The organism is Kribbella sp. NPDC104218, from assembly GCF_055584105.1.
The window spans coordinates 2,342,692-2,400,362 of record NZ_JBVJMQ010000001.1; the positions used below are offsets into that span (position 1 = coordinate 2,342,692).

48 protein-coding genes and 1 riboswitch (2 of these 49 only partly in view) are annotated in these 57,671 nt (G+C 69.6%); of the genes, 29 read left to right on the forward strand and 19 right to left on the reverse strand.

The window, feature by feature from the left end; translation table 11 throughout:
* Nucleotides 1–818: the 3' portion of a cytochrome P450 gene (locus tag ACZ6ZD_RS11145; RefSeq protein WP_465672678.1), read on the forward strand. The gene continues 487 nt to the left of window position 1, outside the view; 818 of the gene's 1,305 nt are visible here — the last part of the coding sequence; the start codon falls outside the window, past its left edge; the stop codon is at nt 816–818.
* Nucleotides 819–872: 54 nt separating this feature from the next.
* Here ACZ6ZD_RS11145 and ACZ6ZD_RS11150 read toward each other — a convergent pair whose 3' ends face one another.
* Nucleotides 873–2,342, reverse strand: a complete 1,470-nt coding sequence (locus tag ACZ6ZD_RS11150; protein WP_465670711.1) for an MFS transporter — start codon at nt 2,340–2,342, stop codon at nt 873–875.
* Nucleotides 2,343–2,430: 88 nt separating this feature from the next.
* On the opposite strand from ACZ6ZD_RS11150, the gene ACZ6ZD_RS11155 reads away from it, so the two are divergent.
* The 3 genes from ACZ6ZD_RS11155 (at nt 2,431) to ACZ6ZD_RS11165 (ending at nt 4,652) form a co-directional block, all read left to right on the forward strand.
* Nucleotides 2,431–3,060: a TetR/AcrR family transcriptional regulator gene (locus tag ACZ6ZD_RS11155; RefSeq protein WP_465670713.1), complete on the forward strand. Its 630-nt coding sequence runs from the start codon at nt 2,431–2,433 to the stop codon at nt 3,058–3,060.
* A gap of 66 nt (nt 3,061–3,126) precedes the next feature.
* Nucleotides 3,127–3,645, forward strand: coding sequence for a hypothetical protein (locus ACZ6ZD_RS11160; RefSeq protein ID WP_465670715.1), 519 nt, complete (start codon nt 3,127–3,129; stop codon nt 3,643–3,645).
* Nucleotides 3,645–4,652, forward strand: coding sequence for a serine hydrolase domain-containing protein (locus ACZ6ZD_RS11165; protein WP_465670718.1), 1,008 nt, complete (start codon nt 3,645–3,647; stop codon nt 4,650–4,652). The genes ACZ6ZD_RS11160 and ACZ6ZD_RS11165 overlap by 1 nt, the downstream gene beginning before the upstream one ends.
* Here ACZ6ZD_RS11165 and ACZ6ZD_RS11170 read toward each other — a convergent pair.
* Nucleotides 4,649–5,209 (reverse strand): hypothetical protein, encoded by a 561-nt coding sequence (locus tag ACZ6ZD_RS11170; RefSeq protein WP_465670720.1) that lies wholly within the window; start codon nt 5,207–5,209, stop codon nt 4,649–4,651. The genes ACZ6ZD_RS11165 and ACZ6ZD_RS11170 overlap by 4 nt on opposite strands.
* A 237-nt stretch (nt 5,210–5,446) precedes the next feature.
* Here ACZ6ZD_RS11170 and ACZ6ZD_RS11175 point away from each other — a divergent pair, with 237 nt between their 5' ends.
* Nucleotides 5,447–7,012, forward strand: coding sequence for a GGDEF domain-containing protein (locus ACZ6ZD_RS11175; RefSeq protein WP_465670722.1), 1,566 nt, complete (start codon nt 5,447–5,449; stop codon nt 7,010–7,012).
* 19 nt (nt 7,013–7,031) lie between these two features.
* The gene (locus tag ACZ6ZD_RS11180; RefSeq protein WP_465670724.1) at nt 7,032–8,591 is read left to right on the forward strand and encodes a GGDEF domain-containing protein; all 1,560 of its coding nucleotides are present in this window, start codon (nt 7,032–7,034) and stop codon (nt 8,589–8,591) included.
* Here ACZ6ZD_RS11180 and ACZ6ZD_RS11185 read toward each other — a convergent pair.
* Both ACZ6ZD_RS11185 and ACZ6ZD_RS11190 read right to left on the reverse strand, forming a co-directional pair.
* On the reverse strand, nt 8,585–10,012 hold the full coding sequence (locus ACZ6ZD_RS11185) for a DUF7059 domain-containing protein (protein WP_465670726.1): 1,428 nt from the start codon (nt 10,010–10,012) through the stop codon (nt 8,585–8,587). The genes ACZ6ZD_RS11180 and ACZ6ZD_RS11185 overlap by 7 nt on opposite strands.
* 65 nt (nt 10,013–10,077) lie before the next feature.
* Nucleotides 10,078–13,725, reverse strand: a complete 3,648-nt coding sequence (locus tag ACZ6ZD_RS11190; protein ID WP_465670728.1) for an NPCBM/NEW2 domain-containing protein — start codon at nt 13,723–13,725, stop codon at nt 10,078–10,080.
* 157 nt (nt 13,726–13,882) lie between these two features.
* On the opposite strand from ACZ6ZD_RS11190, the gene ACZ6ZD_RS11195 reads away from it, so the two are divergent.
* From ACZ6ZD_RS11195 to ACZ6ZD_RS11210, 4 genes are all read left to right on the forward strand, one after another.
* Nucleotides 13,883–15,289 (forward strand): alpha/beta hydrolase family protein, encoded by a 1,407-nt coding sequence (locus ACZ6ZD_RS11195; protein WP_465670730.1) that lies wholly within the window; start codon nt 13,883–13,885, stop codon nt 15,287–15,289.
* Nucleotides 15,290–15,547: 258 nt separating this feature from the next.
* Complete coding sequence (topA, locus tag ACZ6ZD_RS11200; protein ID WP_465670732.1) at nt 15,548–18,292, forward strand: type I DNA topoisomerase; 2,745 nt, start codon at nt 15,548–15,550, stop codon at nt 18,290–18,292.
* A gap of 9 nt (nt 18,293–18,301) precedes the next feature.
* Entirely contained in the window at nt 18,302–18,733 is a 432-nt protein-coding gene (locus ACZ6ZD_RS11205; RefSeq protein ID WP_171678340.1) for a transcriptional repressor, read from the forward strand.
* Nucleotides 18,734–18,800: 67 nt separating this feature from the next.
* Nucleotides 18,801–21,572, forward strand: a complete 2,772-nt coding sequence (locus ACZ6ZD_RS11210; RefSeq protein ID WP_465670734.1) for a glycoside hydrolase family 2 TIM barrel-domain containing protein — start codon at nt 18,801–18,803, stop codon at nt 21,570–21,572.
* Between the two features lie 97 nt (nt 21,573–21,669).
* Here the strand turns inward: ACZ6ZD_RS11210 and ACZ6ZD_RS11215 are convergent, their stop codons facing one another.
* Complete coding sequence (locus ACZ6ZD_RS11215; protein WP_465670736.1) at nt 21,670–23,091, reverse strand: aminotransferase-like domain-containing protein; 1,422 nt, start codon at nt 23,089–23,091, stop codon at nt 21,670–21,672.
* 64 nt (nt 23,092–23,155) lie between these two features.
* Here ACZ6ZD_RS11215 and ACZ6ZD_RS11220 point away from each other — a divergent pair, with 64 nt between their 5' ends.
* From ACZ6ZD_RS11220 to ACZ6ZD_RS11250, 7 genes are all read left to right on the forward strand, one after another.
* Nucleotides 23,156–24,268 (forward strand): pyridoxal phosphate-dependent aminotransferase, encoded by a 1,113-nt coding sequence (locus ACZ6ZD_RS11220; RefSeq protein ID WP_465670738.1) that lies wholly within the window; start codon nt 23,156–23,158, stop codon nt 24,266–24,268.
* A 10-nt stretch (nt 24,269–24,278) separates the two neighbouring features.
* Nucleotides 24,279–26,276 (forward strand): dTMP kinase, encoded by a 1,998-nt coding sequence (tmk, locus tag ACZ6ZD_RS11225; protein WP_465670740.1) that lies wholly within the window; start codon nt 24,279–24,281, stop codon nt 26,274–26,276.
* Entirely contained in the window at nt 26,260–27,429 is a 1,170-nt protein-coding gene (locus ACZ6ZD_RS11230) for a DNA polymerase III subunit delta' (protein WP_465670742.1), read from the forward strand. The genes tmk and ACZ6ZD_RS11230 overlap by 17 nt, the downstream gene beginning before the upstream one ends.
* A gap of 128 nt (nt 27,430–27,557) precedes the next feature.
* Complete coding sequence (locus ACZ6ZD_RS11235; protein ID WP_465670744.1) at nt 27,558–28,226, forward strand: DUF4190 domain-containing protein; 669 nt, start codon at nt 27,558–27,560, stop codon at nt 28,224–28,226.
* Between the two features lie 15 nt (nt 28,227–28,241).
* Nucleotides 28,242–29,186 carry a DUF4190 domain-containing protein gene (locus ACZ6ZD_RS11240; RefSeq protein ID WP_465670746.1) on the forward strand — a complete coding sequence of 315 codons (945 nt, stop codon included), beginning with the start codon at nt 28,242–28,244 and terminating at the stop codon, nt 29,184–29,186.
* A gap of 38 nt (nt 29,187–29,224) precedes the next feature.
* Nucleotides 29,225–30,199, forward strand: a complete 975-nt coding sequence (locus tag ACZ6ZD_RS11245) for a PSP1 domain-containing protein (RefSeq protein ID WP_465672679.1) — start codon at nt 29,225–29,227, stop codon at nt 30,197–30,199.
* Nucleotides 30,196–31,737 (forward strand): alpha/beta hydrolase, encoded by a 1,542-nt coding sequence (locus tag ACZ6ZD_RS11250; RefSeq protein WP_465670748.1) that lies wholly within the window; start codon nt 30,196–30,198, stop codon nt 31,735–31,737. The genes ACZ6ZD_RS11245 and ACZ6ZD_RS11250 overlap by 4 nt, the downstream gene beginning before the upstream one ends.
* A 3-nt stretch (nt 31,738–31,740) precedes the next feature.
* Here the strand turns inward: ACZ6ZD_RS11250 and ACZ6ZD_RS11255 are convergent, their stop codons facing one another.
* Nucleotides 31,741–32,361, reverse strand: coding sequence for a hypothetical protein (locus tag ACZ6ZD_RS11255; RefSeq protein WP_465670750.1), 621 nt, complete (start codon nt 32,359–32,361; stop codon nt 31,741–31,743).
* Between the two features lie 82 nt (nt 32,362–32,443).
* On the opposite strand from ACZ6ZD_RS11255, the gene ACZ6ZD_RS11260 reads away from it, so the two are divergent.
* Nucleotides 32,444–32,785 (forward strand): sterol carrier family protein, encoded by a 342-nt coding sequence (locus tag ACZ6ZD_RS11260; protein ID WP_465670752.1) that lies wholly within the window; start codon nt 32,444–32,446, stop codon nt 32,783–32,785.
* A 139-nt stretch (nt 32,786–32,924) separates the two neighbouring features.
* Here the strand turns inward: ACZ6ZD_RS11260 and ACZ6ZD_RS11265 are convergent, their stop codons facing one another.
* The gene (locus ACZ6ZD_RS11265; protein WP_465670754.1) at nt 32,925–33,722 is read right to left on the reverse strand and encodes a hypothetical protein; all 798 of its coding nucleotides are present in this window, start codon (nt 33,720–33,722) and stop codon (nt 32,925–32,927) included.
* A gap of 125 nt (nt 33,723–33,847) precedes the next feature.
* Here ACZ6ZD_RS11265 and ACZ6ZD_RS11270 point away from each other — a divergent pair, with 125 nt between their 5' ends.
* From ACZ6ZD_RS11270 to ACZ6ZD_RS11295, 6 genes are all read left to right on the forward strand, one after another.
* Nucleotides 33,848–35,149: an MFS transporter gene (locus ACZ6ZD_RS11270; protein ID WP_465670756.1), complete on the forward strand. Its 1,302-nt coding sequence runs from the start codon at nt 33,848–33,850 to the stop codon at nt 35,147–35,149.
* A 13-nt stretch (nt 35,150–35,162) separates the two neighbouring features.
* The gene (locus ACZ6ZD_RS11275; RefSeq protein WP_465670758.1) at nt 35,163–36,107 is read left to right on the forward strand and encodes a hypothetical protein; all 945 of its coding nucleotides are present in this window, start codon (nt 35,163–35,165) and stop codon (nt 36,105–36,107) included.
* Nucleotides 36,108–36,139: 32 nt separating this feature from the next.
* A riboswitch (cobalamin riboswitch) is annotated at nt 36,140–36,318 on the forward strand.
* 23 nt (nt 36,319–36,341) lie between these two features.
* On the forward strand, nt 36,342–37,367 hold the full coding sequence (locus tag ACZ6ZD_RS11280) for an ABC transporter substrate-binding protein (protein ID WP_465670760.1): 1,026 nt from the start codon (nt 36,342–36,344) through the stop codon (nt 37,365–37,367).
* Complete coding sequence (locus tag ACZ6ZD_RS11285) at nt 37,364–38,368, forward strand: FecCD family ABC transporter permease (RefSeq protein ID WP_465670762.1); 1,005 nt, start codon at nt 37,364–37,366, stop codon at nt 38,366–38,368. The genes ACZ6ZD_RS11280 and ACZ6ZD_RS11285 overlap by 4 nt, the downstream gene beginning before the upstream one ends.
* A gap of 20 nt (nt 38,369–38,388) precedes the next feature.
* Nucleotides 38,389–39,387 carry a FecCD family ABC transporter permease gene (locus tag ACZ6ZD_RS11290; RefSeq protein ID WP_465670764.1) on the forward strand — a complete coding sequence of 333 codons (999 nt, stop codon included), beginning with the start codon at nt 38,389–38,391 and terminating at the stop codon, nt 39,385–39,387.
* 1 nt (nt 39,388) lies between these two features.
* A complete protein-coding gene (locus ACZ6ZD_RS11295; RefSeq protein ID WP_465670766.1) occupies nt 39,389–40,183 on the forward strand; it encodes an ABC transporter ATP-binding protein in 795 nt (264 codons plus the stop codon).
* Here the strand turns inward: ACZ6ZD_RS11295 and pdxR are convergent.
* Nucleotides 40,180–41,643 (reverse strand): MocR-like pyridoxine biosynthesis transcription factor PdxR, encoded by a 1,464-nt coding sequence (pdxR, locus tag ACZ6ZD_RS11300; RefSeq protein ID WP_465670768.1) that lies wholly within the window; start codon nt 41,641–41,643, stop codon nt 40,180–40,182. The genes ACZ6ZD_RS11295 and pdxR overlap by 4 nt on opposite strands.
* Before the next feature lie 28 nt (nt 41,644–41,671).
* Between pdxR and ACZ6ZD_RS11305 the strand changes: the two genes are divergently transcribed.
* Genes ACZ6ZD_RS11305 through ACZ6ZD_RS11315 form a run of 3 tightly spaced genes read left to right on the forward strand, consistent with a single transcriptional unit; the run spans nt 41,672 to nt 44,110 of the window.
* Complete coding sequence (locus ACZ6ZD_RS11305; protein ID WP_465670770.1) at nt 41,672–42,454, forward strand: methyltransferase; 783 nt, start codon at nt 41,672–41,674, stop codon at nt 42,452–42,454.
* Nucleotides 42,451–42,594 carry a hypothetical protein gene (locus ACZ6ZD_RS11310; RefSeq protein ID WP_465670772.1) on the forward strand — a complete coding sequence of 48 codons (144 nt, stop codon included), beginning with the start codon at nt 42,451–42,453 and terminating at the stop codon, nt 42,592–42,594. The genes ACZ6ZD_RS11305 and ACZ6ZD_RS11310 overlap by 4 nt, the downstream gene beginning before the upstream one ends.
* Nucleotides 42,595–42,625: 31 nt before the next feature.
* Nucleotides 42,626–44,110, forward strand: coding sequence for a CYTH and CHAD domain-containing protein (locus ACZ6ZD_RS11315; RefSeq protein ID WP_465670774.1), 1,485 nt, complete (start codon nt 42,626–42,628; stop codon nt 44,108–44,110).
* A 112-nt stretch (nt 44,111–44,222) separates the two neighbouring features.
* Here ACZ6ZD_RS11315 and ACZ6ZD_RS11320 read toward each other — a convergent pair whose 3' ends face one another.
* The 10 genes from ACZ6ZD_RS11320 to ACZ6ZD_RS11365 all read right to left on the reverse strand — a co-directional run bounded on the left by ACZ6ZD_RS11320 (nt 44,223) and on the right by ACZ6ZD_RS11365 (nt 54,364).
* Nucleotides 44,223–45,869, reverse strand: a complete 1,647-nt coding sequence (locus tag ACZ6ZD_RS11320) for a solute symporter family protein (protein ID WP_465670776.1) — start codon at nt 45,867–45,869, stop codon at nt 44,223–44,225.
* Nucleotides 45,866–46,207: a DUF485 domain-containing protein gene (locus ACZ6ZD_RS11325; protein ID WP_465670778.1), complete on the reverse strand. Its 342-nt coding sequence runs from the start codon at nt 46,205–46,207 to the stop codon at nt 45,866–45,868. Before ACZ6ZD_RS11325 ends, ACZ6ZD_RS11320 begins: the two co-directional genes overlap by 4 nt.
* A 219-nt stretch (nt 46,208–46,426) precedes the next feature.
* On the reverse strand, nt 46,427–48,004 hold the full coding sequence (locus tag ACZ6ZD_RS11330; RefSeq protein WP_465670780.1) for a sodium/solute symporter: 1,578 nt from the start codon (nt 48,002–48,004) through the stop codon (nt 46,427–46,429).
* 12 nt (nt 48,005–48,016) lie between these two features.
* On the reverse strand, nt 48,017–48,412 hold the full coding sequence (locus ACZ6ZD_RS11335) for a hypothetical protein (RefSeq protein ID WP_465670782.1): 396 nt from the start codon (nt 48,410–48,412) through the stop codon (nt 48,017–48,019).
* Nucleotides 48,412–49,158, reverse strand: coding sequence for a LytR/AlgR family response regulator transcription factor (locus ACZ6ZD_RS11340; protein WP_465670784.1), 747 nt, complete (start codon nt 49,156–49,158; stop codon nt 48,412–48,414). Before ACZ6ZD_RS11340 ends, ACZ6ZD_RS11335 begins: the two co-directional genes overlap by 1 nt.
* A 10-nt stretch (nt 49,159–49,168) precedes the next feature.
* Nucleotides 49,169–50,299, reverse strand: coding sequence for a histidine kinase (locus tag ACZ6ZD_RS11345; RefSeq protein ID WP_171678365.1), 1,131 nt, complete (start codon nt 50,297–50,299; stop codon nt 49,169–49,171).
* A 17-nt stretch (nt 50,300–50,316) separates the two neighbouring features.
* On the reverse strand, nt 50,317–51,039 hold the full coding sequence (locus ACZ6ZD_RS11350) for a metallophosphoesterase family protein (protein WP_465670786.1): 723 nt from the start codon (nt 51,037–51,039) through the stop codon (nt 50,317–50,319).
* A gap of 60 nt (nt 51,040–51,099) precedes the next feature.
* Complete coding sequence (locus ACZ6ZD_RS11355; RefSeq protein ID WP_465670788.1) at nt 51,100–52,263, reverse strand: hypothetical protein; 1,164 nt, start codon at nt 52,261–52,263, stop codon at nt 51,100–51,102.
* Nucleotides 52,260–53,240 carry a hypothetical protein gene (locus ACZ6ZD_RS11360; protein ID WP_465670790.1) on the reverse strand — a complete coding sequence of 327 codons (981 nt, stop codon included), beginning with the start codon at nt 53,238–53,240 and terminating at the stop codon, nt 52,260–52,262. The genes ACZ6ZD_RS11355 and ACZ6ZD_RS11360 overlap by 4 nt, the downstream gene beginning before the upstream one ends.
* A gap of 26 nt (nt 53,241–53,266) precedes the next feature.
* A complete protein-coding gene (locus tag ACZ6ZD_RS11365; RefSeq protein WP_465670792.1) occupies nt 53,267–54,364 on the reverse strand; it encodes a hypothetical protein in 1,098 nt (365 codons plus the stop codon).
* A 93-nt stretch (nt 54,365–54,457) separates the two neighbouring features.
* On the opposite strand from ACZ6ZD_RS11365, the gene ACZ6ZD_RS11370 reads away from it, so the two are divergent.
* Nucleotides 54,458–55,879 (forward strand): serine/threonine-protein kinase, encoded by a 1,422-nt coding sequence (locus tag ACZ6ZD_RS11370; RefSeq protein ID WP_465670793.1) that lies wholly within the window; start codon nt 54,458–54,460, stop codon nt 55,877–55,879.
* Here ACZ6ZD_RS11370 and ACZ6ZD_RS11375 read toward each other — a convergent pair.
* The gene (locus tag ACZ6ZD_RS11375) at nt 55,876–56,820 is read right to left on the reverse strand and encodes a hypothetical protein (RefSeq protein ID WP_465670795.1); all 945 of its coding nucleotides are present in this window, start codon (nt 56,818–56,820) and stop codon (nt 55,876–55,878) included. The two genes, ACZ6ZD_RS11370 and ACZ6ZD_RS11375, sit on opposite strands and share 4 nt — an antisense overlap.
* Before the next feature lie 93 nt (nt 56,821–56,913).
* Between ACZ6ZD_RS11375 and ACZ6ZD_RS11380 the strand changes: the two genes are divergently transcribed.
* Nucleotides 56,914–57,671, forward strand: the 5' portion of a protein-coding gene (locus ACZ6ZD_RS11380) for a hypothetical protein (RefSeq protein ID WP_465670796.1). The gene runs 1,093 nt beyond the window's last position; the window shows 758 of its 1,851 coding nt (coding positions 1–758); it begins with the start codon at nt 56,914–56,916; its stop codon lies beyond the right edge, outside the window.

Consider the following 57,671-nt stretch of genomic DNA (forward strand, 5'->3'; position numbering starts at 1 on the left):
TCGTCGCCGATTTCTCCTTCAACGTTCCGTTCCTGCTGATCGCCGATCTGCTCGGCGTCGAGGAGCAGGACCGCGATCGGTTCCGGGCGCTCGGCCCGGCCCGGTTCGACCTGTCCGGCGGCGGGATCGGGGTGTTCGGTTCGGCCAGTGAGTCGCGCGAGTTCCTGTTCGAGATCGTCCGCAAACAACGGACGAATCCCGGTGACGGGCTGATCGGCTCGATCATCCGCGAGCAGGGCGACGAGATCGACGACATCGAGCTCGGCGGTCTCGCGGACGGCGTCTTCCTCGGCGGTTACGAGACCTCGGCCAGCATGCTCGCGCTCGGCACGCTCGTCCTGCTACGCAACCCTGAGCACTTCGAGCGGATCCGGACCGAGCCGGGCGCGGTCGACGTCATCGTCGAGGAGCTGTTGCGCTACCTGACCGTCGTCCAGGTCGCCTTCCCGCGGTTCGCGCGGCACGATCAGGAGCTGTTCGGCAAGCAGGTCAAGAAGGGCGATCTGGTCGCGGTCTCGCTGTCGGGCGCCGATCGGGACAAGCAGGTCTTCGGGGCCGACGCCGAGGACTTCTACCCGCGCCGGGCCGCACCGGCCGCGCATCTAGCCTTCGGCCATGGGATGCACCGCTGCGTCGGGGCCGAGCTGGCCCGGATGGAGCTGCGGGCCGCGTTCACCGCGCTCGCGCATCGCTTCCCCGACCTCGCGCTCGCCGTCCCCGAGGAGCAGCTCCGCTTCCGCGAGTTCTCGATCGTGTACGGCGTCGAGACGCTGCCCGTCCACCTGCACGCCGTCGGCACCCGCCAAGCCGCCGGCTGAACACACGGAAGCCGCCGCTCCCCGGTGCTGGGGAGCGGCGGCTTTGGTTTGCGCCTAGTGCTCGATACCGGCCCGGGCCGCCTTGGGGAGCAGGAAGCCGGCGGCGAAGGCGAGGACGATCCCGCCGATCGTGGCCAGTAGGGCGGTCTGGGTGCCGTCGAGGGAGTTCAGGGCCCGGTGGGCGGCGTCCGCGTGGGCGACCTTGCCCATGAAGATGGTGCCGATGACGGCGATGCCGAGCGCGATGCCGACCTGCTCGAACGAGCCCAGCATGCCGGTGGCGGAGCCGACCTCGTCGTCCCGGACGCCGCTCAGGATGATGTCGAACAGCGGGACGAAGACCATGCCCATCCCGATCCCGCCGACCAGGGTCGGGACGGCGATGTCCCACTGGTCGACGTTCAGGCCGGTGAGGCTGAGGACGGCGTACGTTCCGGCCAGGCCGACCGCCATCAGGGCGAGGCCGATGTGCAGCAGCTTGCGGCCGAACTTCTGCATCGTCATCCCGGAGATCGCCGAGCCGACCAGCGCGCCGAGGGCCCAGGGCGCCATCGCCAGGCTGGCGTGGATCGGGGTGTAGCCGAGGCCGACCTGGAGGAACATCCCGAGGACGAAGGTGCCGGCCATCGCGCCGAAGAAGACCACCGCGAAGAACACGCCGGACAGGTACGGGCGGCTCTTCAGCAGCCGGGGCTCGATCAGCGAGGTGAGGCCGCGGCCGGAGCGACGGGCCTGGTGGACGCCGAAGATCGCCAGGATGGGCAGCGACGCGACCAGCAGCAGCTTCGACCACAGCGGCCAGCCGATCTCGTGGCCCTGGACCAGCGGGTAGACCAGGGCGACCAGGCCGGCGGTGGCGATCAGCAGGCCGGTGACGTCGAGCGAGACCTTCTTGGCGGCGGGCTTGGTGTCCGGCAGGTGCTTGGCGGCGACGACGAAGGTGAAGATGCCAACCGGGATGTTGACCAGGAAGATCGAGCGCCAGCCGGTGCCGAACAGGTTCAGGTCGAGCAGCGTGCCGCCGATGATCGGGCCGAGGACCGCGCTCAGCCCCATGATCGGGCCGAAGAACCCGAAGGCCTTCGTCCGCTCGTCGGGCTCGAACAGGTCCCGGACGAGGCCGAAGCCCTGGGGCAGCATCACCGCGGCGAACGCGCCCTGCAGGACCCGGGAGGCGATCAGCATCTCCGGCGAGATCGCGAGACCGCAGAGCAGCGACATCACGGTGAAGCCGGCGACGCCGATCAGCAGCGCGTTCTTGCGGCCGACCAGGTCGCCGAGGCGGCCGCCGACCAGCAGCAGGACGGCCAGCGCCATCGTGTACCCGGCCGCCATCCACTGCAGGCTGGCGTAGGAGCCGCCGAGGTCGGCCCGGATCGCCGGGGCGGCGACGTTCATCACGGTCGAGTCGAGCAGGTCCATGACGGCCGCGGTCATGACGGCGGAGAAGGCCAGCCAGCGCTTGCGGAGCCGCCGGGGCGCGGCGGTGGCGCTGCTGAGGGGGAGTGCTGCGACTGCGGTCATCTTCGGCTCCAGTTTCAAACGGAACGAACTGTTCTGTTCCAAACTTTAGCGGAACGGATCATTCCGTTCAAGTGCTAATCTGGGTGACATGACAGCAGCACTGAGTGGCCGCAAGGCGCAGGCGGCCCGAAATGACGAAGTGATCCTGGCCGCGGCCCGGGCGGTCTTCATCGCCGATCCCGGTGCGCCGATCTCCGCGGTCGCCGAACAGGCCGGCGTCGGCATCAGCGCCCTCTACCGCCGCTACGCCAGCAAGGAGGAGCTGCTCCGCAAGCTCTGCAGCGACGGCCTCAAGACCTATATCGCCGTCTCCGAACGCGCCCTGGCCGACGATCGCGACCCCTGGACGGCGTACACGGCGTACGTCGCCGCCCTCGTCGACGCCGACACCAACTCCCTCACCGCCCGCCTGGCCGGCACCTTCACCCCCACCCCCGAGCTCTACGAGTTGGCCATCCACGCCGAGTCCCTCGACCGCGCCATCTACGCCCGCACCGCCCCCCACCTCCGCGACGGCATCGTCGTCGAAGACCTCGCCGTCATCCTCGAACAACTCACCTCCATCCGCCTCGGCGACGACCACCGCACCACCCAACTCCGCCACCGCTACCTGACCCTCATGCTGGAGGCCATCCACCGCCCCACCAACCAATCCGGCGGCGAGCTCCCCGGCCCGCCGCCTACCGTCCAAGAACTGACCGACCGCTGGCGCACCTGAGCCGACGGCCGGAATACTGACCCGACCGCGCGCCGCCAGGAGCGCACGAAGGTCTGAGGTGGGCGAATGACGACAGCTGTACGACGGCTCGCGGCCGCCGCTGTGGCGACGTTGACACTGATCGGCGGTCTGGCAGCCGGCGCGCAATCGTCGTTCGCGGACTCGACCTGCACCGGCTACGGCACCGGTGCCCTGGTCTCGGCCAACTACATCAAGAACGTCAGCACACAAAAGAACGTCGGATCAGTTCAGCTCTGCTCGCGATGGATCGCCGACGAGGAGAAGTACGTCGTGTGGACCTGGGTCACGCTCTACTTCGACATGAGCGCGGGCCAGTCCGCCAACGGAAAGATGACCTTGCGCTACGGGAACGGCGCGCCCGATGAGATCAGGTACTGCACCACCAGAGATGGGGCCTACCCCGGAACCGGACTGATTGTCGGCGGAACCGGCGATCGCACCTGTGCGAGTGGCGGTGCGAGGCACTGGAGCCCCCACGACTTTGCCAGCGCAGAGGCTTACGTCTTCAATTCCGCCGGGCAGGCAATCGCCGGTGGGACGACCGGCCTGCGACCGCTGTACTGATGCTCGCGCGGCGCTTGCAGGCGGTGCTTGACTCGCTGGTTTCGGCTGGTGCGGCTGGGGTTTTGCTGCATTACAGCGATGGCGAGGGGGCTTGGTCCGGCTCGGCGGGGGTGGCTGAGTTGGGGACGGGGCGGGCGGTGGATCCGGAGGGGTGTTTTCGGGTTGGGAGTATTACGAAGACGTTCACGGCGACCGTCGTCCTGCAGTTGGTGGGGGAGGGCGTGCTGGGGTTGGACGACTCGGTGGAGCGGTGGTTGCCGGGGATGATCCCGGCCGGTGCGGGCATTACGTTGCAGCATCTGCTCAACCACAGCAGTGGGTTGTACAACTACACGAACGACCTGCCGGACGCGGCCGGGATCGTGCGGGATCGCTTCGTGCACTGGGATCCGGCTCGCGCGGTGGAGATCGCCGTCCGCTATCCAGTCGTCTTCAAGCCTGGTACGGCGTGGTCGTACTCGAATACCAACTACACGTTGCTCGGTCTGATCATCGAAGCTGCCACTGGGCGCAGCTACGAAGCCGAGGTCGAGGCGCGGATCCTCAAACCCCTTGCCCTCAACAACACCTACCTGCCCGGCGATGCCACCACGCTTCCCGAGCCACACGCGCACGCCTACCTTGCCGTCGGCGACGACCTGACAGACACGGCCGAGGTCAACGTCTCCCAGGCCTGGGCCGCCGGCGCGCTGGTCTCCACCGCCCGCGACCTCAACACCTTCTACACCGCGCTTCTCGCAGGCTCACTCCTCCCCGAGGCCCAGCAACAGGCCCTCCTCACGACGGTCCCCACCGCCCCCAACGCGGACGCCGAATCGGTCGGCCCCGGCCTGTTCCGCCTGGTCCTCCCCACCGTCATTCTCTGGGGCCACACCGGCGGCATCTTCGGCTACGAGACCTGGAGCTACCACTCCCTCGCCAACACCCACCACCTCACGCTCTCCCTCACCAACGCCGGCGCCCCCGTCCCGGAAACCGCTCCCCTCTTCCGCCAACTCCTCGGCTAACCCCGCAGCCAGCTCTCGGCTGCGCCTTCGATCCACCGCGCGAGATCCGGTACGTCGTCGAACGTGTAGAGCGAGTACGGCGGACACCCCTCCAGCGGCGTGACGTCGTCGAAGCTGTGGTCCGGCGCGAACAACAGCAACCGCCCACCCGCCCGCGGCGCCAACGTCAGATTCCCGTTCGCCTCGACCCCGACCACGTAGTACAGCTCGGGATCGATCGGCACCGCTATCCCCGCCCGCTCCCAAATCCACCCGTAGTCGGTCAGCGGCTTTATGACCGGAAGCCGCGCCGCCTCAGCCGTCAACACGTCAATCTGGTTCTGCCACTTCGACGCGGGCTCGCCGAACCGCTCGACAATCCCCCCACAAACCTTCGCGAACGCCGCGTGCACCGGGTCGACATCCGCATCCCACTCCCCACCAGCCGGCTTCGCCAACCACCCTCGCCGCGCCCCCGCCGTCCCCCACCCCAACACCTCGTACGCCGTCCCACCGACAACCACCGGCGTAACCCGAGCCGCCCCCAACAACTCCGAAACCCGAGGCAGCCCAGCCACCTCTCCCCGCCCCCACCCGCGAGTCTCCCCGACCACCACCCCCTGCCCGCGCTCCACAAACCAAGGCACCTCACTCAGAAACCGCTCCCAGTCCTCCATCCCCGAAGTCTCTCGGAGGAGTAGGTGCAGCCACCTGCCGTTCGGGACGCGGGGATGCGTCTTCTGTTTCTTCACGCTCTGTAAGTTTTCGGTGCTGGGGGGTGACAGGGGTGGGGTGGGTGGTGACAATTGGCGGTCATGGGTGAGGTGGCGATGGCGGGGGAGCTGGCTGCCCGGATTGCTGCTGCGATGACGTTGGCGCAGTCGGGTGGGCATGCGAGTGCGGCGGTCGAGGTGGAGGCGTTGCGGGGGGTTCTGGGTGGGGTGGCCAGTTATGAGTTGGCCGCGGTGGAGTATGTGCGGGGTGTGGCTGCGCATCATGCGAGTGATGCAGATGAGGCGTTGCGGGCTGTTGATGCGTTGGTGGAGGTTGCCAAGGCGATCGAGGAGCCTGGGTGGGAGGCCAACGCGCTGCCGATCCGGATCATCAATCTGGCGCGGAGCGGGCGGGGTGGGGACACGGTCAGCGATCTGGTGGCGGCTGAGTTCGCGCTGAGCCGGACGACGGACGCCGGGCTGGTGGCTTGGGCGCATACCGGGCTGGGATACGCGTACGACGTCCTGCGGTTGTTCGAGTTGTGCATTCCGCATTACGAGCGGGCCGCGGAGCTCGAGGACGACGTGTTCGAGCTGGCCGAGTCGACGGCGATCGATCGGCTGAACCTGGCGGAGACGCATCTGCGCTGGGCACACGAGTTGGAGCGGCTCGGGGATCCCTTGTATACAAGCGAGATCCGGGAGCGGCTGGCGTCGGCGGCGTACTGGGCGCAGGCGGCCGAGCTGGTGATCGTGGACGACGAGAGCCAGGAGTTCTGGCGGTTGACGGCGCGGTTGTGGCTGGCCGCGGCGGCGATCGAGAACGATCCGGAGCAGGCGGCCGAGGATCTCGCGCAGCTGCGTGACGAGATCAGCAAGCTGGGCGAGACCGAGCGGCTGGCGATCGCGGGCGCTTATCTGGCGCGGGCGCTGGCGGCGAAGGGTGATCTGCCCGCGGCCCGGGCGGCCGCGGATCGGGCCGCGGCGGACTTGATTCCGCTGGCCGATCCGTCGACGCATGTGCTGGTGCTGCAGGTCCGGTCGGAGATCTCCGCGGCCAGCGATGAGCCGGGATCCGTTGCCGGGCTGGAGTATGCGCGCTCGGTGTCGCGCGGCTGGTGGAAGGAGCGTCAGCGGGCGCTGAACGCCGTCCGGCATGCGCTTGCCAGTCACGATCTCTCGGCGCGGCACGACGCGCAGTGGCATGCCGCGCGCCAGGATGCCTTGACCGGCGTCGGAAATCGGCGCGCGCTGGCCGAGCGGCTCGCCGCCGCGCGGGACTCCGGGCGCGCGGTCACCTTGCTGGCCATCGATGTCGACGACCTGAAAGTTGTCAACGACACCCATGGGCACGCCTGCGGGGACGAATTGCTGCAGGTTGTGGCCAATCTGCTGGTAGAACAGGCGCGAGCGACCGACGCCGTGATTCGATCGGGTGGTGACGAGTTCTTCGTCGTCCTCGATCAGCCGGATGCCAAGGGCGGCGCCCAGCTGGCCGAGCGGATCCGGCTCGCGGTGGCGACGGTCGCCGCGACGACCGGTAAGCCGTGGTTGCGGCGGCTGGGCCTGAGTATCGGGTACGCCGCGACGGCCGAAGGCGTCGGCGTCGACCAACTGGTCGCGACGGCGGACCGGCGGTTGTACGCCGACAAACGCCGGCACAAGTGAAGTAGGGAAAGGGAGATGGGTGCGCGAGACGTCGGGGGTGACGGCGCGGATCGCGGCGGCGATGACCAGGGCGCAGTCGGGGAGTCCGGCCGAGGCCGCTCTCGAAATCAATCGTTTGCTGGTCGAGCTCGGCGCGGAGCCGAGCCCGGAGCGGGCTGCCGCGGAGTACGTGCGGGCCGTCGCGGCCCATCACGCGACCGACGCGGTCGAGGCGCTGGACGCCGTCGACAGCTGTATCCGGGTCGCGCGGGCGATCGACGAGCCGGGCTGGGAGGCGAATGCGATCGCCATCCGGATCGTCACGCTGATCCGCACCGGCGAGGGCGGTGACTCGGTCGCCGACCTGGTCGCCGCCGAGAATGCGCTGTCCCGCACGCTCGACCGCGGGCTGGCCGGCTGGGCGCACACCGGCCTCGGCTACGCCTACGACCTGCTTCGCCTGTACGAGCTGTGCATTCCGCACTTCGAGCTCGCGGCCGAAGGCGACCACGTCCCGCTCGGGCTGGCCGAGGCACCCGCGATCAACCGGCTCAACCTGGCCGAGTCGAACCTGCGCTGGGCCCACGAGCTGGAGCGGTTGGGTGACACGTCGTACGCCGAGGAGATTCGCGAACGCCGCGAGGCCGCGCACCGCTGGGCCGGAGCCGCGGTCGATGTGATCGTCGCGGCCGACCTGCTCGGGTACTGGCCGATCGCCGGCCGGATGTGGCTGGCCGCAAGTAATGACGATGCGGACGCCGCCGAGGCGGCTGTCGTTCTGAAGGACTGCCGGGACCAGCTGGCCAAGCTGGGCGACCTGGAGCTCGCCTCTATCGCGGGCACGTACCTGGCCCGGGCGTACGGCGCGGTCGGGCGGCTCGACGATGCGGTCGAGGCTGCCCAGCGGGCGGGGAGCGACCTGCCGCCGACGTCCGATCCGCCAGTGGAGGCGCTGGTGCGGCACACCGCCGTCCAGATCGCTGCGGAGGCTGGGGACCTCGGCGCGGTGACCGGGCTGCAGTATGCGCGGGCGATCTCCCGTGGCTGGTGGGCTGAGCGGTTGCGTGGGCTGTACGCCGTCCAGACTGCGCTGGCGAACCATGAGCTCTCCATCCGGCATGACGCCGAGTGGCGGGCCGCCCGGGAGGACCCGCTGACCGGGGTGGGGAACCGGCGGGCGCTGGACGAGCGCATGTCGCTGGCGCACGACGGTGGCCGGTCGATCGCGGTGGTGGCGATCGACGTCGACAATCTGAAGGTCATCAACGACAGCTACGGGCATGCGTGCGGTGATGAGGTGCTGCGGCGGGTCGGGCAGCTGCTGCGTGAGCAGAGCCGTGCCGAGGACGTCGTTGCGCGCGCGGGTGGTGACGAGTTCGTCGTCGTCCTCGACAACCCGGACGAGCGCGGTGCGCGCGAGCTGGTCGAGCGGATCAAGACGGCGGCCGAGCGGTTCGCCAGTGTCGCCGTCGATCCGTGGTTCGAGATGCTGCGGCTCAGCGTCGGTCAGGCGAGCAGTCTGGACGGGACGCCGGTCGGCGAGCTGCTCACGGTCGCCGATCAGCGCATGTACGCCGAGAAGCGGCGCCGCCGTCAGTAGTCCAGGAAGCCTTCTACGACAAGGTTTCTGACCTGCGGCAGGTATTCCGAGAGGACGTCGACGACCGGACGGTCGAGGAGCTCGGCCAGCGCGGCGAGGATCTGGCCGACGCTGAGGTCGCCGTCGCAGGCGCCGACGAAGCCGGCCAGCACGGTGTCGACCTGCTCGGCCCGGCGCATACCGCGCTGGCGGCGCAGCACGATGGCGGCCGGGTCCTCCGCGCCTGGCTGACCGCTGGTCTCCTGGATGACGTCGTCCGCGACGACCAGGTGTAGCGCGGTCAGATCGGCGGGGAGACCTTCACGGCGCTCGAACCGGCGCAGTACGTGCGGTCCGATCGGACGCTCGATCTCGTACGGCCACTCCTCGGCCTCCAGCTCGCCGGGGACGTTGTGCAAGCTGATCCAGCCCATGCCGATCGCCTCCACATTCTGCTCGGCGAACCAACGCAGCCAGGCGTCGTACCGGTCCTGGTACTCCGGTGTGCCGTGGAGACCGGCGTCCCGGAGCCAGAGCTCGACGTACTCGGAGGGGTCGAGCTGCTCGCGCTGCACGGCCCAGGCGGCGCGGTCGCCCGTCCAGGAGGCGATGCGGTCGCGCCAGTCCTCGCCGCGCACGCAGGTCCAGTTGGCGAGCAGCTGGAGCCAGCCGCCGTCGGTCAGGTGCTGTGGGGCGTTTCTGATCAGCTGCGCGACCACGCTGTCGCCGGTGAAGCTCGTCTCGCGGTAGGTGAGCTGGGAGTCGGGCGGAGAGATCACGTACGGCGGGTTGCTCACGATCAGGTCGAAGCGCTCACCGGTGACCGGCTCGTACAGGCTGCCGTTGCGGACGTCGAGGTCGATCCGGTTCAGCGCGGCGGTGGCGCGGGCCAGCTCCAGAGCGCGGGGGTTGACGTCGGTCGCGACGACCTGGTTGACGCGGTTCGCGAGGTGGAGCGACTGGATGCCGCAGCCGGTGCCGACGTCCAGCGCGCGCTCGGCCTTGATCGGCACGGTTAGGTGCACCAGGCTCAAACTCGCCGGCGCGATCCCCAGCACATAGTCGTCCCGCATCTGCTCCCGGCGTCCGTCCAGCCCGGGCGTCAGATCCGCAACCACCCACCACGCCTGCTCATCCTCGGCGAAGGGTCGCACGTCCACCAGCGCCCGACCGGCCGCGACGATGCCCAGCGCATCCAGATCAACCCCCGGAAACGCCTTGTGGACAAGCTCTTCCGGCACCTCACGCTGCAACAGGAACAGCCGGATCATCGTGTCCAGAGCATCCCCGCTCGCCGTCCGCCCGTACGCCGGCGTCGTCTCGTTCCGCGCCAACGCGGCATTCGCCCGCGGACCAAGCCGCTCGGCGACACCTTCGACGCTGTAGTTGGCCGCCTCGAACGCAGCCCGCAACCCCTCCACCACACTCCCCGTCAGCTCCACCCCCACATCCTCCCACCAGCCCCCACCACCTCGGCTCAGGTGAGGTGGTGGGGGTGGACTGGGGGTTAGGGGGTGCAGGTGAGTTTGGCGTCGGCCCAGTCGGCGTGGTCGGAGGTGGTGCCGTCGCCGGCGTCGGTGACTTGAAGGGTGAGGGTTTGGGCGTTGGTGACGTCGACGGAGACGGTGGCGGTGGGGGAGGCGCCGGTGAGGAGGTCCGAGGTGTAGCGCGCTACACCGTCCGTCAGCACCTTGAAGGAGACTTTGCCGCGGTCCTCCATTTCGTCGTCGACGCCGACCTTGGCGGTGAAGGTCTGACAGTTGCCGCCGAGGCGGACGGAGACTGCGGACGGTGCGTGAGCGCCCAGGCCCTTGGCGTAGACGACGCCGTCGAGGGTGAGCGGGTTGCCGTCGCCCGCGGCGTCCTCGTTGTTGCTGCGGTCGCGTTCGACCGGGCCCCAGCCGTTGGTGGCGTCGAGGAACTCCAGGTCGCTGACCCAGGCCTCGCCACGGGGTGCGGGTGGGAGGGGTTTGTCGGCGATGGTGGCGGCGAAGAAGCCGAGACCGCCGCCGGGGAGTTTGATCGCCCGCACGGTCTTGCCGGCCGTCAGGGGGACCGCGGTGTAGAAGACCCGGTAGTCGGTGGTGGTGTTCGCCAAGCCGGTCGGGGTGTAGCGCCCCTTCACCGAGGTGGCGAGTTTGGCGCCGCCGGTGGTCGGGTCCTGACAGCACCAGTTCGGCAGCTGGAAGGCGGCCTGCGATTGAGTGCCGTCGGTGTAGAGGACGGTGACCGAGCCGCGGGCGTTCAGGCCGGCGCCCGCGCCGAGGAGGGCGAGGTGCGAGCCGGTGCCGGAGACCAGGATCGGAGCCGACTGGTTCTTCACCAGGTTCGGCGTACCCGGGGCTCCGGTGGGCCAGGTGAACTTGGCGTCCTGGACGGTGACCGTCGCGCCGGGGGTGTACCCGGCCGCGGCGAGAGCTTCACCGTTGAAGCTGTTGCCCGACCCGTCGAAGTTGCCCTTGGCGTACGTCGAGGCGTCGGTGACGCCGACCGTGTTCGCGGCCTGGGAGAGCGACCCGTACGGCAGTTGCGCCGTCGCCGCCGTGGTATTCACATACTGCTTGCCGTGAGCAACATATTTCCCGGCCAGTGACAGCGTGAACGAGGCCGGCTGGACGTCGGCGCCCGGCGTCACCTGGAGCTTCGTCGTGACAGTCTGTCCCGCCCGGACCGACGCGAACGACTTCGCGCCGCTGACGGTCCACCCAGCGGGCAGCTGCAGGTCCAGGTTCACCGAGCGAACCGTGCTGTCCGTCCCGTTGCGGAAGGACGCCGTCACCTCGGTCGCCTGACCCGGCGCGTTCCACAGCGCAGGCGCTTCCAGCGAAGGCGTGCCGAACGTGCGTGCGACCTCCGGTCCGCCGACGGACGACGTACCGATCAGCCGGACGACGGCGCTCCGCGAGGTGGAGATCGACGCCGTACGGACCGAGACCACGCCGTCCTTGTAGTCCCAGTCCCGCACGACCCGGCCGTCGATGGTGACGACGCGCGGCGCGGAGCCGGTGTGGACGGTGAGTTCGTACGGCCGGGCGGCCGGCTTACCGGCGTACGAGCCGTTCAGCGAGCCGAGCCGGACGGTGACGTCGCCGCGCCCGTTGGTCGGGGCGTCGACGGCGAAGGTCTGCTGGGCCGATTTACCCGCCCGGGTCACCCGATCGTCCTCGAACAAGGTGAACGACGACTTGCCCTGCGGGTAGATGTCGACCGTCAACCGGTCGCCGAAGCGGTGCTCGGCCGCGGCGTTGATCCCCGCTTTCCACATCGGGACGACGGCACCCGCCTTCACGAACAGCGGGAGCGTGTCGAGCGGCGCGTGGTAGCCGTTGATCGTCGTCGGGCCCTGGTGGACCCGGCCGGTCCAGTAGTCGACCCAGCGGCCGGCCGGTAGGTAGATACCGTTCTTCACCTCGTCGGCGCCCCACATCGGCGCGACCAGGAACTCCTTACCAGCAAGGAATTCGTACTTCGTGGTGTCGTCCCAGGTCTTCGGGTCGTCGGGGTACTCGAGCACCAGCGAGCGGTTCAGCGGCGCGCCGGTCCGGTGCGCCTCGGCGGCGTACGTGTAGAAGTACGGCAGCAGGCGCTCGCGCAGCTTCAGATACTTGCGGTTGATCGAGGTGTACGGATCGCCGTACGCCCACGGCTGCTTGATCGCCGGGGTCGCCCAGCCGGACATCGTCATGAAGGCCGGGTTGAACACCTTCCACTGCATGTCCCGCACGTACGACGTCGCCGAGCCGCCGAAGATCCCGTCCACATCACCGGCGCTGTAAGCGATACCGGAGTTGCCGGAGCCGTGGATCGCCGGGATCTGCCACTTGATCGCGTCCAGCGAACCGCTGTGGTCGCCGGTCCACTGCACCGCGCACCGCTGCGCGCCGGCCCAGCCCTCGACCATCCACGCGAAGCCGCGGGCGTTGCTGTGCTGCTCGATGCCGCCGTGCGCGGTGTCGCACGCGGTCAGCGCCATCCGGTAGCCCGGGCCGACCCAGGCGACGTCCAGCTTCCGGACGCGGACGCCGGCTTCGCCGACCTCGGCGGGCTGCCGGTCCAGTGAAGACTGCGTCCACAGGCCCATCTCGATGTTGCGCTTGCGCAGTTCGTCACCGGTCTGCTTCAGCGGCGGGATCTCCCGCTTGCCCCACCAGGTGCCCTCGACCTGCTCGAACTCGGTGTTGTCGGAGTACCCGCAGCCGTAGTCGTCGTTGACGAGCATCCAGCCGCCGGGCATGTCCTCGTCCCGGAACCGCTGGGCGACCTTGACGGCGTCCAGCGTGGTGGTCTTGTCGGGGTTGACCTTCCAGTCGTTGCTCGGGTCCGGGTCCTTCGCGTAGTGACCGCGGTTGTAGCAGTCGGAGTCGCCGTACTCGAGGCCGTAGATCGGCGGCATGAAGGGCCGGCCGGTGAGCTCGGTGTAGCGGTCGAGCGAGGTCTTCAGGTCGGCGATGAAGAAGTAGGCGTCGAAGCGCTGCTCGTCGTGGGAGGTGACGGCCGGGCTGGTGAAGCTGTAGCTGCCCGGGCTGAACGTGTTCCGCAGGACGCCGTAACCCGCGGTGCTCATGTAGTACGGCGACGCGTTCGGGTTGCCGCCGTCCTCCCAGTTGAAGTCCTTGGAGATCTTGATCGTCTGGTCGCGATGCGAGAAGCGGCCGTTCTGCATGCCGCCGCCGAAGTACTGCTCGTTCGCGCCGCGGGCCAGCGACTGCGTGGTGGCGGTGCTGGTCCACGACAGCGGCGCGCTCTCGGCGAGGATCAGCCGGTTGCCGCGGTACACGGAGAACTTGAGCGGGGACTTCTGCGCCCGGACCTCGATCGCGCCGGTCGTCAGCGAGTAGTAGCTGCCGCGGTCCCGCCAGGACGTGCGCGGGGTGCCGTAGTCGGTCTTGGTGACGATGTTCGAGCCCTCGCCGGTGTTGGCCGGGTCGGTGAACTGACCGTCCGGCGCGAGCCAGAGCCGGAACACGTCGTCCTTCAGGAAGACCACGCGCACCTTCGCCGGACCGGCGCTGAGCGTGTACGTCGCGCGGTCGGCGGCGAAGCCGGTGACGTCGCCGAGGCTGGTCGCGGCGGCCGCGGGCTCGGCCTGGGCAGCGGCGCCAGTGCTCACCAAAGCGCCCGCTACCAAGGCAATGGCGACTACTGAACGTTTCATGCGGACAAAGATGCTCACTTGGCCTCACTTCACGCATCTATGAACAAGATGTGCACAGTGAAGCGCACCGCGGTCGTCTTGTCACCACGTCGGGCCGAGATCAAGTTGGAACGAGGTCGCCATCACAGGGTGAAAACGGCCGGTGACGATGAGTCGCATGGGGAACTCGAGTCACAGCAGTCACACCAGTCACGCACCGGCGAACCCGGGCCGCCGCCGGCTGCTCGCCGGTGGGCTGGCGGCCGGTGCGGTCGGGTTCGGGCTCGGGACGCCGGCCTGGGCGTCCCCGATGCCGCTGGATCCGGCCGACAGCACGCCGACCGCGTCCGCATCCCCCAGGCCCGCCGCGGCGTCCCCGAAGCCGGCCGCGGCGTCCCCGAAGGATCCGGACTTCCACCCGGTGAAGTTCCGGCTGCCGGAGCCCAGCGGCCGCAAATCGATCGGGACGACGTCCCTGCACCTGATCGACGCGAAGCGGCCGGACCCGCGGATGCCGAGCGGGCAGCGGGAGCTGATGATCACGCTCTGGTACCCGGCGACGATGATGGGCTCGAAGCGGCTCGCGAAGTACATGCCGGAGCGGACCGCCCGCGAGGTGGACGACGCCTGGACCGGCGAGTACGGCCTGGCGCTGCCCCCGGGCACCTTCGACTTCGCCAACACCGAGACCCACAGCCGCGTCAACGCCCCGATGCAGCCGCTCAAACACCCGATCGTGCTGTTCTCGCCCGGCTACCAGTACAGCCGGTTCGTGAACACCGCGCAGGCCGAGGACCTGGCCAGCCGGGGGTACGTCGTCGTCGCGATGGACCACACCCACGAGACCCCGACCGAATTCCCCGGCGGGCGCTTTCTTCCCGGGGTGCCGGCGTCCCAGCTGCCCGATCCGCTCTTCACCCGGCAAGCGGTGGAGACGCGCGTCGCCGACACCCGCTTCGTCCTCGACCAGCTCGAGAAACTCGCGGCCGGTCGCGACGTCGGCGCGAAGGGCAACAAGCTGCCGAAGGGGCTGGCCAGCGGCCTCGACGTCCGCCGGGTCGGCATGTTCGGTCTCGGCCTCGGCGGGTACGCGACCGCCGCCGCGATGTACGCCGACAAGCGGATCAGCACCGGCCTCGACCTGGACGGAACGCTCCAGGACGATCGCCGGCACGGCCCGGTCGCCGAGGTCGCGACGAAGGGGATGGACCGGCCGCTGCTGCTCTGGGCCTCGGACGAGACGCAGTTCGTCGACCCGAAGCAGGACACGTTCGACCTCTCCTGGGCCACCTTCTGGGCGGTGCAGAAGGGCGGCAAACTCAACCTGACGCTGAAGGGCGCCAAACAGAAGGCATTCACCGACTACCAGTTCGTCTTCGACCAGGTCTTCCGCGACATCTACGGCGACGACCCGATCATCAGCTCGGTGATGACCGCCCTCGTCGGCAAGGTCGACCCGGCCCGCAGCGTCCTCGCCCAGCGCGAGTACCTGGCGGCCTATTTCGACACCACCCTGCGCCGCCGGCCGGACTCCCTGCTCCGGCAGAACTCCCCGAAGTTCCCCGAAGTCCACGTTCAGTGGTGAATCCCACGTCCGTGGAGCGCGGCACCGCGGCGGCGTACCCTCTGAGGGCCCGCGACGCGCGGTAACAGAGGTTTTCGGATACTTTCTGAAACCCTGAGAGGGTCGGCGAGCGGGTGACCGGTTACCGTGCGTGGACGAGCGCGGAGGAAATCCGTTGTCGGCGGCCGTACTCTGTCCTCGGACGGACCGGTCGTGCCGGGGGAACACAATCCCCGGTCACGGGCGTTGACGGCCACAACGAGGAGCGGAAGGAGCACGGTGGCAGGGGCAGCAGGGACGAAGACGACGGCGGGAACCCGTCTGGTGATCGTCGAGTCGCCGAAGAAGGCGCGGATGATCGCCGGTTTCCTCGGGTCCGGGTACGTGGTGGAGTCCAGCTTCGGCCACATCCGGGACCTGCCGAAGGGCGCGGACGAGATCCCGGCGAAGTACAAGGGACTCCCGTGGGCCCGGCTCGGCGTGAACATCGAGGACCACTTCGATCCGCTGTACGTCGTACCGGCCGACAAGAAGGCCCAGATCCGCAAGCTGAAGGATCTGCTCAAGGACGCCGACGAACTCTTCCTGGCCACCGATGAGGACCGCGAGGGCGAGGCGATCGCCTGGCACCTGCTGGACGAGCTGAAGCCGAAGGTCCCGGTCAAGCGGATGGTCTTCCACGAGATCACCCCGAAGGCGATCCAGGACGCCGTCGGCGCCGCCCGCGACATCAACGAGTCGCTGGTCGACGCCCAGGAGGCGCGCCGGATCCTCGACCGGCTGTACGGCTACGAGGTCTCGCCGGTGCTCTGGAAGAAGGTCATGCCGAAGCTGTCGGCGGGCCGGGTGCAGTCGGTCGCGATCCGGATGGTGGTCGACCGCGAGCGGGAGCGGATCGCGTTCCGCAGCGCCTCGTACTGGGATCTCGACGCCACCCTGGACGCCGGCGAGAGCCGGACGCCGCGGCAGTTCCCGTCCCGGCTGGTCGCCGTCGACGGCGCCCGCGTCGCCCAGGGCCGCGACTTCGCCGCCACCGGTGAGCTGAAGAGCGCGAACACCGTCCACCTGAACGAGGCGACCGCGACCGCGCTGGCGACCGCGCTGGCCGACTCGCAGTTCACGGTCCGCTCGATCGAGTCCAAGCCGTACACCCGCAAGCCGTACGCGCCGTTCCGGACGACGACCCTGCAGCAGGAGGCCGGCCGCAAACTCGGCATGTCCGCCTCGCAGACGATGCAGATCGCCCAGCGGCTCTACGAGAACGGCAACATCACCTATATGCGTACCGACAGCGTCACGCTGTCGGACACCGCGATCACCGCGGCCCGGGCGCAGGTCCGAGAGCTGTACGGCGCGTCGTACCTGCCGGACAAGCCGCGCGTCTACACCTCCAAGGTGAAGAACGCCCAGGAGGCGCACGAGGCGATCCGGCCGGCCGGTGAGCACTTCCAGACCCCGGCGCAGACCGGCCTGTCCGGCGCCGAGTTCCGGCTCTACGAGCTGATCTGGATGCGCACGATCGCGTCCCAGATGAAGGACGCCGCCGGGAACAGCGTCTCGATCAAGATCGACGCGACGGCGGCCACCGGCGAGAAGGTCGACTTCACGTCGTCCGGCCGGGTGATCACCTTCCACGGCTTCCTGAAGGCGTACGTCGAGGGCGCGGACGACCCGTCCGCCGGGACGGACGATCAGGAGACCCGGCTGCCGGATGTCGCCGAGGGCGACGTACTGCCCGCGATCGAGGTGCTCGCCTCCGGTCACGAGACCAAGCCGCCGGCCCGGTTCACCGAGGCCACGCTGATCCGCGAGCTCGAAGAGCGCGAGATCGGCCGGCCGTCGACGTACGCCTCGATCATCGGGACCATCCAGGCCCGTGGGTACGTGTACAAGAAGGGCACGGCGCTGGTGCCGGCCTGGCTGGCGTTCGCCGTCGTCCGGCTGCTCGAGGAGCACTTCACCCGGCTCGTCGACTACACCTTCACCGCCTCGATGGAGGACATCCTCGACGAGGTTGCCGCCGGCAACCTGCAGCGCGAGGGCGTGCTCGGCCGGTTCTACTTCGGCGACGAGAACACCGAGGGCCTGCAGTCGATGGTCACCGATCTCGCCGATATCGACGCCCGCGAGATGTCGACGTTCCCGGTCGGGGACGGCGACAGCGGCGTCGTCGTCCGGGTCGGTCGCTACGGTCCGTACGTCGAGGGCAAGGACGAGCGGCGCGCCAACGTGCCGGAGGACCTCCCGCCGGACGAGCTGACCGTCGAGAAGGCGCTGGAGCTGCTGGAGCAGCCGTCCGGCGTCGAGCACGAGCTGGGCAACGCGCCGGACAGCGGGCTCAAGGTGGTCGCGAAGGCGGGCCGGTTCGGGCCGTACGTGACCGAGGTCCTGCCGGAGGATGCGCCGAAGGGCGCCAAACCGCGGACGGGCTCGCTGCTGAAGTCGATGCAGCTGGACACCATCGACCTCGACGACGCGATGAAGTTGCTGTCGCTGCCGCGGGTCGTCGGCAAGGACCCGGAGTCCGGTGACGAGATCACCGCGCAGAACGGCCGCTACGGGCCGTACCTGAAGAAGGGCACCGACTCGCGGTCGCTGGCGACCGAGGAGCAGATGTTCGAGATCACGCTCGAGGAGGCTCTGAAGATCTACTCGGAGCCGAAACAGCGGGGTCGCCGGGCCGCCGCGCCGCCGCTCAAGGAGCTCGGCGAGGACCCGGAGTCCGGCAAGCCGGTGGTGGTGAAGGAGGGCCGCTTCGGTCCGTACGTCACCGACGGGGAGACCAACGCGACACTGCGCAAGGACGACTCGATCGAGTCGATCTCGCTGCTGCGCGCGGCCGAGCTGCTGGCCGACAAGCGGGCCCGCGGGCCGGTGAAGAAGACCGCGAAGAAGGCGCCGGCGAAGAAGGCCGCGGCGAAGAAGACGGCCGCCAAGAAGACGACCGCCGCGAAGAAGACGGCCGCCAAGAAGACCGCTGCGAAGAAGACCACCGCCAAGAAGACGGCTGCGAAGAAGTCCTAGGGGGCGCGCGTGACGAGTGCTGTCGAAGTCACGGCCCAGCGGTTGCGGGACCGGGGTGAGCGGGTCACCCCGGCCCGGCTCGCGGTCGTCGAGGTGCTCGCCGGGACGGAGGAGCACCTGAGCGCGGAGCAGATCGGCGAGCGGGCCGAGCAGCTCCGGCCGGGGATCCACCGGGCCACCGTCTACCGGGCGCTCGACGCGCTCGGCGAGTTCGGGCTCGTCACGCACGTCCACCTCGGCCGCGCCGGGACGACGTACCACCTGGCGGGCGACCTGGCCCCGCGGCACCTGCACCTGCGCTGCGGCCAGTGCGGGACGGTGTACGACGCGCCCGGCGACATCCTGGAGTCGGCGCGGAAGAAGGTCGCGCGCGAGCTCGGCTTCCAGCTCGCACCCGAGCAGGTCGCGCTCGTCGGCGTGTGCAAGGAGTGTCGGGCCTGATTCGCCCTGTCCATACTTGTTGACGAGTGTGGATTTTTGAACAAGTCCGGGCTTAAAGTCAGGACTTGTGACGGATGACCTGAGCTATGTCGAGGACTTCGCCCCCGGTGAGAACGTGCTGCCGGCGCGGGCTTGGCTGGATGACGACACCGAGCGCGTCCCGCTCGGTGGGGACTGGAGTTTCCGGCTGTCGCCGAGTGTCGCCGACGCGCCGGACGACCTGAAGGATCCGGACACGTCCGGCTGGGACACGCTCGCGGTGCCGGGCCACTGGCAGCTCGCCGGGTACGGCGCTCCGGCGTACACGAATATCGATTACCCGTTCCCGCTCGACCCGCCGTACGTGCCGACGGACAACCCGACCGGGGACTACGTCCGGACGGTCGCCGTCCCGGCGTCGTTCGCCGGGGCCCGGGTGGTACTGCGGTTCGAGGGCGTCGACTCGCGGTTCAAGGTCTACGTGAACGGTTCGGCGGTCGGCTGGTCGTCCGGGAGCCGGTTGCCGAGTGAGTTCGACGTGACGTCGCTGGTGACGCCGGGGTCCGAGGCGCGGATCGCCGTCCGGGTCCATCAGTGGTCGGCCGGGTCGTACGTCGAGGACCAGGACATGTGGTGGCTGTCCGGGATCTTCCGCGAGGTGAACCTGCTCGCCCTGCGGCCGGAGGCTGCGACCGACGTCTTCGTGCACTCGTCGTACGCCGATGGCGTCGGCACGCTGCGCGTCGATGCGGACGTCGCGGGGACGGTCGTCGTACCGGAGCTGGGCCTGGAGACGCCGACCGGCGTCGAGGTGACCGCGCCGGTCGAGCCGTGGAGCGCCGAGGCGCCGCGGTTGTACGACGGCGTGCTGCGGACGGCCGGTGGTGAGGTGAAGCTGCGGATCGGCTTCCGGACGGTCGCGATCGCGGACGGCGTCCTGACCGTGAACGGGAACCGGGTGCTGTTCAACGGGGTGAACCGACACGAGTTCCACCCCGACCGCGGGCGGGCGCTGACCGAGCAGGACATGCTGGACGACGTCCTGATCATGAAGCGGGCCGGGATCAACGCCGTCCGCACCAGCCACTACCCGCCGCACCCGCACTTCCTGTCGCTGTGCGACGAGTACGGCCTGTACGTCGTCGACGAGTGTGACCTGGAGACGCACGGGTTCGGCTACGAGCCCGAGCCGCCGAACCTGCCGAACCCGGTGATGGACCCGCGCTGGCGCGTCGACCTGGTGACCCGGATGCAGCGGATGATCCAGCGGGACAAGAACCACCCGTCGATCGTGATCTGGTCCCTCGGCAACGAGTGCGGGATGGGCGAGAACCTGAAGGCGATGTACGACGCCGCCAAGGAGCTCGACCCGTCGCGGCCGGTGCACTACGAGCGCGACCTCGAGGCCGAGTTCGTCGACATCTACTCGCGGATGTACACCGATCCGGCCGGTTGCGCGGAGATCGGCGCGGACGCCTCGAAGTACCGGAACCTGCCCTTCATCCTCTGCGAGTACGGCCACGCGATGGGTAACGGGCCGGGCGGGCTGCTCGACTACCGCGACGTCTTCGACAAGTACCCGCGCTGCCAGGGCGGCTTCATCTGGGAGTTCATCGACCACGGCCTGCGCACCACGATCGACGGCCGCGAGGTCTACGCCTACGGCGGCGACTTCGGCGAGACCATCCATGACGGCAACTTCGTCTGCGACGGCCTGCTCTTCCCCGACCGGACGCCGTCCCCCGGCATGTACGAGTTCAGCAAGGTGATCGAACCGCTCCGCATAGTTGCCGATAGCAACGGTGGTGTCTCCGTCACCAGTCGCTACGAGGTTCTCGACACCAGCCATCTCACCTTCACCTACACGATCGACGTCGAAGGTGAGCAGATCGCCGCCGGCACTCTCGACGTCCCGTCCCTGGCCCCCGGCGCCACCGCCGAGCTGGCGATCCCCGCCGCCGACACGTCAGCACCCGAGACGTGGCTGACCATCACCGCGGCACTGACGGAAGCGACGAGCTGGGCCGAGGCCGGCCACCGCATCGCCTGGGGCCAACTCCGCCTCGACGAGCCGGCGGACGTCGCACCGGTCGCCGGTGGTTCACCCGCGGAGGTGACCGCGGGCGTGCGGGGGATCGCCTTTGGGGCGGTTGCCAATGCACGGGTCGAGGTTTGGCGGGCGCCGATCGACAACGACGCGCAGCCAGGGATTGTGGAGGGTTGGCGCGAGGAGGGGCTGCATCGGGTGCAGCATCGGGTTGTTTCGCAGGGGGAGCGGGACGGCGCGTACGAGGTCGTGACGCGGACGGCGCCGCCGGCTTTGCAGTGGGGATTGGTGAGTACGTGGCGGTGGACTGCGGTCGACGGCAGCGTGCAGCTCGACTTGAGTGTGGTGCCGGAGGGGCAGTTCCCGAAGGTGCTGCCGCGGTTGGGGATCGCGTTCGAACTGCCGAAGGTGCAGCGGGTCGAGTGGTTCGGGACCGGGCCGAACGAGGCGTACGTCGACACCCGCGAGGCCGCGGCCGTCGGTAAGTACTCGGCGACGGTGGCCGAGCTGCAGACGCCGTACGTGCGTCCGCAGGAGAACGGCCAGCGGATCGACACCCGCTGGGCCACCCTCGACGGCCTCCGAATCGATGCCGTAGGCACCCTTTTCGGCCTGACGGTCCGCGACTGGACCACCCACGACCTCGAAACCGCTACCCACACCGCCGACCTCGAGCCCGGCGACACCACCCACGTAACCCTCGACCTCGCCCAAACCGGCGTCGGCACCGCCGCCTGCGGCCCCGCCCTCCCCGAACGCGACCAACTGAAGACGGCCCCAGCCACCCTGTCGCTCCGCTTCACCCAGCAATAGACCCCTACCGACGAACGGGTAGTGGTGGGCTCCGCGCCGCTCGATCAGGTGGAGCGGGGCCGGCGCGGGCCGACTAATACCCGTTCGTCCGTACGGGTCAGATGGCGATGACCGGGCGGGTGGGCGGGCGGAACGTGGGGGCTTGGTAGGCCTGCCAGGCGGTGGTCAGGCGGCGGACCGACTCGGTGAGGGTCGCGGTCGGCGTGTGGAAGTGGAGGCGGATGTGGGTGGCGCTGGCGCCGGTGAGGTCGAGGCCGGCGCCGGGGAGGACGGCGATGCTGTGTCGGAGCGCGGTTTGGGCGAAGGAGTTGCCGTCGCCGTGCGGGAGCTGGATCCAGAGGACTTGGCCGCCTTGGATGCTCGGGTAGGTCCAGCTGGGGAGGTGCTGGGCCAGGAGCGCGGTCAGGTGGGCGTGGCGGGCTTGAAGTGTGGCGCCGACGTCCAGGGAATCCAGCTGGGGGACTAGGTGTGCGGCCGCTAGCTGGGCGGGGATGTTGCCGCCCAGGTCGTGGACGGCGCGGAGGCGGGCGAGGCGAGTGATGAAGGGCGCCGCAGCGCGGACCCAGCCGACCCGGAGACCGCCCCAGATGCTCTTGCTCAACGAGCCGACCGAGATGACTGACGACCCGTACGCCGCCAGCGGGGTCGGCCGCGGTTGCCCCGGGAACCCGAGGTCGGCCGGGACCTCATCCTCGATCAGCGGGACGTCGGCCGCGGCCGCGGCGCGTGCCAGCCGCTGCCGGTCCAAGCGTGGCAGCACCGCGCCAGTCGGGTTGTGGTACGTCGGAATCACATAAGCCAACGCCGGACGCCGCTCCCGACACACAGCCTCGAAGCCGGCCAACCCGACCGGCAGCCCCCGCAGTACGGCGCCCTCCTCCCGGAACACCTCCAATGCACCCGGAAACGTCGGCGCCTCCGCCAGCACCTGATCACCCGGCGAAACCAGCGCGTGCGCGAGTAGCGACAACGCCTGCTGCCCGCCGTTCGTCACCAGCACCTGCTCCGCAACCGTCGGTACGCCGAGCCGCGTGTACCGCTCCGCAATCGCTGCCCGCAGCGACAGGTGCCCGTACGGGTAGTACCCGATGTCGCCAGTGATCCGGCCCAGCTCCGGGATCATCCGCGCGTACGCCTCGGCCAGCTCCGGCGGTGGTTCGCCCGGCGCTGCGCAGATCGCAAGCAGGACGCCGTCGTCCCGCGTCTCCAGTGAGCCCAGGAAGATCGGATCGGCGGGCGCATCGTCGTCCGCGCCGGTCGGCGTCCCGGCGACGCGGGTGCCACTGCCCTGGCGGCGGGTGATCCGGCCCTCAGAACGCAGCAGATCGTACGCCGCGACGACCGTCGTCCGGCCGACCGCCAAAGCCTCGGCCAACGTGCGGTCAGGCGGTAGCAGGACGCCGGGCGGCAGCTCGCCGTCGTCGATCAGCTGTCGCATCCGGGCCGCGAGCAGCACGTACAGCGGGCCGCGGCCGGACGACCAGCGGCCGAGGCGATCGCACAACTCGATTGGTCTCATCGGCAAACCAATTCTGCCGGATTGGCTCTGGGACCGCCACCCTTCGGCCCAGACGATGAAGGACATGGCCACCTTTCCCGCGAACCCGCTGCAGTCCCTGTCCGAGATCCATCCGCGCTTCGACCTCGGCGAGAGTTACGGCCCCGAGCTCCGGCTGGCGGACCTGCTGACACCGGAGCTGAGCGACCTGCCGCTCGGCTACGGCACCGCGCAGGGCGACCCGGCGCTGCGAGCCGCGATCGCCGCGCAGTACGACGTCGAACCCGACCAGGTCGTGGTGACGATCGGCGCGCAGCACGCGATCTTCCTGCTGTCCTTCCTGCTCGCCGATCCCGGCAGCCAGGTCGTCACCACCGCGCCGCTGTTCCCCTTGGCCCGCAACGTCTGCGAGACGATCGGTGCGGACGTCCAGGTGGTCCCGTTGTCCTTCGACAGCGGCTACCAGATCCGGACGGACGACGTCCGCACGCGGCTCACCCCGGACACCAAGCTGGTCAGCCTGGCCAGCCCGCAGAACCCGTCCGGTGTCGCAGTCCCGCTCGCGGTACTGCAGGAGATCACCGCGGCGATGGCTGAGGTCTGCCCGGAGGCGGTGCTTCTGGTCGACGACACCTACCGGGTCGCGGCGTACGGCGATGACGCGGTCGCGCCGTCCGCGTTGGTCCTCGGACCGAAGGTGGTGGCCACGGCGTCGCTGTCGAAGTGTCACGGCTCCGCCGGGCTGCGGGTCGGCTGGGTGATCAGCACGGATCCCGAGCTCGTCGAGCGACTGACGACGGCCAAGTTCAGCACGGTGGTCAGCGGATCGCCGTTGACCGAGGCCCTCGCCGTCCGGGTGTTCGAGCTGCAGGAGGGGATCCTGGCCGAACGCCGCCAGCGGCTGGCCGACGGGCTCGCGACGACCGCGGACTGGGTGCGGGCCAACGCCGAGCTGGTCGAGTGGGTCCGGCCCGACGCCGGTGCCCTGTGCAGCATCCGGTTGCGGCCGCAGCTCGACCTCGATCGCTTCCGGAGTGCCGCGGCCGAGCTCGGCGTCCGGCTGGCCGACGGCGCCTGGTTCACCGACGAGCCGCGCGTCTTCCGGCTCGGCTTCGGCTACCCGCCCCCGGTCGAACTCAAGGCCGCGTTGGAGGCCCTGACCACCGCACTGCACAGAGCTGTCGTAGCACCCGACTAGTCTTGGCGGCGTGCCGGAGGTATATGACCCGTTGACCGACCCTGCACCGGCGCACGACGTGCGCGCGGTGCTGCGGATCCGGGCGTTCCGGCGGCTCTGGATCGCGTTCGGGCTGTCCAGCCTGGGCGACTGGATCGGGCTGCTGGCGCTGACCGCGATGGCGAAGTCCTTCGCTGGGGACGACTACCAGGCGGCGAACTTCGCCATCGGCGGCGTGCTGTTCCTGCGGGTGCTGCCCGCGCTGGTGATGGGCCCGGTGGCCGGCTGGATCGCCGATCGGCTGGACCGGCGCGCGACGATGATCGTCGGCGACCTGATCCGGGCGGCGTTCTTCGTCAGCATCCCGATCGTCGGCACCCTCACCTGGGTGCTGGTCGCGACCGTGCTGATCGAGATCGTCAGCCTGGTCTGGGGTCCGGCCAAGGACGCCAGCGTGCCGAACCTGGTGCCCCGGCACCGGCTCGAGGCGGCCAACCAGATCAGCCTGATCACGACCTACGGGACGGCGCTGCCGGCCGCCGCGATCTTCACCACGATCACGCTGATCTCGCATTTCGCCGGTGACTTCGCGATCGACCTGGCCGTCTACGTGAACGCCGCGACCTTCCTGATCTCCGGCCTGGCGATCGTGTCGGTGGCCGAGATCGGCAAGGCCGTCCACGAGCACGAGGAACACCCGACGCTGTGGCGGACGATGGTCGAGGGCTGGTCGTACGTGACCGGGACGCCGGTCGTCCGCGGGCTGGTGGTCGGGATCTCCGGCGCGTTCGCGGCCGGCGCGGTGGTGATCGGCCTCGGCCGGACGTACGTCGAGGATCTCGGCGCCGGCGATCCGGGGTACGGCGTCCTGTTCGGCGCGGTCTTCGGCGGGCTCGCGCTCGGGATGGGGTTCGCGCCGCGGATCTTCTCCGGCCTATCCCGGCGACGGTTGTTCGCGGCCGGTCTGGTCGGCTCCGGGATCTGTCTGGCCGGGCTCGCATTGATCCAGCAGCTGGAGATCGCGACGATGATCGCGATCCTGCTCGGTTTCAACGCGGGGGCGTCCTGGGTGTCCGGTTACACGCTGCTCGGGCTCGAGGTGCCGGACGCCGTTCGCGGCCGGACGTTCGCCTTCGTGCAGTCCGCCGTCCGTACGGTGCTGGCCGTGACGCTGGCGATCGCGCCGTTCGTCGCGGGCGCCATCGGCCGGAACACGTTCACGATCAGCGACCGCTCGGTCACCTACAACGGCGCCTCGATGACGATGCTGATCGCCGCGATCGTCGCCGGGGTGATCGGGTTGCTCGCCTGGCGGCAGATGGACGACCGGCCCGGCGTCCCGTTCTGGCGCGATCTGCGGCGCAGCTTCGGCAAGACGCCCGGCGTCTACCCGACGACCGGGTTGTTCATCGCGCTCGAAGGCGGTGAGGGCGCGGGCAAGTCGACGCAGTCCGCGCTGCTGGTCGGCTGGCTGCGGGAGCAGGGCCAGCAGGTGCTGCTGACCCGCGAGCCGGGCGCGACCGAGCTCGGGCAGAAGCTGCGGCAGATCGTCCTCGATCCCGCGACCGGCGACATCTCGCACCGGGCCGAGGCGCTGATCTACGCCGCCGACAAGGCCGAGCATGTCGACTCCGTCATCAAACCCGCGCTCAAGGCCGGCGCCGTCGTGATCACCGACCGGTACGTCGACTCCGCGCTCGCCTACCAGGGCTCGGGTCGCGATCTGGAGCTGTCCGACGTCGAGCGGGTGAACCGCTGGGCCACCGACGACCTCCGGCCGAACTTGACGATCCTGCTCGACCTGCCGCCGAAGAGCGGCCTCGGCCGCTTCGAGGAGCGGGACCGGATCGAGGCCCAGGCGCCCGACTTCCACGAGCGCGTCCGGACGGCGTTCCTGGAGCTGGCCGCCGCCGAGCCCCAGCACTACCTCGTCCTGGACGCCGCCCAGGACCGCGAGGCGATCGCCCAACAGATCCGCGCCCGCCTGACCCCCATTCTCCCGAAGGTGGCCAATGACGGTTTGGGATGACCTCGTCGGTCAGGAGCCGGCCGTCGCCGTCCTGCGGAAGGCAGTGGACGGCGCGGCCGCCGTGCTGCGCGGTGAGTCCGGCGCCGCGGTCGCGGGGATGACCCATGCGTGGCTGATCACCGGGCCGCCGGGCTCGGGCCGATCGAACGCGGGCCGGGCTTTCGCGGCCGCGCTGCAGTGCCCGGACAACGGCTGCGGCGAGTGCAACGACTGCCGGACGACGCTCAGCGGCGCCCATCCGGATGTGTCGCTGATCCGCACCGAGCTGCTGTCGATCCGGGTCAGCGAGATTCGCGAGCTGGTCCGCCGGGCGGCGATGAGCCCGACCCAGGGCCGCTGGCAGGTGATGGTCATCGAGGACGCCGACCGGCTCACCGAGCAGGCGGCCGATGCGCTGCTGAAGAGCATCGAGGAGCCCGCGCCGCGGACGGTCTGGGTGCTCTGCGCGCCGACCGTCGAGGACGTCGTCCCGACCATCCGCTCGCGTTGCCGGCTGCTCGTGCTGCGGACGCCGCCGGTGGCCGCGGTCGCGGAGATGCTGGTCGGCAAGCTCGGGATCGACGCGGAGCTGGCCGGGTTCGCCGCCCGCGCCGCGCAGGGTCACATCGGCCGGGCCCGCGCGCTGGCGCGGGACGAGGAGGTGCGGTCGCGGCGGGCGAAGGTGCTGGAGGTGCCGTTCGCGCTGCGCGATATCGGCGCCTGCCTGAAGGCTGCGCAGCAGCTCGTCGAAGCGGCCAAGACCGAGGCCAAGGCCAGCGCGGAGAAGGTCGACGAGAAGGAGCGGCTCGCCCTCGAGCAGGCGCTCGGCGTCGGCACCAAGGGCGCCCGGCCGCGGGAGGCCGGCGCCGCGATCAAAGAACTCGAGGACCAGCAGAAGGCGCGCGCCAAGCGCTGGGAACGCGATGTGCTCGACCGGTCACTGGTCGATCTGATGGCGCTCTACCGCGACGTCCTGGTCATCCAGACCCAGGCCGGCACCGAGCTGATCAACGGCGAGCTGAGCCGCCCGATCGAGCAGTTCGCCGCGCGGACGACACCCGAGCAGACGATCCACCGGATCGACGCGATCGCCGGCTGCCGGGAGGCGATCGAGACCAACGTCGCCCCGCTGATCGCACTGGAAGCGATGGCGATCTCACTCTTCGAAGGCTAGTTCAACCCGCGAGACGGCCGTCCGATGGCTGGGCGGCCGGTGTAACACCGGCGGCGATCCGCGCGATGTCCGTGTGTCCGGGCAAAGCAGACCGCTCGGCAGGAACGCCGAACGGACCCGAAGACTCGATGACGCAGCCGCCCCCTCCGATCCAGCCTGCGCGGCCGGCGCTCCCGTCCGCGGAGTCCTGGCTGGCCGGGGTGCCGACGCCGGCGCAGCAGCGGCAGGACCGGTACGCCGTGGCGGCGCTGGTGACGAGTCTGCCCGGGCTGGTGCCGATCGCGGTGGTGCTGGCCGGGATCGCGTTACGCCGGATCAAGCGCACCGGCGGCCGCGGCAAGCGGTTCGCGTACGGCGCACTCGTGATCAGCCTGTGCTGGGTGATCATGACCTCGGTCGCCGTGGCGCTCGGCCTGGCCGACCGGATCCGGTCCGGAGTCGGCGAGACCGTGCCGATCGCGCGGGTCGAGGTCGGCCGTTGTTTCGACGCTGATCTGGAGACCGAGACGCTGCGTCAGGTCCGGATCGCGCACTGTGCGAGCCCGCACACCGGTGAGGCCTACGCGACCGTCGGCGCGGAGGTGGCCGGGAAGGACGCCGAAGCGACGCAGACGATCGCCACCCAGCAGTGCGCGACCGCGTTCCGGGAGTTCATCGGCACCCCGTACGAGGATTCCGAGCTGGACATGTACTACGTCGTCCAGGAAAATCGTGCTGTTGCTGACGGCAACGTGTTGTGCCTGGTCGGGATGCCGGGGAAGAAGCTGACCGGCAGTATGCGCGGATCGCAGCGGTAGAAACTGGGGGAAGTCGTGACTCAACCGCCCTACGGACCGGACCCCGGTCGTCCGCAGGACCAGCCGTCGGCGTTCCCGACGTACGGCCGGCCGGAGCAGCCGCCCGCGCCGCAGCAGCCCTCCGGCTGGGCCGCGCCCGGCCAGCCGGCACCGCCTCAGCCGCCACCGTCGGCCTACCCGCAGCCCGCGCTGCCGCCGTACCAGCCCGCCCCGCCGTACCAGCCCGGGCCGTATCAGTCTGGGCCGCCGCAGCCGCAGTACGGCGTCCCGCCGCAGCAGGCGTACCCGGCGGCGTACGGCTACGGCTACCCGGCGCAGGGCGTCACGAAGACCAATCCGATGGCGATCGCCTCGATCGCCTGTGGGCTCGGCGGGCTGGCGACGATGATCTCGGCGCCGTTCGGCGTCGGCTTCGGGATCGCCGCGCTGATCCAGCTGCGGAAGCGGCCGACCGAGACCGGTAAGGGGCTGGCGATCACCGGCATCGTCTCGGGCGCGATCCTCACGCTCGGCTACGGGCTGCTGTTCACGCTGATCGCCGTCTTCAGCTCCAGCGCCGACGACCCGTACGGCGCGCCGCTGCCCGGCTCCGGCTCCTCCGGTACGTACGTCGACTCGCTGGCCGTCGGCGAGTGCTACGACGACGGTGACGAGGACGGCGAGGCCATCCGGCAGGACTGCGCCCACCCGCACGACGGCGAGGTCATCTCGAACGTGACTCTGCCGGACGGCCCGTACCCCGGTGACTCCGAGGTCGACCGGCTCGGCAAGGTTCGCTGCGCCGACGAGTTCGCGACGTACGTCGGGAAGACCGCCGACAAGTCCGAGCTGGACCTGGCCTGGTGGACGCCGACGAAGCGGCTCTGGGAACGCGATCACGACCGGCTGGTCGTCTGTACGGCGTACGGTCCGGAGTCCGGCAACCGGCTGATCGGGTCGGTCAAGGGCACCAAACGCTGATCGATCCCGGGCGCGGCAAGTACGCTGGCCGCGTGGGCATGGTGATGGCGGTGTCGTTCGAGCGCTACGGGCGGCTCTACTACCTGGACCCCGGCCCGCATCGTCCGCGCGTCGGGGAGAAGGTGCTGGTCCCGACCGACGACGGCCCCGAGGTCGCCGAGTGCGTCTGGGCGCCGCAGTACGTGACCGAAGAGGTCGGCGGGCTGCCGGAGTGCGCGGGGATCGCCAGCGCCGCCGATCTGGATCGCGACGAGCAGAACCGCGAACGCCGGGCCGACGCCCGGGTGATCGCGAAGCGGCTGATCCGGCAGCACGACCTGCCGATGAAGGTGGTCGGGATCGACTTCGTCGACCGGCGGGCCGACGTCGACCAGCTGGTGATCGTGTACTTCTCCGCGCCGCACCGGGTCGACTTCCGCGAGCTCGTCCGGGAGCTGGCCCGCGGCCTGCGGGCCCGGATCGAGTTGCGCCAGGTCGGCGCGCGGGACGAGGCGCGGCTGCAGGGCGGGATCGGGCCGTGCGGGCGCGACCTGTGCTGCGCGACCTTCCTCAAGGACTTCGAGCCGGTCAGCGTCCGGATGGCGAAGGACCAGGACCTGCCGCTGAACCCGCTGAAGATCTCCGGCGCCTGCGGCCGGCTGATGTGCTGCCTGAAGTACGAGCACCCGCTCTACCAGGAGTTCAACGCCAAGGCCCCGGCCGTCGGCACCGCGGTGGAGACCCCCGCGGGTGATGGAGTGGTGGTCGGCCACAACGTGCCGAGTGACACGGTCGTCGTCCGGCTGGCGGCGTCCGGGCGGCGCTGCGCCTGTAGCCGGGCCGACGTCTGCTCGCCCCGGCAGCAGTACGAGGCCTCCAGTACGACGACGCCCGACGCCGCCCCGGTCGAGGTCGAGATCCAGCCCCGGGCCGAGGTCGCGACCGACGAGCCGGAGACCAAGGAAGAACGCCGGCAGCGCAAACCCCGCCGCCGGCGTCGCCTGAACACCGACGAGGGAGACCCCGAGCAGTGAAAGCCCGCAGGACGACCGTGGTACTGGCTGCCCTTGCGGTGCTGGTGAGTGGATGTGGCGTGGCGAGCCGGGCGCAGGACGCCGATCGCGGTGGGAGCACCACCGGCGGTGGGCCGAAGCCGTCGTCCGGGCCGGTGGGGCCGATTCCGGCTGGGTTGGAGCAGTTCTACCAGCAGAAGCCGGATTGGGAGCGCTGCGGCAGCGGCCAGCAGTGCGCGACGATCACCGTGCCGCTGGATTACAAGCAGCCCGCCGGGAAGACGATCGAGCTCCGGGCCCGGAAGGTGCTGGCCAAGGATCGCGGCGGCCGGATCGGGACGCTGTTCATCAACCCGGGCGGTCCGGGCGGCTCCGGGGTGGACTTCGCGGAGGCGGCCGGGTTCGTGCTCGGCGCGAGTCTGCTGCGCAAGTTTGACGTGATCGGCTGGGATCCGCGCGGCGTCGGGCAGTCGACGCCGGTCCGCTGCCTGGACACCGAGCAGCTGGACAAGTTCATCGCGACCGACGGTAGCCCGGACGACGAGGCCGAGATCACCGCGCTGAACGACCAGGCCAAGATCCTCGCGAACGGTTGCCAGCAGCGCTCCGGTGAGCTCCTGCCGCATGTCGGCACCAAGGACGCCGCGCGCGATATCGACGTCCTGCGCGGCATCGTCGGCGACGCCCAGCTGAACTACCTCGGCATGTCCTACGGCACCTACCTCGGCGCGACGTACGCCGAGCTGTTCCCGAAGAACGTCGGCCGGCTGGTGCTGGACGGCGCCGTCGACCCGGCCAAGACCTCCGCGGAGAACAACCTCGCCCAGGCGAAGGGGTTCGACACCGCGCTGGATGCCTTCGCCGAGGACTGCGCGCAGCGCGAGTGCCGCCTGGGTAAGTCGAAGGCCGACGTCCTCGCGCAGGTCGACAAGCTGCTCGCCGACACCGACGCCCAGCCGCTCCCGGGGGACGACAACCGGCAGGTGACGCAGGCGGTGGCCGTGCTGGGGGTGATCTACCCGCTGTACGTCAAGGAGTCCTGGCCGCGGCTCGAGGACGCCGTGGTCGACGGGCTGAACGGCAAGGGCGCGCGCTTGCTCGCGCTCGCCGACGAGTACACCGACCGCACCAGCTCCGGTTACGCGAACAATGGCGGCGAGGTCATCTACGCGGTCAACTGCGTGGATCGTCCGGACATCACCTCGCTGGCCCAGGCCAAGAGCGAGGCGGCCGAGTTCACCGCCGAGTCGCCCCGGTTCGGCGCGTACCTGCTCTGGGGTTCGCTGCCCTGTATGAACTGGCCGGTCAAGGCCGAGGACAAGCCGCACCCGATCAAGGCGGCCGGTGCCAAGCCGATCGTCGTCGTCGGGACGACGCGGGACCCGGCGACGCCGTACGAGTGGTCCGTCGGTCTCGCCGAGCAGCTCGAGAGCGGCGTACTGATCTCCCGGGACGGCGACGGCCACACCGGCTACAAGGCCGGCAACTCCTGTGTCGACCAGGCCGTCGAGACCTACCTGCTCCAGGGCGTCGCCCCGGCCGCCGACATCAAGTGCTGAGGGTCAGCTGGGGCGATAGTCGGCGTCGGCGAGTTTGAGGGACGACGTCGCGCGCTCGAGGACGGCGCGCAGGCCGGCCTCGTCCTGCGGGCGGCCGCCGACGGTGATCTCGACCGCCGAGCTCTCGCCGTTGTCGGTGGAGATCCAGCGGGACAGGCCCATCCGCGGGCCGCGGGTCTTGTCGACGTAGGTGTAGACCAGGGTGCCGTTGTCGCGGCTGAGCACGGTCAGCTGCTGCTCCTGGATGCTCCGCTCGCGGTCGCTGACCTGGCGGTCGGGCGACTTGCTGCTGCCGCGGGTGTCGAAGCGGATCTGCCAGACGCCGGTCGGATCCAGGTAGCGCGGGCGGGTGCCGTCCTGGGCGGACCGCCAGCCCGTCGGGATCTCGCTGGTGACCGGGTCCTTCTGGGTGCCGAACGTCTGCGCCGCGTACTGCAGGCTGCCGGCCTGCAGACCGTCGCCGCGGGGTGTCGGCGTCGTGGTGGGCTGACTCGTGACGGTATCGGTGGCCCGATCGCCGTCGTCGCGGTTGCCGTTGATGGCCAGCACGGTGCCGAAGACCGCAACACCGACGGTCATCCCCGCCAGTGTCATCAGCAGCGCCTGGTGCCTGGGCGTGAGCATCCCGACCTCGCTTCCCTGTCTCGCCCCTGATTATCGTCCACGAAGGGGGCGTCACCACAATCGGCGCGTACGCTGGCACGTCGTGACCACGCCCTTCGAGCAGGCCCTGCGGCGCTACGACGCCGGGACGGCCGAGCGCGCCGACCTGAAACTGCTGACCAAGGAGCTGCTCAAGCTGCTGGTCGCCAAGGCCCCCGGCCACGCGGTCGAGGTCCGGGTGCCGCCGTACGGCGCCGTCCAGTGCATCGAGGGGCCGCGGCACACCCGCGGGACGCCGGGCGCGGTCGTGGAGATGCCGGCCGAGCTGTGGATCGAGCTGGCGCTGGGCCGGACCGATTGGCCGGCCGCGCGCGACTCCGGGAAGCTCCGCGCGAGTGGGGAGCGCACGGATCTGAGCGGCTGGTTGCCGCTCGTCACCGAGTGATTACTTACCGGACAGAAAGGGGCCGCGACACCCCGCCCCGGGTGCCGCGGCTACAGATAGAGACGCTCGGCCGGCCCGAAAAGTTCACTATTCGAAGAAAATCGAAAAGATTCCGGGCCGACCGGTATCAGCGACTCGGTCAGCGACCGGCGGTGTTGGTCCGCCAGACGACGGAGCGGCCGTTCACGATCTGCAGGTCGCCGGTGTTCTGCAGCACCAGGACCGAGCCCTTGCGGTTGGTCTTGCTCGACCAGATCGCCTTCTTGGCGGCGCTGTAGACGACCAGGTTGCCGTCGGCCTGCATGGCCGCGAACGCGCCCTTGCTCTGCGTCCGGGTGCTCCACAGCGGGGTCTTGCCCTTGACCAGGACCAGGTTGCCGTCACCCTGCATGTACACCCGGTAGGTGCGGTTCACCGAGGTCATGTACTCCGGGTGCTTCAGCAGCCGGCCGGCGCCGAGCGTGCCGACCACCATGTAGCGCGACCAGTTCGGCTTGTTCCGGGTGTTGTAGATCACCAGGTTCTTGTCGTTCTGGACGACGAGGCGCGCGTTCGCGCTGGTCCCGGTGTTGCTCCGCCAGACGGCGGTCTTGCCGGAGACGACCTGCAGGTCGCCGTTCTTCTGCATCACCAGGACGGACGCCTTGCGGTTGGTCGCGGTCGACCACAGCGCGGTCTTCCCCGCGTAGAGCACCGCGTTGCCGTCACCTTGCATGATGAACTTGTACCGCTTGTCCTTGGACAAGATGTACTGGCCGGCCTTCAGCTTCATGCCGGGCTTCAAGGTGTCCGAGGCCGCGGCGACGGTGGCCGGGGCCGTGGTCGCGGTGGGTGCGGCCTGCGCGGCCACGGGCGCGAGCAGGGTGGCGCCGGCGGCGGCCGCCCCCGCGACGAGCGTGGCGAACACCTTGGTGCGTGCCGACTTGGTCGAGATCATCCGGTTTCTCCGTCTTCAAAGCTGGTACCGACAGTCAGGTGGATTGACGCCGAGGGCAACCAATCGGTTCCACCGTAGAGACAAAAGGGTTCGTTTTAGCACGATCGAACTGACACTATGTGCCAGTGGCAGCAAGTTTCCGAGCGCGGCTGGCCCGGCTGCGTGTCGATCTGACTCCGTGGCGTGGTTCCCGTGACTTCCGGATCCTGGTGGTCTCGGGCTCGATCTTCTTCCTGGGCGCGATGTTCGGCTACGTCGCGCTGCCCTACCAGGTCTATTCGCTGACCCAGTCCAACTTCGCCGTCGGCGCGATGGGCCTGGTCAACATCGTCCCGCTGGTCGTTTTCGGCCTGTACGGCGGCGCGCTCGCCGATCACGTCGACCGGCGGAAGATGCTGATCGGCACCGGTCTCGCGCAGGTCGTCGTCTGCGCCGTCCTGCTCGCGAACGCGCTGCTGGCCGATCCGCAGCTCTGGGTGATCTACGTCTGCGGCGCGCTGAACGCGATCGCCGCCTCCCTGCAGCGGCCGAGCCGGGACGCGCTGTTCCCCCGCGTGGTCAAGCATGCCGAGCTGCCCGCGGCCGTCGCGCTGAACGCGTTGACGCTGCAGGCCGGTCAGCTGGTCGGTCCCGCGCTCGGCGGCGTCCTGATCGGCACGGCCGGCGTGGTCTGGGCGTTCGGGATCGAGCTGGTCGCGCTCGCGATCGCCACCGTGTTGTACATGGGCCTCAAGCCCTACCGCGTCGGGGAGCATTCGCAACCACCGTCGTTACGGGTGATCGGGCAGGGCATCCAGTACGCCGCCCGCCGGAAGGATCTGCTCGGGACTTACGTCGTCGACATGGTCGGGATGTTCATGGCGATGCCGATCGTGCTGTTCCCGGCGTTCGCGACCGAGGTGCTGAAACAGCCGAAGCTGCTCGGGCTGCTCTACAGCGCGGAGGCGGTCGGCGCGTTGCTGGCGACGCTGAGCAGCGGCTGGACGCAGCGCGTTCATCACCACGGCCGAGCAGTCGTGCTGGCAGCGATCTGTTGGGGTGCGGCGATCGGCATCGCCGGGCTGGCGCCGAACATCTGGTTCGCGCTGGTCTTCCTGGCGCTGGCCGGCGCGTCCGACATGGTGTCCGGCCTCTTCCGGTCGGTGATCTGGAACCAGACGATTCCGGACGAGATGCGCGGTCGACTGGCCGGCATCGAGATGCTCTCCTACATGCTCGGCCCGCTGGGCGGCCAGAGCCGGTCCGGTCTGGTCGCTGACCTGACCACCGTGCGGACGTCGATCGTCAGCGGCGGCATCCTCTGCGTCGCCGGAGTCGCTGCCACTGCTGCTGCCTTACGCGACTTCTGGCGGTACGACGCGCGCACCGACGAGCACGCCGTCCGGGAACGCGAGCTGCGCGCCGCCGGAGAGGCGAACGAAGCGTAGGCTTTGTTGCACCATGCGTATCCGTCCGGCAGTTCCGTTCGTGTTGCTCGCAGTGGTCGCCGCTGGCTGTGGTGGCCCTGGCCAGGAGACGGCGCCGAGCGTGCCGCCGCTGGTGTCGGTGCCGACGACGCCGAGCCAGACTCCGACTGAGACTCCGTCGACGCCGCCGTCCGCGAAGGTTGCCGACACGCTCTGCGTGCGGATGGATCAGGCGCTGGTGCAGTCGACGCTCTCGGTGCCGCTGGTGGAGATCCAGCCGAAGCCGGTGCCGGCCGAGTTCGGCGTACCGATCACGTACGACGTCTGTCAGCTCCAGCTGAGCCAGCTGCCGAACGGGCCGGTCCTGCGGGTCGGGGTGTCGCTGCAGCTGGCGACGAAGTCGACGTTGGCTCAGCAGCAGAAGGCGTTGAAGGGGCAGCCCGCGGCCGTCGGCGAAGGCGGTTTCGGGACCGCGACGTCCGTGGTGTTCCTGTTCCGGGGGCGGCTCTACAAGGTCGCTGGGCCCAAGGCGACGCTGGCGCAGTACGTCGTCCTCGCGCAGGACGTCGTCCGGCAGGTGCCGGGCGTGCCGGATCCGGAGCCGATGATCGTCCGGGACGGCTGCGAGCGTGGGACTGCGGCCGTGGCCAAGGTCATGGGTGCGCAGGCGACGTACCGGCGGGACGGCGAGAACGAGCGTGGCGACCTGGTCTGCGGCTGGGTGTCCACGAACGGCGTGCTGACGACGTCGGCTCGGCGTACATCGCAGGCGATAGCGCTGATGACTGCCTTCCGGAAGCTGCCGACCGCGCAAACCATCCCGCTCGGCGAGGAGGCGTACGTCGACTCCGCTACCGGGCGGACCAGCATCCGGTTCGGCGAGGACAAGTTGGTCGATCTGGTGCCGCTGCCGGCCCGCGCGGTGGACCCGGACGCGATGACCCAGCTGGCGTTGGCAGTAGCCCGGTTGTACCGCTGACCACACTTCGGCGTGCGACCGCGTCGCGGGTGTTACTGTGGCGCCGCCGTGGTGTACGGGAAGCCGGTGCGGTACCGGCGCGGCCCTCGCCACTGTGATCGGGAGTTGACCGACCGTTCCCTTCGGGGAGGTCACTGGTGCTTGCTGGGAAGACCAGGTCGGTGAACGCAGTCCCGTCAGCCAGGAGACCGGCCACGGCATGATCCGTCCACGAGGTGCTGGAGGAGCGGTTCCGTGCTGCGTACATCCGTCATGTCGGTTGTGTTGCTGGGTCTGGTGGCCGGGTGTGGCAGTTCGGCGACTGCCGACGCCCCTGGCCCGGGCGCGACGACTGTGAAGAACTGCGGGATCGACGTCACCGTCGACGGCCCGCCGAAGCGGGTGTTCGCGGCGTACCAGCCCGCGATCGAGATGGCCCACGCGCTGGGGATCTCGGACCGCCTGGTCGGTACGGCGTACCTGGACTCCGAGGTGCTGCCGGAGTACGCCGATGCGCAGTCCAAGGCGAAGTACTACAAGAATCTGCCCAGCCGTGAGGAGCTGCTCGCCGCGAACCCGGACTTCGTGCTCTCGGGGTTCAACGACGTGTTCAGCGCCGGCGGCGGTAGCGACGAGAGCTTCGGTAGCCGGAAGAGCCTGTCCGACCTCGGCGTCCGGACCTGGATCTTCAGCCCGCTCTGCCCGACCGCCGACGGCAAGGGCGACGAGGCGATCGACCCGGCCAGCGTCTCGATGAACAACGTGTACGCCGATCTGCGCGACCTGGGCAAGCTGTTCGGGGTCTCGGAGCGCGCGGAGCAGGTGATCGCCGATCAGGAGAAGCGCATCGCGGCGGTCGCGGCGAAGGTCAAGGACGCGCCGAAGCCGACGGTCGCGATCCTGCGGCCGGGGATGGAAGGCGGCGGGCTGACGGTGTCCGGCGGTCCGGACTTCGGGACCGTGCTGATCAAGCAGGCCGGCGGGGTGAACGCCTTCGCGGACCTGACGTCGAAGCGGAACGTGAAGGTCGGCGTCGAGGAGCTGATCAAGCGCAACCCGGACTACATCCTGATCAGCGGGTGCTGCGATGCCGCGCTGACGCCGGCGTCCTCGCAGCAAGAGGTGGCTCGGATTCTGGCGAATCCGGCGTACCAGAACCTGAAGGCGGTGCGGAACAAGCACGTGGTGCCGTGGCTGTTCGCGAACCACTCCGCCGGGGTGCGCGGCGCTTACACGACCGAGGACATCGCCAAGACCATTCACGCCGACCTGTTCAAATGATCAAGGGCGGCGGCTGGCGAGCGGCCGGGCTGCTGTTGTGCTGTGGAGTCCTCGCGGTGGCCGTGCTGCTGTCGCTCAGCGTCGGCAACCAATGGTTCGGCGCGCATGACGTCTATCTGGCCCTCGCGGATTTCAGCGGCAGCGACAACGATCGGGTGATCCGGTATCTGCGGGTGCCGCGGACCGTCGCGGGTCTGCTGGTCGGGGTGGCGCTCGGTTTGGCGGGCGCGCTGATGCAGGGCGTGACCCGGAATCCGCTGGCGGATCCGGGCATTCTCGGGGTGAACGCCGGTGCGGCGGTGGCGGTGGTCGGGGCGATCGGCGTCCTCGGGGTGACGAGTCTGACGGCGTACGTGTGGTTCGCGATGGGTGGCGCGTTGGTGGCGACCGTCGTGGTCTATCTGGTCGGCGCGATCGGGCGGGGCGGTGCGACGCCGGTGAAGCTGGCCTTGGCGGGTGCGGCGATCTCGGCGCTGCTCGGGTCGGTGACGTCGGCGATCACGCTGACGGATCTGTCGACGTTGAACGAGTTCCGGTTCTGGGTGGTCGGATCGCTGACGATGGCGTCCGGGCCGGTGGTCACGCAGGCAGTGCCGTTTGTTGCGGTGGGCATCTTGTTGGCCTTGGTGCTGGGGCGGTCGTTGAACCAGCTCGCGTTGGGGGACGAGCTGGCGCAGTCGTTGGGGACTCGGGTGCTGCTGGTGCGGGTCGTGGCCGGGCTGGCGGTGATGGTGCTGGCGGGGACGGCGACGGCGATCGCGGGGCCGATCGGGTTCGTGGGTCTCGCCGTACCGCATGTGGCGCGTAGCCTGGTAGGGGCGGACTATCGGTGGATTCTGCCGTGGTCGATGGTGCTGGCGCCGGCTCTGTTGCTGCTGGCGGACGTGGTTGGGCGCGTGGTGGTTCGGCCGGCGGAGTTGCAGGTGGGGATCATCACGGCGCTGATCGGGGCGCCGTTGTTCATCGCGCTGGTCCGGCGTCGGCGTACGGCGGAACTGTGAGAACCGTGCGGGTAGGGCCCGTGTCCACTCGGGTGGATGTCGCGAGTTTGGTGGGATCGATCGTCGCGTGGGTGCTCACGTTGGTGGTGGGCGCGGTGTCGTTGACGGTGGGGGACTACCGGATTCCGTTGCCGGTGGTGCTCGACACGTTGGCCGGACACGGGACGCTGATCCTGAACGACATCATCGTGAACAACCGGCTGCCGCGGGTGCTGGTCGGGATCGGCGTCGGTACGGCGTTCGCGGTGTCGGGGGCGATTTTCCAGCGGCTGGCGCGGAATCCGTTGGTGAGCCCGGATCTGATCGGGGTGAACGCCGGGGCCGCGTTGGCCGCCGTCCTGATGATCACGGTGTTCGGGAGTGGCTGGATCCCGGCCGGAGCGCTGGCGGGATCGTTGCTGTCGGCAATTGCTGTTTATCTGTTGGCGTATCGGGGCGGGGTCTCCGGATATCGGCTGGTGCTGGTGGGGATCGGCGTGACGGCGATCATTTCGTCGGCGACGGCGTACTTGCTGACGCTGGCGGATATCTATGCGGCGAAGAGTGCTTCGCAGTGGTTGGCCGGGAGCCTGGCTGGGCGGACGTGGTCGCATGCTTGGGTGATCGGGGTTGCTCTGGTGGTGTTGTTACCGGTGGCCTTGGCTTCGGCGCGGCAGCTGCGGTTGCTGGAGTTGGGCGATGACTTGGCGCGGACGTTGGCCGGGCGGGTTGAGTTGTCGCGGGCGCTGCTGATTGCGATCGGGGTCGCGCTGGCGGCGATGGCGACCGCGGTGGCCGGGCCGGTGGCGTTCGTCGCGCTGGTAGCGCCGCAGCTCGCGCGGCGGCTGGTTCGGGAGCGGGTCGCTGGGTTGCTAGCCGCTGGTGCGCTGGGTGCGTTGCTCGTGGTCGCGTCCGACCTGGTCGCCCGGGAGATCTTCGCGCCGACCGCGCTCCCGGTCGGCGTCATCACGGCGTTCCTCGGGGCGCCGTACTTGCTCGTGTTGATGGCTCGTGCCAACCGCATCGGCCGAGGAGGCTGACATGTCCGAACTCCGTGCCGACACTCTCACTCTCGCCTACGACGGCCGCGCCGTCGTCCACGAGCTCTCGGTCCTGATCCCGCGCGAGCAGATCACGGTCATCGTCGGCGCCAACGCCAGCGGCAAATCCACCCTCCTACGCGGCCTGGCCCGGCTCCTCAAACCCCGCGCCGGCACCGTCTACCTCGACGACACCGACCTCTCCCAACTCACCGGCGCCAAACTCGCCACCCACCTCGGCATGCTCCCCCAGCAACCCGTCGCCCCCGACGGCATCACCGTCTCCGACCTGGTCGGCCGCGGCCGCCACCCGCACCAGAAGTGGTTCCGCCAGTGGTCACCCGCCGACGAACAAGCCGTCACCGCCGCCCTCGAAGCCACCGGCGTCGCCGACCTCGCCGACCGCCCCCTCGACGAACTCTCCGGCGGCCAACGCCAACGCGTCTGGCTCTCCCTGGCCCTCGCCCAGGACGCCGAGACCATGCTCCTCGACGAACCCACCACCTTCCTCGACCTGGCCCACCAGCTGGAAATCCTCGACCTGGTCCGCACCCTCAACCGCGACCACCGCAAAACCGTCGTCCTCGTCCTCCACGACCTCAACCTCGCCGCCCGCTACGCCGACCACCTGATCGCCCTCAAAGCCGGCCGCATAGCCGCCACCGGCACGCCCACCCAAGTCATCACCCCCGCCACCGTCCAATCCGTCTTCAACCTCCCCGCCCAAATAGTCCCCGACCCCCAAACCGCCACCCCCCTGGTAATCCCCATCCCCAAACAAGCACCAACTCCCTAACTCTCGTGGAGGAGGTCGGCGAGGGTGGTTAGGGCTTGGGTGAGGTCGGTGGGGGTTCGGGCGGCGTAGCCGAGGACGAGGCCGGGGGCGGTGGGGAGTTGGGTGTGCCAGGAGAGGGGGTGAACTTTGATGCCGGCGGCCAGGGCTCGGGTGGCCAGGTGGACGTCGTCCAGGGGATGCGGCAAGGTGATGGTGAGGTGGAGGCCGGCGGCGGCGCCGTGGATGGTTGCGGTGGGCAAGTGTTTGGTGATGGCGGCGACGGTGGCGTCGCGGCGGGTGCGGTGGCGGCGGTGGACGTAGCGGAGCTGGCGTTCGAGGTCGCCGGAGGTCATGAGGTGGGCGAGGGTGAGCTGGGGGAGGCCGGCGTTGCCGAGGTCGGCTCGGCGTTTGAGGGCGATGAGCTCGTCGCGGTACGCCGCGGGCGGGACCATCCAGCCGATGCGGAGGGCGGGCGCGAGGAGTTTGGAGATGCTGCCGGCGTACACGATCTGGTCGGCGAGCATCGAGCGGAGGGCGGGGACGGGCGGGCGGTCGTAGCGGTGCTCGGCGTCGTAGTCGTCCTCGAAGATCAGCCCGCCGTCAGCCGCCCAGCGCAGCAGGTCGCGGCGGCGTTCGCCTTCGAGGACGACGCCGGTCGGGAAGTGGTGTGCCGGCGTCACCATCACGACCTTCGCGCCCGACTCCCGCAGGACGTCGACCTGGACGCCGCGGTCGTCGACCGGGATCGGCGGCGTCGTCAGCCCCCACTCCTGCAGGTGCTGGCGGGAGCCCAGGGAGCCGGGGTCCTCGACGGCGACCGCGGTGATCCCGCGGCCGAGCAGGAGCTGGGCGAGCAGACCGATCGCCTGTGAGACGCCGGCGACGACGATCACCTCGTCCGGGTGGACGGCGATGCCGCGGTAGCGGGCGATCCAGGTGGCGATGGCCCGCCGGAGGGCCGGCGTACCGGACGGATCGCCGTACCCGAAGGCGGTGGCTTCGAGGTTGTTGAGGACGGCGCGTTCGGCGCGCAGCCAGGCGGCGCGGGGGAAGGCGGCCAAGTCGGGTACGCCGGGGGTGAGGTCGATCCGGCAGGGGGCCGCGCGGAGGGTGTCGAAGATGTCGAGGCCGGGGGCGTGGATGACGGGCACGGGTACCGAGCTGCGGCGCTCTCGCGGCGGGACGGCGGGAGCCGCGACAACGACCGTGCCGGCGCGACCGCGACCCGCGAGCTGACCGTCCTCGGTCAGGCGCTGGTAGGCCTCGGTGACGACGCCGCGGGACACGTGCAACTCGTCGGACAGCCGCCGGCTCGCGGGTAACCGGCTCCCGATCGGCAGCCGTCCGTCCGCGATCGCCGCGCGCAGCTGGTCGGTCAGCCAGTCCGCGAGCCCGCCCGCGGGTGCCTCCGCCGGGTTCAGCTGGAGGAAGTCGGCCGACCCTTTGGACTGCTCGTTCGCCCCACTATTGGACCTGTCCACCGGACCATTGTCGCGCGACCGTGGAACCATGAGAACCGACTACGTCCACGGCTACACCGCCGCCGAAACCCGCCGCCTCGCCGACCAGGCCGACACCCTCGCCAACCTCCTCCACGACGGCCTTCACTTCCCACCCGGCACCCGCATCCTCGAAGCCGGCTGCGGTGTAGGCGCGCAAACCGTCCAGCTCCTCACCCGCCACCCCGACATCCACCTGGTCGCCATCGACCAGTCCGAGCAGTCCCTGACCCAAGCCAAAGCCCGCGTCGGTGCGGCGCAGCGGGTGGAGTGGCGGTGTGGGGATTTGCGGGAGTTGGAGGGGGAGCGGTTTGACCATGTGTTCGTGTGTTTTGTGCTCGAGCACCTTGCTGATCCGGTGGGGGTTCTGCGCGGACTTCGTCGGTTGGCGCCGGCGATCACGGTGATTGAAGGGGATCACGGGTCGGCGTTCTTTCATCCGTGGAGTGGGGCGGCGCAGGGGGTGATTGATTGTTTGGTGGAGTTGCAGGCGGCGGCGGGTGGGGACGCGTTGGTCGGACGGCGGTTGCAGCCGTTGTTGCGGGCGGCCGGGTTCAGTGATGTGCGGGTCGAGCCGCGGGTGGTTTATGCGGATGAGACGGTGCCGGGGCTGGTGGTGGGGTTCACGCGGAAGACGTTCGTGGCGATGGTCGAGTCGGTGCGGGAGCGGGCGATCGCGGCGGGACTGCGGACGCCGGAGGAGTGGGCGCGCGGCGTCCGGGAGCTGGAGCGGGCCGCGGAGCCGGGTGGCACGTTCCACTACACGTTCTTCCGGGCGGAGGCGCGGGCGTGATCGGGCTGTTGGTGGTGCTCGGGCTGACCGCGTGGGGGTTGGGCCGCAATCACCGGCGGCAGGTGCGGACGACGTCCGGCAACGGCGTCCCGGATCGGGATCTGGAGCGACTGCTCGCCGACCTGCGGGCGATCAGCTGACCGGTTCATGAACTGCTGGTAAACAAGAGGCATGCCGACCGAACAGCTGGAGATCGAGACCAAGTACGACGTCGCCGAGGCCACCCGCCTCCCGGCGCTGCACGAGCTGCCCGGGGTGGCGAGTGTGGAGCAACCGGTCGAGCTCGATCTCGAGGCTGTCTACTACGACACCGCCGAGCTCGACCTGGCCGCGCACAAGGTGACGCTGCGCCGGCGGACCGGTGGCGAGGACGACGGCTGGCACGTGAAGTTCCCGAAGTCTTCGGGCGCGCGGCTCGAGGTGCAGCACCCGCTCGGCCGATCGACGAAGAGCGTCCCGATTGCCGTCGTCCGCACGGTCCGGGTGCACGTCCGCGACAACGCGCTCGTCCCGGTCGTCACGCTGAAGACGAAGCGGGTCGTCCATCGGCTGCTCGACGCGGACGGCGCAGTCGTCGCCGAGCTGGCCGACGACCACGTCACCGCGACCACACCCGGTGGTGAGCCGGAGAGCTGGCGCGAGTGGGAGGTCGAGCTGGTCGGCGGCTCGGAGGAGCTGCTCGTGGCGGCGGACGGCGTCCTGCAGGCGGCCGGCGCGACACCCGCCTCCGGCCCGAGCAAGCTGGCGCGCGCCCTCGGCGACCGCGTCCCGAAGCTCGACGAGTGGGCGCTGCCGGCGAAGCCGAAGACCTCCGACCTGTTCCGCGCGTACGCCGCCGAGCAGGTGCAGGCGATCCGCCAGCGCGATCCCGAGGTACGCCGAGACGCCCCCGAGGGCATCCACAAGTTCCGGGTCGCGACGCGGCGGCTACGGTCGGCGCTGGCGACGTACCGGCCGGTGGTCGACCGCGAAGCCGGTGACGCGCTGCGGGCCGAGCTGAAGTGGCTGGCCGGTGAGCTGGGCGTTGCCCGGGACGCCGAAGTCCAGCGGGCCCATTTCGCGGCCGAGGTCGCCGAGCAGCCGGTCGAGCTGGTCATGGGCCGCGTCGCCGGCCGGATCGACGACCACCTGCGCGGCGTCTACAAGGAGGGGCGCGCGGGCGCGCTGGCCGCGCTGGAGAGTGAGCGGTACTTCCGCCTGCTCGACGCGCTCGACAACCTCCTCGCCGACCCGCCGCTCACCGGCGACGACAAGAAGGCCGTCAAGCAGGCGCCCGACCTGCTGCACCACGACTGGAAGCGGATGCGGAAGGCCGTCCGTCGTGCCGAGGCCGCCGAGACGCCCGAAGAGCGTGACCACGAGCTGCACGAGGTGCGCAAGGCCGCGAAACGACTCCGGTACGCCGGGGAGTCCGCCGTCCCGGTTCTGGGTGACGAGGCGACGGCGCTGGCGACGCGCGCCGAAGAGGTGCAGGAGGTCCTCGGCGACTTCCAGGACTCGGTCGTCTCCCGCGAGCTGTTGCGCGAGCTCGGCGTCCAGGTCCATCTGGACGGCGGCAACGCCTTCACCTTCGGTCGTCTGCACGCCCTGCAGGAGGCGCGCGGCCAGGCGTCCATCGACGCCTTCTTCGCGCTCTGGCCGCAGCTCAAGTTCTGAGCACAACAGTAGGACCCGGCTTCAGGGAGCACCGGGTCCTACTGGGGGCGGTGATTGGGGCTGCCAGGCAGGTCCGCCAGCTATCGCAGGGCCTGCCTGACAGGTCTAGGGGTTAGTGCTCGATCGCCTTCTCCGCGCCCGCGCCGGTCAGCGAACGGACCTCCATCTCGGCGAACTTGTCGACGTCCACCTGCTCCTTGCTGGTGACGGTGCCGAGCCAGCCGAGCAGGAACGCCAGCGGGATCGAGACGATGCCGGGGTTGTCCAGCGGGAACCAGGAGAAGTCGATCCCGGTGTCGGTGATCATCGACAGGCTCGCGCCGGTCTTCTTGTCCACCTTGCCGGAGACGACCGGGCTGAACGCGATCAGGATGATCGCGGAGGCCAGACCGCCGTAGATACTCCACAGGGCGCCGCGGGTGTTGAAGCGCCGCCAGAACAGCGAGTAGAGGATCGTCGGCAGGTTCGCGCTCGCCGCGACCGCGAAGGCCAGGGCGACCAGGAAGGCGACGTTCTGGCCGTTGGCGAAGATTCCGCCGACGATCGCGACCGCGCCGATCACCAGCGCGGTGATCCGGGCGACCTTGACCTCGCCGTCACCGCTGATCTGGCCCTTCTTGATCACCTGGCCGTAGATGTCGTGGGCGAACGACGTACTCGCGGTGATCGTCAGACCGGCCACCACCGCGAGGATCGTGGCGAAGGCGACCGCCGAGATGACGCCGAGCAACAGCTCACCGCCGAGCTCGAAGGCCAGCAGTGGCGCGGCCGAGTTGGCCTTGCCCGGAGCGGCGCGGATCGCGTCCGGGCCGACGATCGCGGCGGCGCCGTACCCGAGGACGAGCGTGAACAGGTAGAAGATGCCGATGATCCAGATCGCCCAGGTGACGCTGCGGCGGGCTTCCTTGCTGTTCGGCACGGTGTAGAAGCGCATCAGCACGTGCGGCAGACCCGCGGTGCCGAGCACCAGGGCCAGCGCCAGCGAGATGAAGTCCAGCTTGCTGATCCCCGTTGCGCCGTACTGGAGGCCCGGGTTCAGCAGGCGCTCGCCGGCCGCCGGGCTCTTCTCGACGGCCGCACCGAGCAAGCCGGACAGGTTGAAGGTGTACTTCGCGAGCACCCAGATCGTCATCAGACCGGCGCCGAAGACCAGCAGGGCGGCCTTGATGATCTGCACCCAGGTGGTGCCCTTCATACCGCCGACGAGCACGTAGGTGATCATGATGATGCCGACGATCGCGATCACCAGGCTCTGACCGGCGCGCTTGTCGATACCGAGCAGCAGCGCGACCAGGCCGCCGGCGCCGGCCATCTGCGCGAGCAGGTAGAAGAAGCAGACGACCAGCGTCGAGATGGCCGCGGCCATCCGGACCGGGCGCTGCTTGAGCCGGAACGACAGTACGTCGGCCATCGTGAAACGGCCGGTGTTGCGGAGCAGCTCGGCGACCAGCAGCAGGGCGACCAGCCAGGCCACCAGGAAGCCGATCGAGTACAGGAAGCCGTCGTACCCGTTCAGCGCGATCGCACCGGCGATGCCGAGGAACGAGGCGGCGGACAGGTAGTCGCCGGCGATCGCGACGCCGTTCTGTGGGCCGGTGAAGGAGCGGCCGCCGGCGTAGAAGTCGGCTGCCGTCTTGTTGTTCCGCGAGGCCTTGATGACGATCGCGAGGGTGGCCACGACGAACAGCGCGAAGATCGCGATATTCACCACCGGGTTACCGATATCGGTTGCCATCGGCAACATCAGGGGCGCGCTCATCGGGGCTCCCCCTCGATCTGGTGCCGCAATTTCTCGGCGTCCGGGTCGACCTTCTTGTCGGCCCAGCGGACGTAGATCATCGTGATCGCGAACGTGGACACGAACTGGCCGAGCCCGAGCAGCAGCGCGACGTTGATGTTCCCGCCGATCTTCGTCGACATGAAACCGTGCGCGTAGTCGGCGAGCAGGACGTAGACGAAGTACCAGACCAGGAAGAGGCCGGTCATCGGGAACACGAAGCGGCGGAACCGGCGGCGTAGCTCGGAGAAGTCCGGCGAGAGCTGGACATCGCGGTACGTCGTCAGATCCGGGTCGCCCGCGGAGCGGGTTTCAGACATTCGCGGGACCTCCAGACAGGGGTGAGGCCGGGCGGAAGCCGGCGACGAGTGCTGCCCGTACTGTGGTTCAGGTCACGCCCGCAGGCCCAGCACCGGAACGCATCGAGCGCTCAGCGGCCGCGACCGCGCGACCAAGTGGTCCACTGGCTGCGGCGAACGGTCGGTTCGAGACGATGAGCGGACCGCCCCCACTCACCAACACCGCGGAGTAGCGATCGCTCAGGCGCGGCGGGGCGGCGTGGGGTCGCCGTCCGGGAGGTTGGTGAGTGCCTGGGGTCCGCGATCCACCTCAACCGCCTCCGGGGTGTGCAGCCGGACCATGCTCCGGGCGGTGCCTGCGGGGATCTTTTCGGGGGTCAGCTTCGAGACCACGATGACCGTGAGGAAGGCGAGCGGCATGGTCCAGGCGGCGGGCTGGCCGACCAGAGCGCGCGGCCAGCCGGCGGTGGGCGCGCCGACGACGTTCACCAGGGCAGCCGCGCTGGCCGCGATGCCGCCGACGATCAGACCGGCCGCGGCGCCGGTGGTCGACATCCGCCGCCACCAGATGCCGAGTACGAGCAACGGACAGAACGTCGAGGCCGCCACCGCGAACGCGAGGCCGACGGTGTCGGCCAGGCTGAGCGCGCCGGTGACCCGGAAGGCCAGGTACGGCACGGTCATCGCGAGCAGGGCCGCGATCCGGAAGCTGTTCACCGCGAGATAGTCGCCGCCGGTCAGCCGGTGCAGGCGGGATCGCAGCAGGTCCTGGTCGATGACGCCGGCGATCGCGACCGTCAGCCCGGACGACGTGGACAGGAAGGCCGCGAACGCCCCGGCCGCGACCAGGGCCCCGAGCAGATCACCCGCCGTCCCGGGAAAGATCCGGCTGGGCAGCTCGAGGACGACGGTATCGGCGCCGCCGGCAACCAAATCCGGCGCGAAAGAGCGACCGAGGATCGCATAGACCGGTGGGAACACGTAGAACATCCCGAGCAGCGCCAGGACGACGACCGTCGTCCGCCGGGCCGCGCGTCCGTCCGGATTCGTGTAGAAGCGGACCAGGACGTGCGGCAGGCCCATCGTGCCGAAGCACAACGCCAGCAGCAGCGAGTACGTCGCGTAGAGCGGGTGGTCGCGTCCGCCGGCCGTGGACAGTGGCTCGGCCCACTCGGCGGCAGCGCCCTGTAGCGACTGCAGGAGGCCGATCGAGTGGTCGCCCGAGCGCCAGGCGATCAGGATGATGAAGATCGGCGTGGCCAACGCCGTGAGCTTCAGCCAGTACTGGAAGGCCTGGACGAAGGTGATCGAGCGCATACCGCCCGCGGCGACGTTGATGACGACGATCACGGCGACGACCGCGGCACCGACGTCCGGCGGCGCTCCGGTGACGGTGTGGACGGTCAGCCCGGCGCCGTGCAGCTGGGGGAGCAGGTAGAGGGTGCCGATACCGACAACCAGGCCGGAACAGATCCGGCGGACCCCTGCGGACTCGAACCGGGTCTCTGCGAAGTCCGGCAGGGTGTACGCGCCGGACCGCCGGAGCGGGGCCGCGACCAGAACCAGCAGCATCAGGTAGCCGACGGTGTAGCCGATCGAGAACCACAGCATGTCGGCGCCGTTCACCAGCACCAGACCGGCGACGCCGAGGAACGATGCCGCCGACAAGTACTCGCCACTGATCGCGGATGCATTCCAGCGCGGGCTGATCGCCCGGCTGGCGACGTAGAAGTCACTGGTGGTCCGGGAGATCCGCAGCCCGAACAGGCCGATCCCGATCGTGGCCACGATCACCAGACCGATGCCGGTCAGACTCATTGCCGATGACATCTATTGCCGCCCGACGAACTCGGTGAACTCGGTCTCGATCCGCTCGGCCTTGCGGACGTAGATGCGGGCGGCGACGTACACGACCGGGTAGATGACGATGCCGAGCAGGACCCAGGGGAGCGGCAGACCGAGGACGGCGACCGTGCGGGCCGGCGGGATCAGCCAGAACAGGAGCGGGATGCTGCCGAGGACCAGCACGGTCACGCCGATCACGGCGAGCGTGAGGCGCAGCTGGGACTGGATCAGCGAGTTCATGTAGACCTCACCGAGCCGCGTCTGCTCGTCGATCTCGCGGGTTCCGGTCGGGACGGTCGGACGGCGGGCCGCGCTCGTCCGTGGGCTGGTGATCCGGACGCGGCGCGGCCGCAGCTCACCGGGGCCCTGGGACGCGCTCATCAGGGGCGCAGCGACGTCGATCGGACCAGGAGGTCGCGGAGCTCGCGGGTGTGCCGTCGGCTGACCGGGAGCCAGTCGTCGCCGACGCGGACCGCGCAGCGGCCGCTGTCGACCCGCATCTCGTCCACGTGCGCGAGAGCGACGAGCGTACTGCGGTGGATCCGGGTGAAGCCTGCGTCGCGCCAGCGCTCTTCGAGCGTGCTTAGCGGGATGCGGACCAGGTGCGAGTTCTGACCGGTGTGGAGGCGGGCGTAGTCGCCCTGCGCCTCGACATACCGGACAGTGGAGCGCTGGACGAACCGCGTCACCCCGGCCAGCTCCACCGGGATGACCTCGTCGCTGGACTCCTCAGCCGGCGGCGCGCTGTTCGGCGTACCGGCGTTCACGACGCGGCGGACCGCCTCGGCCAGCCGCTCGGCGCGGACCGGCTTCATCACGTAGTCGGCGGCCTCCAGGTCGAAGGCCTGGACGGCGTGCTCGTCGTACGCGGTGACGAAGACGATCTGGGGGCGGCTGGCGAAGTTGGCCAGCACCCGGGCCAGATCGAGCCCGTCCAAGCCGGGCATCTTGATGTCGCAGAAGAACACGTCGACGTCGGCCGCCTGCAGGATCTTCAGCGCCTCCGGTCCGTTCGAGGCGGTCCGGATCTCGCCGATCCGGTCGTCGCGGCGCAGCAGGTACACCAGCTCGTTGAGCGCGGGCTCCTCGTCGTCCGCGACCAGTGCGCGCAGCGGTAGCTCTGCCATGGAGCGAACACTACGGTGAGGCATGCACTCCTGAGGAGTATTTGGGGATCCGGAAGGTCACCTTCGTGCCCGCGTCCACCTGGGTCTCGACGACCAGCCCGTAGGCGTCGCCGTACACCTGCCGCAGCCGCGCGTCGACGTTGCCGAGGCCGATCGAGTCGCTGGCCGACTCCCCGGACAGGACCGCGCGGATGACCTCCGGGTCGCTGCCGGCGCCGTCGTCCTCGACGCTGATCTCCGCCTCGTTGATCTGGTCCCGCGCGCGGATGGTGATCCGGCCGACGCCGGTCGTGCCTTCCAGGCCGTGGCGGACGGCGTTCTCCACCAGGGGCTGGACGACGAGGAACGGTACGACGACCGGGAGCACCTCAGGGGCGATCTGGAGCGACACCGTCAGCCGGTCGCCGAAGCGGGCCTGCTCCAGGACCAGATAGCGCTCCACGTTGCGCAGCTCGTCGGCCAGCGTGGTGAACTCACCGCCGCGGCGCAGCGCGTACCGGGAGAAGTCTGCGAACTCCAGCAACAGCTCCCGCGCCCGCTCGGGGTCGGTGCGGACGAACGACGCAATGGCGGCGAGAGCGTTGTAAATGAAGTGGGGGCTGATCTGGGCGCGTAGCGCGCGCAGCTCGGCCTCCATCGCGCGGGTGCGCTCCTTGTTCAGCTCTGCGAGCTCTACCTGGCCGGAGACCCATCTGGCGACCTCCTCGGTCGCTCTGACCAGTGCGGCGGACGAACGCTCGCTGTACGCGACCAGGACGGCGACGACCCGCTCCTCGATCACGATCGGTGCGACAGCCGCCGTCCGGACTGGGCACTGCGGATCGCCGCAGGCGACATCGTGGACGCCGAGGACCGCCGTCCGGCCGGTGCGGAGCGTGGGAGCGGCCAGCGAGCGCGCATCCCGGCGGTGGTTGCTTTCGTACGCGCCGCCGACGCCGTCCCACGCCAGTACGCCGGACGAGTCGCAAATCGCCAGTGCCGCCGTACCGAGCAGGTCTCGGAGGTGTCTGCTCGCCTTGCCGGCCGCTGCGGGGGTCAGGCCCTCACGCAAGTGCGGAGAGGCCAACGAGGCGGTATGCAGAGTTGCATACGTCGCCTTGTCGGCCGGAGTGCCGAAATGCTTCCGCTGCCGCGCGAACACCCCTTGACGGTAGCCGCTCAGCTCTCCGACCGCGCTCTGAACGCCTCCAGCGCCTCCGTGTCGGAGTAGTTCGCCAGTAAGTACGCGGACACCCAGTCGCGCCGTCCCGGGTACGCCGACTCCCGGACAACCCGCTCCGCGGCCGCCTCGCGATCCATCGCTGCCCGGCGCAGCTGCACGCCCTCTGGGGTGATGAGGGCCCAGCTCGGCCCGGGAGCGCCGTACGGCATCCCTACGCTGCCGGCGTTCACCACGGTCCGCCGGTCGACCTGCCGGACGAACGGCATGTGCGTATGCCCGCAGACGACAGTGTCGACGTGGTCGGGCACTGTGCTGAGCACCTCCTGCCACCGCCGTACGGAACTGTCGACGAGCACCACCTCCTCGTCGTCCCGCGGCGTCGCGTGACAGACCAGCACATCCCCGATCGTCACGCTGGTTGGCAAGCTGCTCAGGAACTCGACGTCCGCCGCCGACAGCTGCTCAGCAGCCCAGGGGCTCACCGCGTCCGGCGCCTCGCCCTTGAACTCTCCCCGAGCCATCGCCACTGCCTCCCGGTCCGCATTACCCCGAACCCAGAGCACATCCATTTCCCGCAGCAGCTGCAACACCTCACGTGGCTGCGGCCCACTCACCACATCCCCCGCGACCACAACCACATCCGCACGGACGTCGGCCAGCACTGCCTCCAACGCCGGCAGTACGCCGTGAATGTCAGCCAACACCGCAATACGCGCCATGCGGCCAGTCTGATCCCCAGACCGGCCGCACCGGGCTGTCATTAGCTACGAGCAGACGGCTCAGACGCCGAGGCCGTAGTCGGCGTTCCGCTTCAACGGGGTGGCCAGTTCGCAGACACCGGTGCTGATGGTGCAGCGGATGATGGCGGACAGCAGGTTGGCGTCCACGCCGGTTTCGGAGTCGTAGTCCACGGCAACGGCGAGGATGTGTTGGTCGTCCTCGGTGGCGATGTGGTGGAAGCATCCGTCCCACTCGTGAATCAGCTTGCCGGTGTTCGCGTCGAGAGCCGCGGTGATGCTGTCGCAGAACCCGTCGGTCAGGGACGCCGGTCCGACCGTCGTGCTGCCGTCGGGGGTGAGCCGTTCCATCTGGTACTCGCACGTCCGCGAGAGCTGCCTGCCGGTCGCCAGCTCGACAGCGGTCGAGCAGGTGCCGTCGTCGTTGCCGACGGGCATCGATGCCACGATGCCGCCGTTGGCCGAGATCGCGGTCGGCGAGATGATGCCCTTGATCAGCTGGGCTTTCGGCTCGCTGGGCAGCCAGGAGTAGAGCTTCGTGGGGCCCGTGCTCTTGTCACTCGCCTTGAAGTAGACCTTGCCTTCGTTCCAGGCGACGACCTGGAGCTCCCAGACGTCTGGCAGCTTCAACGACTGCACCGACTCCGAGGTCTGGGCGTACACCGTTCCGCCCTTGGCATTCTCGCCGTGGTTGCTGAGCTTGGCGGCCGCGTACACGGCGACAGCCTGGTCGGCGGCAGTCACCAGCGACGAGACACCGGCCGTCCGTTCGATCACCTCGCCCAACCGGAGCCGGAGCAGCTCGGTGTCGGTCTCGCCCTTGGTCACGACCGCCAGCGTGTCCTCGCCGAGCCGGCCGGCGGCGTACACCGTCCCTGTGCCCGGGATCTTCTCGGCCGTCGCGGAGCCGCCGCGGACCTCGCGGCCGATCAGGTAGGGGATCTGCGGCTCGCGGCCCTGCGGGATCTTCGTGATGTCCAGCTTGATCTTCACCGGGAGGGTCGTGGCGGGGGCGGTGGGCTTGGTGGGGGCGCTGGTCAGGGGCGCGGCCTGGGCGCCGGCGTTGGTGGGCTGCGGGCCCTGGCGGTAGGCGAGGGCGCCACCGAGGACCACGGCAGCTACTGCTATCGAGGCCACCAGGGCTACGAGGCGGCCGTTGTTGTTCCGCATCGCGGACTCCTTAGAGAGGGTCGTTCCCGCGCTCATGAGCCGAGGAGAAGTGGTTCTGTGGACAGGGGCGTCGCCAGCTCGCACTGGCGGGTGGTGATGGTGCAGCGGACGATCGCCGCGGGCGGATTGGGGTCCTTGTCGCTGGAGGGCGCGGAGTAGGCGACGAAGAGCAGGTGCTGGTCGTCCTCGGCAGTCATGGTCAGGAAGCAGCCGTCCCACTCGTTGAGCAGCGTGCCGGTGCCTGCAGCGACGGCAGTCGCCGTACTGGAGCAGTTGCTCCCCGCCTTGCTCTGCAGGCTGAAGCTGACGTCGCCGGCCGGAGTGAAACCCTTCACCTTGCCGTCGGCAGCGACGGTCACCGGGGAGGCCGCGGACCGGACCAGCTGGGCCGTCGGCTGACCAGGCGTCCACACGTAGAGCCGCCAGGTGGAGTTCTCCGTGGTGTCGTCCGAAGTCCGGTAGTAGACCTTGCCGTCGGTGTACGCCAGGACCTCGAGGTTCCAGCTGTCCGGCAGTTTCAGCGACAGGACGTGCTCATCGGTCTCGGCGAAGAGCACGCCGCCCTTGGCCGGTTGGCCGTGAGAGGCGATGCGGGCAGCGGCATAGGCTGCGGCGCCCTCATCGGGGGTGGTGACCAGCGACGTGACGCCGGGCGTCCGCCGGACGACCTTGCCGAACCGCAGTTTCTGCAGCTCTGAGCTGTAGACCGCCGGGTGGTCGGGTCTCAGGACGACAGCCAGTGCCTCGTTCTGGAGGCGGCCCACGGCGATCACCGAACCGCTCCCAGCGACCGTCGCCACTTTGCCGGACCCAGAACGGACGCTACGACCTACCAGGTACGGGATCTGGGGTGCGCGACCGGTCGGCAGTTCGGTGACGTCCAACGCGACGGCGTCCGGTTTCGGAGCCGCTGAGCTGCTGAGCGGTACGGCCTCGGTGCTGGCTGTGCTCGGGCGCTGGGTGTAGGCGAGAGCGGCCCCGATCAGGACGGCGGCCACTGCGACAGCGGCCACGAGAGCTGCCAGCCGCCCCCCGCTCCTCATGAGCCCAGCAACAGCGGTTCCGGGGACAGCGGCGTGGCCAGCTCGCACTGACCGGTCGTGATGGTGCAGCGGACGACAGCTGAACGGGACTCCGGCCCGGCCTGGTCGTGCCACTCGATCAGGACGTGGTCGTCGTCCTCGGCCACTGCATTGCGTAGGGAGGGGCCGAGCCAGGTGCGGGTGACGGTGCCGTCGTTCGCGTCCAGAGTGCTGAGGGTGGTCTCGCCGTAGGGTGCGCCGGCGCCGGGTGGGTAGCCGATGACGAAGGCGTTGCCGGGGCTGAAGGTATCGAGGCGGTACTGGCAGGTGCGCCACTTCTGGCGGCTGGTCGCGATATCGGTCACTACCGAGCAGAGGCCGCTGTCGGTGAAGACGGGCAGCCCGGCGGCCAGTGCGCCGTCCGAGGAGACCGCTACCGGCCGCTGGATCTTCGGCAGCTCGGTGGCCTGCCGGTCGTCGACGTCCCAGCGGTAGAGAGTGGTGACCTCGCCGTCCTCGGGCCGGCTGGCGAGGAAGACCGAGCGGCTCAGGACGGCCAGAACCTCGATGTCGCGAGCCCGCGCATGGGTCAGTGTCTGAATCACGCCGTCGCTGGTCCGGAAGTACACCAGCCCGCCGTCGAAGGTGGTGAAGCGCCCGCCGGTGGCGAAGGCGGCGGAGTACCCGTCGGCGCTGCTGACCAGCGAGTCCACACCGGCCAGCCGTTTCGCGACGGCTCCGTTCTCGCCGAGGATCACCAGGTTGCTGGTGGTCGCGTTCGGCGCTTCGGTCGCCAGCGTGGCCGACCACACCTTGGCCACGTTCTCGACCGGGGTCGCGCCCGGGAGCCGGACGGAGCCGCCGGCACCGCCCAGCACGGTGCGGCCGCGGAGGTAGGGGACCTGCGGCGGGCGGCCGGTGGCGAGCTTGGCGGCGTCGATCAGGACCTTGGTAGCCACAGGGGACGCCGGGGGCGTCGTCACGGCCAGCGGAGCCGCCGCCGCGCCCGAGCGGTTCTGGGGGCCGCGGGCGCCCGCGAGCAGGCCGCCGCCGATGACAGCAGCGACCGCCACCGCGGCCACTGCCGCGATCAGCGCCCGATTCCTGATCGCCACCCGTCCTGTTCCCATCCCCGTTGTGACGCACGAACTGCCAGATAAGTTCGAACCGGCGAGTGAGTCGCAGGAACGATCGAGCATAATGCGTACATGGACCAGCCAGCGCGGATCGGCCGGTACGCCCTGGTCCGCCGGGTCGGCGCCGGGGGTTTCGCGACCGTTTGGCTGGCCAGGGACGAGCAGCTGGACGCCGAGGTCGCGGTCAAGATCCTGTCCGACCTGTGGGTCGACGACGCGGACGTCCGCCGCCGGTTCGTTGCCGAGGGCCGCTTCCTGCGCAAGGTCGACTCGCTGTACGTCGTCGGCGCGCACGACGTCGGCGAGACCGAGGACGGCCGTCCGTACCTGGTCCTCACCTACGCCGACGGCGGCACGCTGGCCGACCGGATCAAGGCCGGCCCGCTGTCGATGGACGACGCCGTCCGGATCATCACCGAGGTCGGCAAGGGCCTCAAGCACCTGCACAGCCGCGGCGTCCTGCACCGGGATGTGAAGCCGGCCAACGTGCTCTTCCGGACCGTTTCAGGCACCGAACGCGCCATGCTCGGCGACCTCGGTCTGGGGAAGGCCGTGCAGGACGTGTCGCAGCTGACCATGCCCGGCGGCACTCCGGCGTACGTCGCCCCCGAACAGGTGCTCGGCGAGCGCCTGGACCACCGTGCCGACCTCTACTCGCTCGGTGCGGTCGCGTACGCCGCTTTCACCGGCCAAGCGCCGCACGGGGTGAACAGCCTCGGCGCGGTGATGCACATCGACAAGCCGCCGCCCTCGATGACCACTCTGCGCTCCGACGTGCCGGATGCGGTCGACGCCGTCGTCCGGCGCGCCCTCGAGCCGGATCGGGACAAACGCTGGCAGGACCTGGACAGCTTCCTCAACGCGCTCCGCGAAGCGCACCTCACCGGTGAGATCCCAGCTGGCCTCATACCGGCCGCAGACCTCGCTCCAGTGACTCCAAACCCGGGTGGCGTCGACCAGGCGACTGCGCTGTCCAGTGCGAACCAGCTGACCCAGCCGGGCGCGAAGCGCGGCGCTCGGGGCCGAGTGATCGCGCTGGTGCTGGCGGTGCTGCTCGCCGTCGGCGGTGGCTTCGGCGGCTACCAGTTCATGCTGGCCCGTCCGATGCAGGTCACCTTCCAGCAGTTCTCGGTCGAGGTTCCGCGAGCGTGGTCCCAGCAGGCCGAGAACGCCGAAGGGCCGCGCCTGCTGGTCAGCACCGACACGGCGAACTGGCAGACCTCGCCGACGGCGGACGGCGTCTTCATCGAGCTGGTCAAGGACAGCAAGCTGCCGACCGCGCCGAAACCGCCGCCCGGCTGTACCGGAGGTACGCCGGACGGCGGCAGCTCGAACGGGCAGCAGCTGGCGACCTTCCGCTACAGCTGCGCCGGGCACTCGGTCGACGAGCAGTACCGGCAGATCGACGGGACCACGCTGCTGCACATCCAGGTGCGCGACGAGAACCCGACAACCCGCTCGAAGGTCATCAGCACCGTCAAGTACACGCCTTAGGGCACGAGGGCCGTCAGCGACGAGATCGACGCCTTGTGCATCCGGGGGATCACGTTGAGCGTGTTCGAGTCCGGCGCGTAGAGGTGCGAGCCCGACTCGTAGACGAGGTACGCCGTCCCGTTGTACTCGGTGACGCCCTCCGTCATGCTCGGCGCCCGGAAACAGCTGAGCTGTGCGGCGTCCAGGTCCTTCTGGCCGCGCTTCACGACGTACAGGTTGCTGCGGTTGGAACGCCCGTACGACGTGCTGTAGATGAAGTGGTTCGCAGTGACGGTCAGGCCCTGGGTTTTGGTCGGAATCTCCCAGCCGCCGGGCACTGTGGTCAGAGTGCCGTCGGTGGCGACCTTGTACTCGTACATGGTGCCGCGGCCGGTCTCGTTGAAGGAGCCGGCCCACAGCGAGTCGCCGTAGCTGCCGATGAAGGAGGCGCCGGCGACATCGCGTGCCGTACCGACCTGAGTCAGGTACGGCGTCCCGGCGGCCTTCATCGCGTCTCGCAGCGCAGTCAGGCTGTACTTGCGGATGCTGCTGCCGGCGCCGGACACGAACGCCCAGCCCTTGGTGACAGTGATGCCACCGACGTGCGACTCCGCTACGGCCACCACACCGACCGTTGCGCCGGTGGCCGGGTCGATGCCGTAGATCTGCGAGTCGGCGCCGGAACGGTACGAGGTGACCAGCAGTAGGTTCTTGCCGGAGCCGTCCCAGTTGTACCAAGTGCCGGCGCCTTGCGGCGTGTGCGTACTGAGGTTGGGGATGCTGACGCTGTTGCTGAACCGGGCGTCGTACTTCTTGGACGCCGACGGTCCGTCGTAGAACGTCGAGCCACCGGTCGTGGCGGTGTCGCAGCTGATCGCAGCCTGTGCGGGCAGGGCTGCTGTCGCAGCCGCGGTCAGTGTGGTCGTGGTGAGGAGCAGTGCGGCGAACATCGGGCGGAGCATGCGGATCCTCTTCCGTGGGGCGGAAACTTACCGCGCCTCACTTTATGCCGTCATCCACTCACCTTGAACCCGTCGCGTGTCTAGGGTCGCTGCGTGCTCCTACGCGTTCTGACGATGACTCTGCTGGCCGGTGCGCTCGCCGTGCCCACTCCGGCCCAGGCTGCCGATCCCACGCCCTGCACCGGGGTAAAGGTCGGTCCGGCGCAGGAGGTGGTCTCCAACGCCAAGCGACGCGGTCTCGGCCTCGAGGGCTGGGCGGACACGGCGTACGGCGTCCTCCCGGCCGGCGGCGGTAAATATGACTTCCTGGCGGTCGCTGCGCTCGTCCCCAAGGAGGGGAAGAACCAGAGCATCGCAGTCACCCGGGGCACACTCGACAACCCGGTGTCGGACGGCGTCAGCCAGCTGGCACCCGTGATCGGACTGCCCGCCGGCTACGACTACGGCGGCGGTGGACCGGTCTACCGGGACACAGCGACCGGCCTCATCCTGCAGATGCTGCACCTGGAGCAGAGCACACCAGGCGGGTTCTACTCGACGCTGCATCTCGGCCGCTTCGATCCGGCGACCAAGCGGACGACGTACCTCGGTCCGCTGGCCACACCGCGCGCAACCAAGGACCAGGTCGCAGCCCTCCGCGCCGCGGCCGACATGGGCACACCGGCCTTCACAGCGCGGGACGGCTACCTCTATGTGCACTTCCCGGACTACTTCGTGCCCGCAGGGGGCGGCTACGGCAGTACGGCGTTGTCTGTCGCGCGAGCCCCGCTGGCCGACGTACTGAGCGCTGCGGCGGACAAGCGGGTCGTGCCGTGGCACAAGTTCCTCGACGGTCGGTGGGACTCGCCAGC

Coding starts and splice junctions, on each gene's coding strand:
- ACZ6ZD_RS11315 (WP_465670774.1), top strand. CDS start 42,626: ATGCCGACCGAACAGCTGGAGATCGAGACCAAGTACGACGTCGCCGAG.
- ACZ6ZD_RS11295 (WP_465670766.1), top strand. CDS start 39,389: ATGTCCGAACTCCGTGCCGACACTCTCACTCTCGCCTACGACGGCCGC.
- ACZ6ZD_RS11350 (WP_465670786.1), bottom strand. CDS start 51,039: ATGGCGCGTATTGCGGTGTTGGCTGACATTCACGGCGTACTGCCGGCG.
- ACZ6ZD_RS11215 (WP_465670736.1), bottom strand. CDS start 23,091: ATGAGACCAATCGAGTTGTGCGATCGCCTCGGCCGCTGGTCGTCCGGC.
- ACZ6ZD_RS11190 (WP_465670728.1), bottom strand. CDS start 13,725: ATGAAACGTTCAGTAGTCGCCATTGCCTTGGTAGCGGGCGCTTTGGTG.
- ACZ6ZD_RS11155 (WP_465670713.1), top strand. CDS start 2,431: ATGACAGCAGCACTGAGTGGCCGCAAGGCGCAGGCGGCCCGAAATGAC.
- ACZ6ZD_RS11255 (WP_465670750.1), bottom strand. CDS start 32,361: ATGCTCACGCCCAGGCACCAGGCGCTGCTGATGACACTGGCGGGGATG.
- ACZ6ZD_RS11220 (WP_465670738.1), top strand. CDS start 23,156: ATGGCCACCTTTCCCGCGAACCCGCTGCAGTCCCTGTCCGAGATCCAT.
- ACZ6ZD_RS11230 (WP_465670742.1), top strand. CDS start 26,260: ATGACGGTTTGGGATGACCTCGTCGGTCAGGAGCCGGCCGTCGCCGTC.
- ACZ6ZD_RS11150 (WP_465670711.1), bottom strand. CDS start 2,342: ATGACCGCAGTCGCAGCACTCCCCCTCAGCAGCGCCACCGCCGCGCCC.
- ACZ6ZD_RS11195 (WP_465670730.1), top strand. CDS start 13,883: ATGGGGAACTCGAGTCACAGCAGTCACACCAGTCACGCACCGGCGAAC.
- ACZ6ZD_RS11335 (WP_465670782.1), bottom strand. CDS start 48,412: ATGAGCGCGTCCCAGGGCCCCGGTGAGCTGCGGCCGCGCCGCGTCCGG.
- ACZ6ZD_RS11325 (WP_465670778.1), bottom strand. CDS start 46,207: ATGTCTGAAACCCGCTCCGCGGGCGACCCGGATCTGACGACGTACCGC.
- ACZ6ZD_RS11245 (WP_465672679.1), top strand. CDS start 29,225: ATGGTGATGGCGGTGTCGTTCGAGCGCTACGGGCGGCTCTACTACCTG.
- ACZ6ZD_RS11355 (WP_465670788.1), bottom strand. CDS start 52,263: ATGAGCGCGGGAACGACCCTCTCTAAGGAGTCCGCGATGCGGAACAAC.
- ACZ6ZD_RS11160 (WP_465670715.1), top strand. CDS start 3,127: ATGACGACAGCTGTACGACGGCTCGCGGCCGCCGCTGTGGCGACGTTG.
- ACZ6ZD_RS11235 (WP_465670744.1), top strand. CDS start 27,558: ATGACGCAGCCGCCCCCTCCGATCCAGCCTGCGCGGCCGGCGCTCCCG.
- ACZ6ZD_RS11275 (WP_465670758.1), top strand. CDS start 35,163: ATGCGTATCCGTCCGGCAGTTCCGTTCGTGTTGCTCGCAGTGGTCGCC.
- ACZ6ZD_RS11340 (WP_465670784.1), bottom strand. CDS start 49,158: ATGGCAGAGCTACCGCTGCGCGCACTGGTCGCGGACGACGAGGAGCCC.
- ACZ6ZD_RS11375 (WP_465670795.1), bottom strand. CDS start 56,820: ATGCTCCGCCCGATGTTCGCCGCACTGCTCCTCACCACGACCACACTG.
- ACZ6ZD_RS11305 (WP_465670770.1), top strand. CDS start 41,672: ATGAGAACCGACTACGTCCACGGCTACACCGCCGCCGAAACCCGCCGC.
- ACZ6ZD_RS11165 (WP_465670718.1), top strand. CDS start 3,645: ATGCTCGCGCGGCGCTTGCAGGCGGTGCTTGACTCGCTGGTTTCGGCT.
- ACZ6ZD_RS11265 (WP_465670754.1), bottom strand. CDS start 33,722: ATGATCTCGACCAAGTCGGCACGCACCAAGGTGTTCGCCACGCTCGTC.
- ACZ6ZD_RS11370 (WP_465670793.1), top strand. CDS start 54,458: ATGGACCAGCCAGCGCGGATCGGCCGGTACGCCCTGGTCCGCCGGGTC.
- ACZ6ZD_RS11330 (WP_465670780.1), bottom strand. CDS start 48,004: ATGAGTCTGACCGGCATCGGTCTGGTGATCGTGGCCACGATCGGGATC.
- ACZ6ZD_RS11320 (WP_465670776.1), bottom strand. CDS start 45,869: ATGAGCGCGCCCCTGATGTTGCCGATGGCAACCGATATCGGTAACCCG.
- ACZ6ZD_RS11175 (WP_465670722.1), top strand. CDS start 5,447: ATGGGTGAGGTGGCGATGGCGGGGGAGCTGGCTGCCCGGATTGCTGCT.
- ACZ6ZD_RS11285 (WP_465670762.1), top strand. CDS start 37,364: ATGATCAAGGGCGGCGGCTGGCGAGCGGCCGGGCTGCTGTTGTGCTGT.